Annotated in this window: 55 protein-coding genes (2 of these 55 running past the window's edge); 50 read left to right on the top strand and 5 right to left on the bottom strand. The window is 47.5% G+C overall.

All coding sequences use genetic code 11. The annotated features are described in order from the left end of the window. The 21 genes from fmt to ftsY form a co-directional block, all read left to right on the top strand. Positions 1 to 79: the 3' end of a methionyl-tRNA formyltransferase gene (gene fmt / locus EL173_RS08525; RefSeq protein ID WP_014571373.1), read on the top strand. It extends 878 nt beyond the left edge of the window; only the last 79 of its 957 coding nucleotides appear in the window; the start codon falls outside the window, past its left edge; it ends in the stop codon at positions 77 to 79. Beyond that, the gene (gene rsmB, locus EL173_RS08520; protein ID WP_005689660.1) at positions 66 to 1406 is read left to right on the top strand and encodes a 16S rRNA (cytosine(967)-C(5))-methyltransferase RsmB; all 1341 of its coding nucleotides are present in this window, start codon (positions 66 to 68) and stop codon (positions 1404 to 1406) included. Before fmt ends, rsmB begins: the two co-directional genes overlap by 14 nt. 9 nt (positions 1407 to 1415) lie before the next feature. Further along, positions 1416 to 2159, top strand: a complete 744-nt coding sequence (locus tag EL173_RS08515; RefSeq protein ID WP_005689659.1) for a Stp1/IreP family PP2C-type Ser/Thr phosphatase — start codon at positions 1416 to 1418, stop codon at positions 2157 to 2159. Then, a complete protein-coding gene (gene pknB, locus EL173_RS08510) occupies positions 2156 to 4156 on the top strand; it encodes a Stk1 family PASTA domain-containing Ser/Thr kinase (RefSeq protein ID WP_015764492.1) in 2001 nt (666 codons plus the stop codon). Before EL173_RS08515 ends, pknB begins: the two co-directional genes overlap by 4 nt. Then, positions 4153 to 5058: a ribosome small subunit-dependent GTPase A gene (rsgA, locus tag EL173_RS08505; protein WP_005689657.1), complete on the top strand. Its 906-nt coding sequence runs from the start codon at positions 4153 to 4155 to the stop codon at positions 5056 to 5058. Before pknB ends, rsgA begins: the two co-directional genes overlap by 4 nt. 27 nt (positions 5059 to 5085) lie before the next feature. Next, positions 5086 to 5736 (top strand): ribulose-phosphate 3-epimerase, encoded by a 651-nt coding sequence (rpe, locus tag EL173_RS08500; RefSeq protein WP_005689656.1) that lies wholly within the window; start codon positions 5086 to 5088, stop codon positions 5734 to 5736. Continuing rightward, positions 5733 to 6401 carry a thiamine diphosphokinase gene (locus EL173_RS08495; RefSeq protein ID WP_005689654.1) on the top strand — a complete coding sequence of 223 codons (669 nt, stop codon included), beginning with the start codon at positions 5733 to 5735 and terminating at the stop codon, positions 6399 to 6401. Before rpe ends, EL173_RS08495 begins: the two co-directional genes overlap by 4 nt. 154 nt (positions 6402 to 6555) lie before the next feature. Further along, complete coding sequence (gene rpmB, locus EL173_RS08490; RefSeq protein ID WP_005684367.1) at positions 6556 to 6741, top strand: 50S ribosomal protein L28; 186 nt, start codon at positions 6556 to 6558, stop codon at positions 6739 to 6741. A 225-nt stretch (positions 6742 to 6966) separates the two neighbouring features. Then, positions 6967 to 7329: an Asp23/Gls24 family envelope stress response protein gene (locus EL173_RS08485; protein ID WP_005684366.1), complete on the top strand. Its 363-nt coding sequence runs from the start codon at positions 6967 to 6969 to the stop codon at positions 7327 to 7329. Positions 7330 to 7389: 60 nt separating this feature from the next. Then, positions 7390 to 9066 carry a DAK2 domain-containing protein gene (locus EL173_RS08480; protein ID WP_005689652.1) on the top strand — a complete coding sequence of 559 codons (1677 nt, stop codon included), beginning with the start codon at positions 7390 to 7392 and terminating at the stop codon, positions 9064 to 9066. Between the two features lie 112 nt (positions 9067 to 9178). Beyond that, a complete protein-coding gene (gene recG, locus EL173_RS08475) occupies positions 9179 to 11218 on the top strand; it encodes an ATP-dependent DNA helicase RecG (RefSeq protein WP_005689650.1) in 2040 nt (679 codons plus the stop codon). 23 nt (positions 11219 to 11241) lie between these two features. Then, entirely contained in the window at positions 11242 to 12267 is a 1026-nt protein-coding gene (gene plsX, locus EL173_RS08470) for a phosphate acyltransferase PlsX (protein WP_005689647.1), read from the top strand. Between the two features lie 53 nt (positions 12268 to 12320). Further along, positions 12321 to 12563 carry an acyl carrier protein gene (gene acpP / locus EL173_RS08465; protein ID WP_005684360.1) on the top strand — a complete coding sequence of 81 codons (243 nt, stop codon included), beginning with the start codon at positions 12321 to 12323 and terminating at the stop codon, positions 12561 to 12563. A gap of 289 nt (positions 12564 to 12852) precedes the next feature. Further along, a complete protein-coding gene (locus tag EL173_RS08460; protein ID WP_005684358.1) occupies positions 12853 to 13875 on the top strand; it encodes an ABC transporter ATP-binding protein in 1023 nt (340 codons plus the stop codon). A gap of 2 nt (positions 13876 to 13877) precedes the next feature. Then, positions 13878 to 14831: an ABC transporter ATP-binding protein gene (locus EL173_RS08455; protein ID WP_005689643.1), complete on the top strand. Its 954-nt coding sequence runs from the start codon at positions 13878 to 13880 to the stop codon at positions 14829 to 14831. Continuing rightward, the gene (gene opp4B / locus EL173_RS08450) at positions 14831 to 15793 is read left to right on the top strand and encodes an oligopeptide ABC transporter permease (RefSeq protein WP_005684356.1); all 963 of its coding nucleotides are present in this window, start codon (positions 14831 to 14833) and stop codon (positions 15791 to 15793) included. Before EL173_RS08455 ends, opp4B begins: the two co-directional genes overlap by 1 nt. A 16-nt stretch (positions 15794 to 15809) precedes the next feature. Further along, positions 15810 to 16721: an ABC transporter permease gene (locus EL173_RS08445; protein ID WP_005684355.1), complete on the top strand. Its 912-nt coding sequence runs from the start codon at positions 15810 to 15812 to the stop codon at positions 16719 to 16721. A 189-nt stretch (positions 16722 to 16910) separates the two neighbouring features. Continuing rightward, on the top strand, positions 16911 to 18704 hold the full coding sequence (locus EL173_RS08440) for an oligopeptide ABC transporter substrate-binding protein (RefSeq protein ID WP_005713965.1): 1794 nt from the start codon (positions 16911 to 16913) through the stop codon (positions 18702 to 18704). A gap of 101 nt (positions 18705 to 18805) precedes the next feature. Further along, positions 18806 to 19501, top strand: coding sequence for a ribonuclease III (gene rnc, locus EL173_RS08435; protein ID WP_005711658.1), 696 nt, complete (start codon positions 18806 to 18808; stop codon positions 19499 to 19501). 19 nt (positions 19502 to 19520) lie between these two features. Then, positions 19521 to 23075 carry a chromosome segregation protein SMC gene (gene smc / locus EL173_RS08430; RefSeq protein ID WP_005689638.1) on the top strand — a complete coding sequence of 1185 codons (3555 nt, stop codon included), beginning with the start codon at positions 19521 to 19523 and terminating at the stop codon, positions 23073 to 23075. Next, positions 23075 to 24070 (top strand): signal recognition particle-docking protein FtsY, encoded by a 996-nt coding sequence (gene ftsY, locus EL173_RS08425; RefSeq protein ID WP_005689637.1) that lies wholly within the window; start codon positions 23075 to 23077, stop codon positions 24068 to 24070. Before smc ends, ftsY begins: the two co-directional genes overlap by 1 nt. 71 nt (positions 24071 to 24141) lie before the next feature. On the opposite strand, the gene EL173_RS08420 is transcribed toward ftsY, so the two are convergent. Together EL173_RS08420 and EL173_RS08415 are read right to left on the bottom strand one after the other, a co-directional pair. Then, positions 24142 to 24456 carry a hypothetical protein gene (locus EL173_RS08420; protein WP_005684349.1) on the bottom strand — a complete coding sequence of 105 codons (315 nt, stop codon included), beginning with the start codon at positions 24454 to 24456 and terminating at the stop codon, positions 24142 to 24144. Between the two features lie 66 nt (positions 24457 to 24522). Beyond that, positions 24523 to 24714 carry a hypothetical protein gene (locus tag EL173_RS08415; protein WP_005689635.1) on the bottom strand — a complete coding sequence of 64 codons (192 nt, stop codon included), beginning with the start codon at positions 24712 to 24714 and terminating at the stop codon, positions 24523 to 24525. Positions 24715 to 25119: 405 nt separating this feature from the next. Here EL173_RS08415 and EL173_RS08405 point away from each other — a divergent pair, with 405 nt between their 5' ends. The 12 genes from EL173_RS08405 to EL173_RS08350 all read left to right on the top strand — a co-directional run bounded on the left by EL173_RS08405 (position 25120) and on the right by EL173_RS08350 (position 34376). Beyond that, complete coding sequence (locus EL173_RS08405; protein ID WP_005684346.1) at positions 25120 to 25461, top strand: putative DNA-binding protein; 342 nt, start codon at positions 25120 to 25122, stop codon at positions 25459 to 25461. 12 nt (positions 25462 to 25473) lie between these two features. Beyond that, positions 25474 to 26910 carry a signal recognition particle protein gene (gene ffh, locus EL173_RS08400; protein ID WP_005689633.1) on the top strand — a complete coding sequence of 479 codons (1437 nt, stop codon included), beginning with the start codon at positions 25474 to 25476 and terminating at the stop codon, positions 26908 to 26910. A 95-nt stretch (positions 26911 to 27005) separates the two neighbouring features. Further along, positions 27006 to 27281: a 30S ribosomal protein S16 gene (rpsP, locus tag EL173_RS08395; protein WP_003564756.1), complete on the top strand. Its 276-nt coding sequence runs from the start codon at positions 27006 to 27008 to the stop codon at positions 27279 to 27281. A gap of 12 nt (positions 27282 to 27293) precedes the next feature. Next, positions 27294 to 27548, top strand: a complete 255-nt coding sequence (locus tag EL173_RS08390) for a KH domain-containing protein (protein ID WP_005684342.1) — start codon at positions 27294 to 27296, stop codon at positions 27546 to 27548. A 67-nt stretch (positions 27549 to 27615) separates the two neighbouring features. Beyond that, a complete protein-coding gene (gene rimM / locus EL173_RS08385) occupies positions 27616 to 28134 on the top strand; it encodes a ribosome maturation factor RimM (RefSeq protein WP_005713961.1) in 519 nt (172 codons plus the stop codon). Continuing rightward, positions 28124 to 28909 carry a tRNA (guanosine(37)-N1)-methyltransferase TrmD gene (gene trmD / locus EL173_RS08380; protein ID WP_005689631.1) on the top strand — a complete coding sequence of 262 codons (786 nt, stop codon included), beginning with the start codon at positions 28124 to 28126 and terminating at the stop codon, positions 28907 to 28909. Before rimM ends, trmD begins: the two co-directional genes overlap by 11 nt. Positions 28910 to 29113: 204 nt before the next feature. Further along, complete coding sequence (gene rplS / locus EL173_RS08375) at positions 29114 to 29461, top strand: 50S ribosomal protein L19 (protein ID WP_005684339.1); 348 nt, start codon at positions 29114 to 29116, stop codon at positions 29459 to 29461. A gap of 328 nt (positions 29462 to 29789) precedes the next feature. After that, entirely contained in the window at positions 29790 to 29966 is a 177-nt protein-coding gene (locus EL173_RS08370; RefSeq protein WP_005684338.1) for a hypothetical protein, read from the top strand. 142 nt (positions 29967 to 30108) lie between these two features. After that, positions 30109 to 30354 carry a DUF896 domain-containing protein gene (locus EL173_RS08365; RefSeq protein WP_005684336.1) on the top strand — a complete coding sequence of 82 codons (246 nt, stop codon included), beginning with the start codon at positions 30109 to 30111 and terminating at the stop codon, positions 30352 to 30354. 60 nt (positions 30355 to 30414) lie between these two features. Further along, the gene (locus tag EL173_RS08360) at positions 30415 to 30636 is read left to right on the top strand and encodes a YneF family protein (protein WP_005684335.1); all 222 of its coding nucleotides are present in this window, start codon (positions 30415 to 30417) and stop codon (positions 30634 to 30636) included. 190 nt (positions 30637 to 30826) lie between these two features. Continuing rightward, positions 30827 to 32584: an ABC transporter ATP-binding protein gene (locus EL173_RS08355; RefSeq protein ID WP_005689625.1), complete on the top strand. Its 1758-nt coding sequence runs from the start codon at positions 30827 to 30829 to the stop codon at positions 32582 to 32584. Next, the gene (locus EL173_RS08350) at positions 32574 to 34376 is read left to right on the top strand and encodes an ABC transporter ATP-binding protein (RefSeq protein ID WP_005689623.1); all 1803 of its coding nucleotides are present in this window, start codon (positions 32574 to 32576) and stop codon (positions 34374 to 34376) included. Before EL173_RS08355 ends, EL173_RS08350 begins: the two co-directional genes overlap by 11 nt. A 63-nt stretch (positions 34377 to 34439) precedes the next feature. Here the strand turns inward: EL173_RS08350 and EL173_RS08345 are convergent, their stop codons facing one another. The 3 genes from EL173_RS08345 to EL173_RS08335 are packed head-to-tail and all read right to left on the bottom strand — an operon-like array spanning position 34440 to position 37349. Continuing rightward, complete coding sequence (locus EL173_RS08345) at positions 34440 to 35222, bottom strand: DUF1003 domain-containing protein (RefSeq protein WP_005684332.1); 783 nt, start codon at positions 35220 to 35222, stop codon at positions 34440 to 34442. Positions 35223 to 35246: 24 nt separating this feature from the next. Continuing rightward, positions 35247 to 36641, bottom strand: a complete 1395-nt coding sequence (locus EL173_RS08340) for an APC family permease (RefSeq protein WP_005689622.1) — start codon at positions 36639 to 36641, stop codon at positions 35247 to 35249. A gap of 57 nt (positions 36642 to 36698) precedes the next feature. Then, entirely contained in the window at positions 36699 to 37349 is a 651-nt protein-coding gene (locus EL173_RS08335; protein WP_005689620.1) for a lysophospholipid acyltransferase family protein, read from the bottom strand. A 212-nt stretch (positions 37350 to 37561) separates the two neighbouring features. Here EL173_RS08335 and EL173_RS08330 point away from each other — a divergent pair, with 212 nt between their 5' ends. From EL173_RS08330 to rbfA, 17 genes are all read left to right on the top strand, one after another. Next, a complete protein-coding gene (locus EL173_RS08330; RefSeq protein WP_005684329.1) occupies positions 37562 to 38296 on the top strand; it encodes a tRNA1(Val) (adenine(37)-N6)-methyltransferase in 735 nt (244 codons plus the stop codon). Then, complete coding sequence (locus tag EL173_RS08325) at positions 38286 to 38567, top strand: GIY-YIG nuclease family protein (RefSeq protein ID WP_005684328.1); 282 nt, start codon at positions 38286 to 38288, stop codon at positions 38565 to 38567. Before EL173_RS08330 ends, EL173_RS08325 begins: the two co-directional genes overlap by 11 nt. 139 nt (positions 38568 to 38706) lie before the next feature. Continuing rightward, positions 38707 to 39495, top strand: a complete 789-nt coding sequence (gene rpsB / locus EL173_RS08320) for a 30S ribosomal protein S2 (RefSeq protein ID WP_005684326.1) — start codon at positions 38707 to 38709, stop codon at positions 39493 to 39495. Between the two features lie 84 nt (positions 39496 to 39579). Next, positions 39580 to 40461, top strand: coding sequence for a translation elongation factor Ts (tsf, locus tag EL173_RS08315; RefSeq protein ID WP_005684325.1), 882 nt, complete (start codon positions 39580 to 39582; stop codon positions 40459 to 40461). Positions 40462 to 40829: 368 nt separating this feature from the next. Next, positions 40830 to 41549 carry a UMP kinase gene (gene pyrH / locus EL173_RS08310; RefSeq protein ID WP_005689617.1) on the top strand — a complete coding sequence of 240 codons (720 nt, stop codon included), beginning with the start codon at positions 40830 to 40832 and terminating at the stop codon, positions 41547 to 41549. Continuing rightward, positions 41549 to 42106, top strand: coding sequence for a ribosome recycling factor (frr, locus tag EL173_RS08305; RefSeq protein WP_005689615.1), 558 nt, complete (start codon positions 41549 to 41551; stop codon positions 42104 to 42106). The genes pyrH and frr overlap by 1 nt, the downstream gene beginning before the upstream one ends. A gap of 374 nt (positions 42107 to 42480) precedes the next feature. Next, positions 42481 to 43233 carry an isoprenyl transferase gene (locus EL173_RS08295; protein WP_005689614.1) on the top strand — a complete coding sequence of 251 codons (753 nt, stop codon included), beginning with the start codon at positions 42481 to 42483 and terminating at the stop codon, positions 43231 to 43233. A gap of 35 nt (positions 43234 to 43268) precedes the next feature. Continuing rightward, positions 43269 to 44057 carry a phosphatidate cytidylyltransferase gene (locus EL173_RS08290; protein WP_005689612.1) on the top strand — a complete coding sequence of 263 codons (789 nt, stop codon included), beginning with the start codon at positions 43269 to 43271 and terminating at the stop codon, positions 44055 to 44057. Positions 44058 to 44073: 16 nt separating this feature from the next. Beyond that, a complete protein-coding gene (gene rseP, locus EL173_RS08285) occupies positions 44074 to 45315 on the top strand; it encodes an RIP metalloprotease RseP (protein WP_005689610.1) in 1242 nt (413 codons plus the stop codon). Between the two features lie 23 nt (positions 45316 to 45338). Further along, a complete protein-coding gene (locus EL173_RS08280) occupies positions 45339 to 47069 on the top strand; it encodes a proline--tRNA ligase (RefSeq protein ID WP_019728508.1) in 1731 nt (576 codons plus the stop codon). A gap of 121 nt (positions 47070 to 47190) precedes the next feature. Further along, the gene (locus tag EL173_RS08275; RefSeq protein ID WP_019728507.1) at positions 47191 to 51525 is read left to right on the top strand and encodes a PolC-type DNA polymerase III; all 4335 of its coding nucleotides are present in this window, start codon (positions 47191 to 47193) and stop codon (positions 51523 to 51525) included. 253 nt (positions 51526 to 51778) lie between these two features. Next, a complete protein-coding gene (gene rimP / locus EL173_RS08270) occupies positions 51779 to 52258 on the top strand; it encodes a ribosome maturation factor RimP (RefSeq protein WP_005684317.1) in 480 nt (159 codons plus the stop codon). A 16-nt stretch (positions 52259 to 52274) separates the two neighbouring features. After that, positions 52275 to 53489 carry a transcription termination factor NusA gene (gene nusA, locus EL173_RS08265; RefSeq protein ID WP_015764484.1) on the top strand — a complete coding sequence of 405 codons (1215 nt, stop codon included), beginning with the start codon at positions 52275 to 52277 and terminating at the stop codon, positions 53487 to 53489. 11 nt (positions 53490 to 53500) lie between these two features. After that, positions 53501 to 53794, top strand: a complete 294-nt coding sequence (gene rnpM, locus EL173_RS08260; protein ID WP_005684314.1) for an RNase P modulator RnpM — start codon at positions 53501 to 53503, stop codon at positions 53792 to 53794. Positions 53795 to 53796: 2 nt separating this feature from the next. Next, positions 53797 to 54096 carry a YlxQ-related RNA-binding protein gene (locus tag EL173_RS08255; protein WP_005684313.1) on the top strand — a complete coding sequence of 100 codons (300 nt, stop codon included), beginning with the start codon at positions 53797 to 53799 and terminating at the stop codon, positions 54094 to 54096. A gap of 20 nt (positions 54097 to 54116) precedes the next feature. Beyond that, complete coding sequence (gene infB / locus EL173_RS08250; RefSeq protein WP_005689604.1) at positions 54117 to 56906, top strand: translation initiation factor IF-2; 2790 nt, start codon at positions 54117 to 54119, stop codon at positions 56904 to 56906. Between the two features lie 548 nt (positions 56907 to 57454). After that, a protein-coding gene (gene rbfA, locus EL173_RS08235) for a 30S ribosome-binding factor RbfA (protein WP_003565780.1) crosses the window boundary here: on the top strand, positions 57455 to 57671 show its 5' portion. Its footprint extends 137 nt past the window's final position; 217 of the gene's 354 nt are visible here — the first part of the coding sequence; its start codon is at positions 57455 to 57457; its stop codon lies off the right edge, out of view.

Below are 57671 nucleotides of genomic sequence, written 5' to 3'. Positions count from 1 at the left end.
GCATATTGCGGACTATTTGAACGGCCCTGGCCGCGATTTAACCGTGGGACAGCAGGTGATCACCGATGACCCCGAATAATCCGCGACTGTTAGCCGTTCAAACCTTAACCCGCGTCATGGGTAAAGGCGGCTATTCCAACCTGACGCTCGATCACGTGATCACCAAATATCAGCTGGATTCGCGTGACGCCGGTTTACTGACAAACATTGTCTATGGCGTGATTCAGCACCAATTGACGCTGGATTATCTTTTGGCGCCGTTTGTTAAAACACGACAATTAGATACTTGGGTGCGTTGTCTGTTGCAGACGTCAGTGTATCAGCTGCAGTATTTAGATAAGGTGCCGGCACGAGCGGTTTTCTTTGACAGTACGGAAATCGCTAAAAAATTAGGCCATCAAGGGGTGGCTAAATTTGTGACCGGTGTTTTACGGCAGGCACAGCGCAGTGGTTACCCCGATCCGATGACAATTGCTGATCCGATTCAACGCTTGGCGATTACCAGCAGTACGCCGGTTTGGCTGGTAAAAAAGCTGCAAGCACAGCTAGGCGAGACAAAGACCGCCAAGATTCTAGCAGCCATTAACCAGCCGGCCCATGCTTCGATTCGCGTCAACACAACGAAAACAACGGCGGCAGCTTTGTTGAAGGCGTTGCAGCCTCAATTTCCAGCGTTAAAAGAAAGTCCGCTCACGCCAGTTGGCCTAGTTGCGCCGGGCGGTCATTTAGCTGGCACCCGGGAATTTGCGGACGGTCTGTATACCATGCAGGATGAAAGCTCGATGCTTGTGGCGCCGAGTCTGGATGTACAACCAGGCGATCAGGTTCTTGATGCGTGTGCAGCTCCTGGCGGCAAAACCACGCACATTGCCCAGTATCTGGATCCTGACCAAGGCGGGCGGGTCACTGCCTTGGATCTGCACGCCAATAAAGTCCGCTTGATTCAACAAAATGCTAAGCGGTTAGACCTTGATGATCGCGTGGCGGCACAGGTGATGGATGCGCGTCAGGTTGCGGCTAACTTTGCTGCTGAGTCTTTCGATAAAATTTTAGTAGATGCACCTTGTTCCGGGTTAGGGCTCATTCGGCGTAAACCCGAGATCAAGTACACAAAACAGCCTGAAGACTTGCAACACCTGCAAAAAATTCAGTTGGCGATTCTCGATAGTGTTGCACCTACTTTAAAAATCGGTGGCCGCTTGACGTATAGTACATGTACAATGGTAAAAGAGGAAAATCAGGATGTGGTGGCCCACTTCTTAGCAACGCATCCCGAGTTCGAACAGGTACCTGTTTTGACGCTAAAACCACTTGCCAAAACGCATGGCGCACCAGCTTTGCAATTATTTCCCGACGATTATGATACCGATGGCTTTTTCATCGCCAGTCTGATTCGCCGTAAATGAGGGGTATGTATGGAGTTTGCTTATCGCACCGATATTGGTCGGCGCCGGCCAAATAACCAGGATTATGTTGGCATCTTTAAGAATCAGTCTGAGGCCACGCTTGCTTTAGTGGCTGATGGAATGGGAGGCCATCGCGGCGGGGACGTGGCGAGTGAAATGGCCGTCTCCCATCTCGGCTATGCTTTTGAAAAAACCGACACTGCCGAGATTGAGTCCATCGTCCGCTGGCTTATTTTTGAGTTGCAGCAGGAAAATGACATGATTCTGCAAAAGGCTAAACAATATACTGACTTATCTGGTATGGGTACAACGGTTGTAGCAGTGATCATTAGCGGTACCCGTTTTGTCGTTGCCAATATCGGGGATTCGCGCGGGTATTTATATCGCAACGGGCATCTGGTTCAGATTACCGAGGATCATAGTTTGGTTAACGAATTGGTCAAACATGGTGAATTAACCCCTGAAGAAGCCAAACGTTTTCCCCAACGCAACGTGATCACCCGTTCGCTGGGAGTTAGCAGCGATGTTGACGCAGATGTGACAATTTATGATATGGAATTTGATGATTATTTGCTGCTGTGCTCGGATGGGTTAACGAATATGGTCGATAATGAAGCCATTGCGGCAGTTTTACGTCAGGATATGCCAATTGGAAGCAAGGCCCAGGAGCTAATTCTACGGGCTAATGCTGCCGGGGGTCCGGACAATATCACTGCTTTGATCATTCATCAGGATCGGAGGGAACCGTCATGATCGAGCCGGGGACGATTTTAAATGAACGCTATAAGCTCATCAAAACGTTAGGCGAAGGCGGTATGGCCAACGTTTATTTGGCACGCGATCTGATCCTTGACCGTGATGTTGCGGTCAAAGTTTTACGGCTTGATCTTCAAAATGACCCGGATACGGTGCGCCGATTTCAGCGTGAAGCCATGGCGACAAGTGAATTGGTCCATCCCAATATTGTGTCGATTTATGATGTGGGTGAAAGTCACGGCCAGCAGTTTTTGGTGATGGAGTATGTCAAAGGCTCTGATTTGAAACACTATATCGTTGAACACTTCCCGATTCCTTATCAACGCGTTGTCGATATGATGGAACAGATCTTGTCAGCCGTTCAGACCGCGCATGACCACAATATTATCCATCGTGATTTAAAACCGCAAAATATTTTGATTGATCCGGATGGTAACGCCAAGATTACCGATTTTGGCATTGCGGTAGCGTTATCGGAAAATTCAATGACGATGACCAACTCTCTGTTAGGCTCTGTCCATTACTTATCACCGGAGCAGGCACGCGGCAGTATGCCCACACGGCAAAGCGATATTTATGCACTTGGTATTATTTTATTTGAAATGTTAACCGGTTCGGTGCCGTTTGAAGGCGACTCGGCGGTTTCGATTGCGTTGAAACATTTTCAAGAAGAAATTCCATCCGTGCGCGCTTTTGATCCCCATATTCCTCAGGCACTGGAGAATGTTGTTTTTAAAGCCACGGCGAAGAATCCGGCTAATCGGTATACAAGTGCCGATGCCATGGCAAGCGATCTCAGCACGGCACTCAGTCCTGCCCGGGCTCACGAAGCCAAGTATGTGATTCCAAAAGATGATTTGGATGAGACGCGCATTGTACCGGTCATTCCCAACGGCCCCAAGCCACCGCATGATGATGACGATCACGCAAACCAACCTGCTGAACACCACTCACCAGATGGCCAGGCTAAGAAGAAACGACGGCGATGGTTGATGATCGGCCTGAGCGCCTTGATCGTGATGTTAATACTGGTAGGAATTGGATTGGTGACGGCCAATCAAAAAGCCGATGTGACGGTACCTGATTTGCGCGGGATGACCAAGACGCAAGCCAAAACGGCACTAACCAGTTCGCGATTGAAGGTCGGAAAGTATCGCTATACTTACTCAACCAAAGTCGATAGGGATCTGGTTATAGACTCTAGTCCTAAGCGGCAGGTCAGTGTCAAAGAAGGATCGGCGGTTGATCTGATACTGAGTCGCGGACAGCCGCGCATTACCTTGGATAATTATGTCGGTCAGGATTATACGGATGCAAAATCCGATTTGCAAAAACGCGGTGTTACCGTCAAGGAAAAAGTGGTTCGAACAAATTCGGTCGCAGCCGGAAAAATCACGGCACAAAGCATTAAACCCGGCAAAAAAGTCATTGCAAGTAAAACCACGATTACGTTTGATGTTGCAGAGCCGATTAAGAAAGTCAATACGGCCTTTGCACTGCGGGATCTTACCGGTTATACGGAAAAGAGTCTGCGTGACTACGCAAATGAGGTCGGACTTAAGATTGTGATTGCTCAGAGTCATTCCGACACCGTTGATACCGGCATGGTAATTAGCCAGAATCCGGCTGCTGGCACGCAGGTTCACGCAGGCGATACGGTCAATGTGACGATTTCTCAAGGCCCGGATCCTGATGAACTCAAAACCGTTACCAAAACCATTTCAATTCCTTATCAGGCGCCAGCATCATCTAGCACAACCAGTGGCAGCGGAAGCAGTAGTGGCAGTGCTAGCAGCAGTGGACCGACGCCAAACGGGGTTCAGGTGTTCATCGGCGATAAGACACATAACATTGACTCGGTTGACAAGACGTTTAATATTACCGCGGATAATCAGGTCACCATTACCTTGCAAGTCAACAAGACGTATCCGGGTAGTTATCGGGTGGTACGAGATGGCACCGTTGTCGCACAGGAGTACAATATTACACAATGAGTGAAGAATTAACCGGAAGAATTATCAAACAAATCAGCGGGTATTATGATCTTGCAGTTGATGGTGCAATTTATCGCACTCGTGGTCGCGGAAGCCTGCGGAATGACAAGATCACGCCACTAGTTGGCGATTTTGCCGTATTTCAGCCGGGTCAAGGTGATGATGAAGGCTATTTGTTGCGGCTGCTGCCACGGCACAATGCGTTGGTGCGCCCACCAGTAGCCAATGTGGATCAGGCTTTGTTGATTGTCTCAGCCGTTGAACCGGATTTTTCGTTGAATCTGCTCGATCGGTTTTTGGTTTATCTGGAAGGGCATGCGATTCATGCCGAAATTTACCTCACCAAAACCGACTTGGCGCCTGATCGGCTGTTGAAGCAAATTGAAGAAGCTTTAGCCGGTTATCAGGCTATTGGATATGCGGTTTTCATGCCCGAAGCAGCCTTTGATCCTGCCACGTTGAATCAAGTTCAGGCTAGTTTTGCTGACAAGCTGACTATTTTTACGGGTCAAACCGGTGCAGGGAAGTCGACCTTGATCAATCATTTGGTGCCGGGGTTGGATTTGGCTACCGGAACCATTAGTCGGGCGTTAAATCGCGGTAAGCATACCACGCGCACAACCGATCTATATCCGATTCATGGCGGGCTAGTTGCTGACACGCCGGGGTTTTCCTCACTCGGTTTGTTGGACGTGACGCTTGATGACTTGCGGGATCGCTTTCCTGAATTTGTTGCCTTGGCCCCGCACTGTAAATTCCGGGGCTGTCAGCATGTCAGCGAGCCGCAATGTGCCGTCAAAGCCGCATTGGATGCCGGAAAGATCATGGCCAGTCGCTATGAAAATTATTTACAGTTTCGAGAAGAATTAAGTGGCAAGCGCCCAGTGTATAAGAAAAAGTAGTTCATCTTTTAAAATGGAGGGATTCTCATGAAAATTGCCCCGTCGATTCTAAGCGCCGACTTTGCTCATTTAGCCCGTGATGTTGAAAAAGTGGAGCAGGCAGGTGCCGACTTGCTGCATGTTGATGTTATGGACGGTCATTTTGTCGCTAATCTGACATTTGGTCCATTAGTCGTGCAGGCATTACGCCCGGTTACCAACTTACCGTTAGAGGTTCATCTAATGGTCAGTGATCCAGCAGCGTGGGCGCCTGCCTTTGCCGAAGCCGGAGCCGATACGATTTTGGTGCATGAGGAAGCGACTGATCACTTATATGGCGTTCTTCAGCATATCGCAGCGACCGGGGTTCGTGCGGGGGTCGTGGTGAATCCGGGCACGCCTTTAAGCAGTTTGGAAGAAGTTTTACCGCTTGTCGATCAGGTATTGGTCATGACCGTTAATCCGGGATTTGGCGGCCAGAAGTTTTTGACTGCCATGGTGGATAAAGTTGCCCGATTGCATCAATTGCGCCAGGATCGCGGGTTGCATTTTGATATTGAAGTAGACGGCGGCATTAATGCCAAAACCGTGAAAGCTGCAGCAGATGCGGGGACCGATATTTTTGTGGCCGGTTCATACGTCTTTAGTGCCAGTGATGTCGGTGCGGCCATCTCGTCTTTACGTGAGGCGGTTCAATGACAACTATCAATATCATGGCTGGCGGCCCGCATGATGATTTACCGACTGACTGGCAACAGTTGCTGGGGGTATGGATTGGCGTCGATCGGGGAACCTTGCATCTTGTTGAAGCGGGCATTCAGCCGGATCTGGCAGTTGGCGATTTTGACTCATTAACCTTGAGCGAGTTACGCGACGTCCGTGAACACGTCAAGAAAATTCAGCAAGTCCCTTCAGAAAAAGATGATACCGACACAGAGCTCGCCGTCAAAGCTGCTTTACAATGTTTTTCGACTGGTGACGTGATCATACTGGGGGCAACCGGTGGGCGACTGGATCATTTCTTGTCCAATTTGTTTTTGCCGCTCCAGTCGCGATTTCTACCCGCGATTGAACGCATTCACCTTTTGGATGTGCAGAATCGGGTCGATTACTATGCCCCGGGTGTCCATGAAATTCAACCGCTGCCAGGTTATCGCTATGTGGCAGTTGTCAATTTAACCCCTATCACCGACTTGACGATTACTGGCGCCAAGTACCCGTTAAAGGCGTGGGACAATGCTTCGCCATTTTCGTGGGCTTCCAATGAATTTGTCGGGACTAAACCATTTACGGTGAGCTGGACAAAGGGTGTCGTTGCGATTGTCTATAGCCGCGATCGCCGCGGACAAAAAGTCGATAATTAACGCGGTAAGGTCGGAAAAAAGAGCAGATTGAGCTGTTGTTTTAAGCCTGTCAAGTATTTTTACTTTGCAAAACTTCTTGCATTCACCGCGGGCCTATGATAAGTTAGTTGAGTGAAAAATTCGAGGGTGACCTTGAAAAAAAGGAGGTCATATTGTGGCTAAAGATGTTATTACTGGTCGTCATACCACGTTTGGCAACAAGCGTTCTCACGCTTTGAATTCAAGCCGGCGCCAATGGAAAGCCAACCTGCACAAGGTTCGGATCCTTGTTGATGGTAAACCAAAGCGGGTATGGGTTTCTGCACGTGCCCTTAAATCAGGTAAAGTGACCCGGGTTTGATCCCATAACGATTAAAAAGATCCTGACAATGAATGTGATGCATCCTTCATTGTCAGGATCTTTTTGTGTCAGGTCATCAGGGAAGCAATGACAGGCAGCATGATTAGCTTAGTCGACCGTGGTTTCGAATCGTGCGCGCTTTTAATGACTTCTTCCCTATGCTAAACTATCTGTTAGAATTGTATGCGGTGAAAATAGCATCGTGAATGGCTAGGAGGATACAGCATGGCGGTCAAGATCAAAACCAAATATGGGATTATCGACATTTCCAATAGTGTCATTGCAACAGTGGTTGGCGGTGCGGCAACGTCAATCTATGGCATTGTCGGGATGGCCAGTCGTAACCAGATCCGGGATAATCTCAATGATATTTTGAAGCGCGAGAATTATGCGCGCGGTGTTGTGGTACGCCAAACCGACAATGGCGTGAAAATCGAAGTGAATATCATTGTCAGTTATGGCACCAAAATATCCGAAGTTTGCCGAAATGTCCAAGACAAAGTAAAATACAACCTCGAAACGATGTTGGGGGTCACAACCGATGAAGTGACCGTCATCGTCCAAGGCGTCAAGGTATTAGGCGACTGACGTTAACGCACCGTTTTGCGACGGTGATCAGATAATGAAGTTCTTCGAGGAGGATGTTTCGTGGCAGTAACCGAAATTACGGCGACTAAATTCCAGGACATGATCCGGGTAGCCGCACATCGTATTAATAAAAATGCTGAATTTGTGAATTCACTAAACGTTTTTCCGGTTCCGGATGGTGATACCGGAACTAACATGAATCTGACTTTTCAGACCGGTGCCAAAGCAGTATTGGAGTCAAATGAAGACGCTGTCGGTGCGCTGGCTAAACGTCTCGGGAAAGGCTTGCTGATGGGTGCTCGTGGTAATTCGGGCGTGATCAGTTCGCAGCTTTTCCGAGGATTCGCCAAAAGCGTTGAAGGTAAGAAGAATCTGAGCGCACAGGATTTGGCCGATGCTTTTGCCCACGGGGTGGAGACTGCCTACAAAGCGGTCATGAAGCCGGTCGAAGGCACGATCTTGACGGTTGCGCGTGAAGCAGCCAAAGCGGGGCTGAAGGCGGCTAACGGCTCGGACGATGCTTTAGTCGTGATGACCGCGGTGGTTAAAGGCGCCAAACGTGCTTTAGCCAAAACTCCCGATCTTCTTGCGGTATTAAAAGAAGTCGGGGTGGTTGATTCAGGCGGTCAAGGATTGGTTTTCATTTATGAAGGTTTCCGTGAAGGCTTGTCCGGTGAAATCAGTTCAGATGTACATGATGTGACCGATGAAGAAATGACGGAAATGATCAACGCCGTGCATCATCAAAGCGCTCAGACCCAACTTGATCCGGCTGATATCGTGTACGGCTACTGTACCGAAATGATGGTCGAGCTAGGTCATGGCGATCAGTTTAAACACTTTGATTACGAACCATTCCGTAATTACCTGAATACTTTGGGTGATTCAACGCTGGTCGTGGCCGATGAAGAAGTCGTTAAAGTGCATGTCCATACCGAACATCCAGGAACGGTTTTTCGATACGGGCAACAGTTTGGCGATCTGTTAAAGATCAAAGTCGATAACATGCGTTTGCAACAAGAAAGTATCATCGAACGTGAAGGGGCTTTGGATGCTAAGGCCGATACGCAACCGTTAGCTGAAATGGGCGTGGTTGCCATTGCAGCCGGACAGGGGCTTGGTGAGCTATTCAAGAGTTTAGGCGTCACGTATGTGCTTAACGGTGGTCAGACAATGAATCCAAGCACCAATGATATTTTGGATGCGGTCAAGTCAGCCCATGCCAAGCATGTTATCGTGCTACCGAATAACGGTAATATTTTCATGGCCGCTGAAGCCGCAGCCAAGGCCGCCACAGATGTTGAAGTGGCCGTTGTCAAAAGTAAGACGATTAACCAAGGCATGACCGCGATGCTTGGCTATAATCCGGATGCCGATTTGGCGACGAATCAAAGTGAAATGACCGCGCAATTGCCAAATGTTGTCAGTGGTTCCATCACCCAGGCTATTCGGGATACGACCATCAATGGACTTGCTATTAAGAACCACGACTGGATGGGTATCATTGACGGAACGATCAGTGTGACCGATCAGAATCGTGAAGTTGCGGCGATTGCGATGGTGAATAAGATGATTAACGCTGACAGTGAAATCGTCACCATTATTGTTGGGGCAGATGCCAGCCAAAGCGAAGCCAAAGCAATTGCGGCTGCGGTGGGCGATCAGCACCCAGACCTTGAATTTGAAATTCATCAAGGGGATCAACCGGTTTATCCTTATTTTGTTTCGGTTGAATAAAGCGTTTGCCTCACTTGTCAAGGTGTCCCGCATGCGGGGCACTTTTTTACGAGACTGACAGAAAATCTATGCCGTGATGAGGTCAAGGCATCAACGCGAAAGGAGGTAGAAGATGGCGCTCACGGATCCGGTTCGGGTTTTACCTGGTGTAGGGCCAAAACGAGAAGAAGGATTGGCCAGTCTCGGTATTCATACCGTGGGCGACGTCCTTTTTTATTTTCCGTTTCGCTACGACGATCTTAAAGTCAAAGATCTTGCTGAGGCAGCTGATCAGGAAAAACTGACGATTAAAGGTGTCGTGGTGGCTGATCCGGTTATCAGCCGCTTTGGTCCGCATCGCAGCCGGGTGAACGTTAAATTGCAAGTCGAACGCAGCGTGATTTTGGTGACCTTCTATAATCAGCCATGGTTAAAAGATCGGTTCCAAATGGGCGATGAAGCTGCGGTTTTTGGTAAGTGGGATGCTCAGCGGCGCAGTCTTACCGGGATGAAGATTCTGGCGACTCAGTCTCAGGATCAACCGTCAATGGCGGCGATTTATACGGTGAATAAAAATGTTCGTATGGGCACCTTGCTGGAGCTAATCAAGGCGGCGTGGGCACGGGATCATCAAAATATCCATGACTTGATTCCGGCTAGTATCCGCGCGCACTATCGTCTGATGTCTGACGAACAACTGGTCCATGGCATGCATTTTCCGGATACGCAGCAGGAAGCCAAAGCAGCCCGGCGCAGCGGTGTTTTCCGGGAGTTCTTCCTGTTTCAGCTACAGATTCAGGCGTTGAAACAGTTGAACGACAATGCCAATAACGGCCTGGCGATTCCGTATGATAACCAGGCGTTGCGGGCGTTGATTGCAACCTTGCCATTTTCGCTGACGAATGCCCAAAAGCGTGTGGTTAACGAAATCTGTGCCGATATGCGCCGACCCAATCACATGAATCGCCTATTACAAGGAGATGTCGGTAGCGGGAAAACCATTGTTGCCGCCATCGTTTTATACGCTGCGGTGACTGCGGGCTATCAAGCAGCACTGATGGTACCCACTGAAGTGCTTGCAGAACAGCATTTTGCCAAACTGGAGGCATTATTTGCTGATTTTCCTGTCAAGTTGGGATTGCTAACAGGATCGACCACGGCAAAAAAACGGCGGGAAATGTTGGCAGAATTGCGCGATGGCACCTTGAATTTAATCATTGGCACGCATGCTTTGATTCAAAAAGGCGTTGATTTTAAAGCGCTTGGCTTAGTTGTCATTGATGAACAGCACCGTTTTGGGGTTAACCAACGAAAAATTCTGCAGGAGAAAGGGCAAAAGCCGGATCTCCTGTCAATGACAGCGACGCCCATTCCGCGAACGTTAGCAATCACGGCTTATGGTGAAATGGACGTTTCAACGATTGACGAACTACCCGCCGGACGGAAGCCGATTACGACCACTTGGCTGCGTAAGAATCAGGTAGGACAGGTTTATCGACTGATTCGCAGTCAGGTGCAAGCCGGCAGTCAGGTTTTTGCCATCACGCCGCTGATTGCCGAATCTGAAAAGGTCGATTTGCAAAACGCCGAGCAGCTCTTTGCGGATATGCAAAAAGCCGTGGGGGATGTGGGGCAAGTTGCCTTGCTTCACGGCAAAATGAAGCCGGATGAGAAAGATCAAATCATGCGCGCTTTTAGCCATGGCGACATTGCAGTGTTAGTTTCCACAACCGTTGTCGAAGTGGGCGTGGATGTGCCGAACGCAACGGTGATGGCGATTTTTGACGCTGATCGTTTTGGCTTATCCCAACTGCATCAGCTCAGGGGTCGAGTAGGGCGTGGCAATAAGGCCGCCCAATGTTTGTTGATTGCCGATCCAAAAAATGAACAGGGGATTGCACGAATGCAAATCATGACCAAGACCAATGACGGCTTTTTATTAGCTCAAAAAGACTTGGAAATGCGTGGTTCCGGTGATATTTTTGGTGATAAGCAATCAGGCTTGCCGGAATTTAAAGTGGCCGATCCGGTCGGAGACTTTCCGACTCTGGAAGTGGCTCAACAGATTGTTGCTAAAATTTTTAAAACTGATCCTCACTTGCTGGCACCGGAGCATCAACCGTTAGCGGCATACTTAGCTGCGAGTCGCATGATGCAAGGCAGTTTGGATTAAACTCGAAAGGACCGATAAACTCCATGAAAATTGCAGTAGATGCAATGGGCGGCGATCATGCCCCCGAAGTTGTGATTGCCGGCGTTGAAAAAGCGCGTGACCATGATGCCAATTTAGAATTCCTGCTTTACGGTGATGAAGCTAAGATTAAGCCGCTGATTCACAATCAAGATCGGCTAACGATTATTCACACTGCCGAAAAAATCAATAGTGATGATGAACCGGTGCGCGCCATTCGCCGAAAGAAACAAGCCTCGATGGTGCTGGCAGCTCAGGCAGTCAAACAAGGTGAAGCAGCGGCGATGGTTTCGCTCGGATCCACCGGGGCGCTGCTTGCAGCCGGACTGTTTATCATCGGTCGAATCCGCGCCATTGAACGTCCGGGCTTGCTGCCAACGCTGCCGACAGTCGATGGAAAAGGCTTTGTCATGCTCGATGTTGGCGCCAATGCCGAAAACCGTCCGTATCATCTATTGCAATATGCCATTATGGGTAGCTACTATGCCAAAGACGTGCGGGGCGTGGCCAATCCGCGCGTTGGCCTGCTCAATAACGGTACGGAGGCAAACAAAGGCGATAAGTTGCATCAGGAGGCGCATGATCTTTTGGCCGCCGCTCCGGGGATTAACTTTGTCGGGAATGTTGAATCCAGTAACATTTTGAACGGCCCGGCTGACGTGGTGGTGACCGATGGCTTTACTGGAAATGCGACCTTAAAAGCGATCGAAGGCACCGTACGCACGGTCATGCATATGCTAAAGGGCGCGATTTATGACGGCGGCGTTTCCGGCAAATTAGGCGGTTTGTTCCTGAAAAACAATCTGAAATCCATGGCCAAAACATTTGATATTTCGTCATATGGAGGGGCAGTTTTGCTGGGTCTCAAAGCACCCTTAATTAAAGCCCATGGCGCTGCTGATGCCGACACCGTCTACTACACGTTATTGCAAACAGCAACGATGGTTAAAAACGGCACCGTTGCTAAACTTGCCGATTACTTTGATGCCCACCCGGAAATTGTCGAAGCGAAAACTACTGAGAAAGCGTAGACATTCTTTGAGCAAACAAGTAAACTGAATTGGCAGATGAATGGAGGAGCAGTATGAGTGAAGACGAAATTTATCAAAAGATTGCCGGCTTGATTCAGGATCACTTTCAACTAAGTCCTGATAAGATCAGCCCGAGTTTGAACTTTAAAGAAGATCTTGATGCAGATTCGATTGACATTGTGGAATTCGTTTTGGAACTAGAGGATGCCTTTGGTTCAGAAATTCCGGATGACGATGCAGAAAATATCAAGACAGTTCAAGATGCCGTCGATTATATCAAGGCGCATCAAAAATAATGTACAAAGAGCTGTCATTCATGGCGGCTTTTTTATTTTGCCTGAAGGCGTTCCAAAACTGCAAAATGAGCCTTTAAAATGACTTCTAAGCCTTTTTTCTTTTCGTCAAGCAAGCATGTTCTTGTAAGCAAAACATGAAGGGGCTTTTCGGGAGAATTCACGGATAAATCGCGCAGGAACGCAATTTTCGCTTGCATAACTACTATAATTTCTTTATACTTAGAGACAATTATTTCGAAAATCTCATCTTGTTTTAATCTTGCGTTTAGGGCGCAAAGGAGGAGTTCGCTTGGATAAACCTGAAGACTTATTATTGGATGTGCAACATTTGCACACCGGATTCAGACTTGGAGATGCTTTTTACGATGCTGTCGATGATGTCAGCATCACGTTACGAAAAGATGAGATTTTGGCGATCGTAGGTGAGTCGGGTTCTGGTAAGAGTACCTTGGCAACCAGTATCATTGGCCTGCATGATCCACGTAACACAAAGGTCACTGGTGATATTTTGTACAATAACCTAAACCTAGTTGGCTTAAACGAAACGCTTTTTGATCGAATTCGTGGTAAAGATATTGGCATGATTTTCCAGGATCCCTTGGCTGCTTTGAACCCATTGATGCGTATTGGCGAGCAGATTGAAGAGACGCTTGTCTACCACACCAAGATGAACAAGGAACAACGCGAACAACGGGTTTTGGAATTGCTGAGTCAAGTCGGCATTCCTAATCCGGAGCGGACAGCACGCTCCTATCCGCATGAACTGTCCGGCGGGATGCGTCAGCGGATTGTCATTGCAATTGCGATTGCCTGCAAGCCGCCGATTATCATTGCTGATGAACCAACCACCGCATTGGACGTGACGATTCAGGCTCAAATTCTTGATCTGCTTGAAGATATTCAGCGGGAAATGCATTCAGGCATTATTTTAATTACCCATGATTTAGGTGTGGTGGCAGAAACGGCTGATCGAGTTGCCGTGATGTATGCCGGGCAGATTGTCGAAAGCGGCTCGGTGATGGATGTTTTCAAGCACCCGACTCACCCGTATACGCGCAGTCTTTTGCGCTCCATGCCTCAAGCGGATTCTGATGATGACGAATTGCACGTGATCCAAGGCGTGGTGCCGTCACTGAAGAATATGCAGATGGAAGGATGCCGCTTTGCTCCTCGAATTCCATGGATTCCGGAATCGGCACACGAAGAACATCCGACCATGCATGAAGTCGCACCGGATCATTTTGTTCAGTGTACTTGCTACAAGGACTTCTATTTCCCGGATGACAAACAAGCGGCTGGAAAAGGTGAGTAATAATGGCAATGATTGAGGTAAAAAATTTAAAAATCCACTATCCGATCCGTTCGGGTTTTTTTAATCGTGTAACTGATCATGTGTTAGCCGTTGATGGTATCAATTTCGATATTGAGCAAGGCGAAACATATGGCTTAATCGGCGAATCGGGCTCGGGTAAGTCAACCACTGGTAAAGCGATTGTCGGGCTTGAACCGGTTACTTCCGGATCGATTATCTACAAAGGTGAAGATATTACCAAACGCAGCGTGCGAAAACGGCTGCAATATAATAAAGACGTGCAGATGATTTTTCAGGACTCCTTGTCTAGTTTAAATCCGCGCAAACGAATTGAGGACATTATCGCCGAGCCGATTCGTAATTTCCAGAATTTGACTAAAGATGAGGAACGGCATCGGGTTCAGGAACTACTTGATATTGTCGGCATGCCAAGCGATGCATTGTATAAATACCCTCATGAGTTTTCTGGTGGACAGCGGCAACGAATCGGTGTTGCTCGGGCGATGGCAACGAATCCTAAGCTGATTATTGCCGATGAACCGGTATCAGCGCTAGATTTGTCGGTTCAAGCTCAAGTTCTCAACTTCATGAAGCGGATTCAGGAAGAATATAATATTTCTTACTTGTTCATTTCCCATGACTTAGGCGTTGTTAAGCATATGTGTAAGAAGATGGCGATTATGCATCGTGGTCGCTTTGTCGAAATCGGTACTCGGGAAGACATTTATCAGCACCCGCAACATATTTATACCAAGCGTCTTTTGTCAGCCATTCCGGATGTTAATCCTGATGATCGTGCGCAAAACAAGGAACATCGCCGGGAAGTGGAACGCATTTTCAAAGAAGAAGAATCTAAATATTATTCCAAAGAAGGCCGCGTTTTGGATCTCCAGAAGATTTCCGATACACATTACGTTGCGCTGCCAGATTCATCCATGAAGGGAGTGCATGATTAATGTGGAAAACAATTCTACGCCGGATCTTAATCATGATCCCGCAGTTGATTTTACTGAGTGTGTTAGTCTTTGTCCTATCCAAAATGATGCCGGGCGATCCATTGGCAGGTAATTTTTCGCAAGGACAAAGTGCTGCTCAGATGGCGGCATTACGGCAACAGTATGGATTAAATGATCCATGGTACATTCAGTATGTGAAGTGGATCGGTAATATGTTCCATGGTGATTTAGGTCAAAGTTTTGTTTACAAACGTTCGGTGACTGGTTTGATCGGCGAACGTGCGGCGAACACGTTTTGGCTGGCTTTGTTATCAACCGTCATTCTATACGTCATTGCAATCCCTGCAGGCGTGATTGCAGGTCGTTATGAAGGAAGCAAACGCGACTCTGCTATCTCGATTGCTTCCTTCATCTTGATGGCGGTTCCGCCGTTTGTTTTCTATCTTTTGGGCCTTATTTTCTTCGGGTTCTTCCTTCAGTGGTTCCCGACCGGTGGTAGCGTGTCGTCCACTTATAATCCCGGTACTTTGGGCTATGTCTGGGATCGGATATATCATATGATTTTACCTGCGCTGGTTTCCGGGATTATCACGACATCGAGTACGATTCAGTATCTGCGGACCGGCGTTATTGATAACACCCATCAGGATTTTGTTCGAACCGCAAGATCAAAAGGGGTTCCAGACCGCGTTATCTTCAATAAACATATTTTGCGTAATTCCTTATTGCCGATTGCGGCGTTTATGGGTAACCAAATCACGATGTTACTTGGCGGGTCGGTTATTTTGGAAACGGTCTTTAGTTATCCGGGAATGGGACAGCTTTTTGTATCATCTATGACCAGCCGTGACTATCCGGTCGTTATATCGTTAGTGTTGCTATTCGGATTCTTGACGTTACTTGGTAATTTGTTATCTGATATCATCATGAGTATCGTGGATCCGCGGATTCGGATTGAATAGAAGGTGGGGAAAGCTTATGCAAAATAATGCGAATGAGGTGGCGACAGATACCACCAAAATTGAACAATCACCTTCTAACTTCAAGGTGATTCTGAATGAATTCCGAAAAGATAAAGTTGCTGTGGTTTCGCTTTTTCTCGCTGTAACGATTATACTTGCTGCGTTTATTGGCTCGATGCTCTTTAATGTTGGTGGCGCTACTGAGGTCAACATTTTGGATCGGTACATGGCTCCGGGGACAGGCGGCTATATTCTCGGTACCGATGAAGGCGGACGCGATATGTTCAAATATCTTTTCTTCGCTGCCCGTAACTCGATTACCATCGGGATTTCGGTTGCTTTGATTATTGAGTTTGTCGGGGTTGTGCTGGGAACAATCTCCGGGTACTTTGGCGGCCTGGTTGATGCTGTCATCATGCGGTTTGTTGACTTTATGATGATCATTCCATCTTTATTGGTCATCATTGTTTTGGTTACTATTATTCCGCAATACAACGTCATCACCATTATTCTCATCATGGCGGCCTTTTATTGGATGACGACAACGCGATTAATGCGGTCACTAGTGTTGTCTGAAGCGCGAAGTGAATATGTTATGGCGTCAAAAACGTCAGGGACATCGAATCTTAAAATTATGTTTACCGGTGTCTTGCCAAATATCAGTTCTTTGATTATTACGGACTTGACGCTGACAATTGCCAGTTCCATCGGGATCGAAACGGCGTTGTCTTTCTTGGGCTTTGGTTTGCCCATGGAAACTCCTAGTTTAGGGACACTGATTGGATACGCGTCAAACCCGGATTTGATTTTTAATCGCTGGTGGGTTTGGTTTCCAGCAGTATTGGTTCTGTTAACTTTGTCGTTATCAATTAATTTTGTCGGTCAAGCGATGCGACGGGCAGCCGATTCGCGGCAACGGCGTGGTTGAAACATTGACAATTTCCTGAAAATAATGAAGAGCTACTCAGAGAAATCAGAGTGGCTCTTTTTTTTGAAGAAAAAATGTAAAAAATATGACGAAACATTGGTTATTTTGTTCTAATTATGCTATCATTTAACTCACATGAAGCGTTGCTTCGCTACATATCGCGATGACGACGCGGAAGGGGGAAAAAGTATGAAAAAGCGTTCTGTGCTCGGAATGATCACGCTCGCTACCGCTTTATCAATCACCTTGGTAGCCTGTGGCAATAAGAGCTCGAACTCCAGCTCAAGTACAGCTAATAAGAGTGTGAAGTTCCCAGTTTCTTATAATAACACTGCAAAGGCAATCAAAGGCGGTAATGTCAATGTGGCTGTCGTCAATGACTCTCCATTTAAGGGGGTCTTTAACGAAGAGTTGTACACTGATCAATACGATTATGATTACATGACACCTGCAGCTGAGTCTTTGTTTGGCACCAACAGTACCTTTAAGTTTAACAATCAGGGTGCTGCGACTCTCAAGCAAGATAACAGTGCGAAAACAATCACGGTGACTATCAAACCAAATGTTAAGTGGTCGGATGGTCAGCCGGTTGTTGCCCGTGATTTGGTTTATGCTTATGAAATCATGGCTAACAAAGCGACTAAGAGTCAGCGGTACACCGAGTCGCTTCAGAATATTGAGGGGTTGACCGAGTATCATGACGGCAAAGCGGATACTATTTCTGGTTTAACGATGCCTAAGGGTGATAATGGTAATACCATGGTGATTCACTTTAAGCAGATGAAGCCGTCATTTAACACTTCTGGGAACGGGTACTTCCTTGAAAGTGCTGCGCCATATCATTACTTACATGATGTTGCGTTTGACAAACTGGAATCCAGTGATAAGGTTCGTAAACAACCATTGTTCTTTGGTCCTTATAAGATCAGTAAAGTTGTCGCTGGACAAAGCGTTGAATACACACCGAACCAATACTATTGGAAGGGCAAGCCGAGTCTTTCAAAGATTACATTTGAAAATGTTTCATCTGCTTCAATCACCTCAGCTTTAAAGAACCACAAGTATGATATCGTTTATGGCATGCCTTCCGACAGTTATAGTGACTGGAAGAACATTAGTGGTTACACGAATCTGGGTCATCAAAGCCTTGCTTATAATTACCTTGGTTTCAAACTCGGTAAATGGGATGATAAGAAGAGCGAAAACGTTTATGATCCAAATTCGAAGATGGCCAACAAGAGTCTTCGTCAGGCAATGGGCTATGCGTTGAACAACGATCAAGTCGCGGCCAAGTTCTATAACGGTACGCGGTCTCGTGCAACGACATTGATCCCACCTGTTTTTGGTAAAGATGTTCACGCTGATATCGATGGCTATGATTTGAACATTGACAAGGCTAATAGCTTGCTGGATAAAGCAGGTTATAAGAAGGGCAAAGATGGCTATCGAACCGATCCTAAAGGCAAGAAGTTAACGATTTACTTTGCAACCATGGCTGGCGGTTCAACGGCGCAACCATTGGCACAGGATTATATCCAGCAGTGGAAGAAGATCGGTCTGCGCGTCAAGCTGACAACCGGTCGTCCAATCGAGTTTAATTCCTTCTATGACAAGGTTCAAAATGATTCCAAGGGTATTGATGTTTATGCTGCTGCTTGGAGCCTCTCTTCTGATCCTTCACCAATGGACTTGTTCTCACAGAAAGCACCGTTTAACTACACTCGGTTCGTTTCTGCTAAAAACACCAAGTTGCTGAATGATATTGATAGTCAAAAAGCAATGGATCCTGCCTACCGTGCTAAGGCTTTGAAGGCATGGCAGAAATATGCTAACGATGAAGCATTTGTCATCCCTACGCTTTATCGTCAGGAAATCTTCCCTGTTAATAAACGTGTGAAGAATGCGAGTGTTGACTATGCTTCAGCGAAGTACCTGAACTGGAGTAAAATGACGGTTACAAGTAATAGCCGTGCAACAAAGTAATTCGGTTTAAAAGTTAAACCATTAAGGCATCTGCAATCGCAGGTGTCTTTTTTGGTGCGCTCTAGTATAATTAGATAGTGCGATAAAAAGGAGGGCTCTTCATGGTTGCCTCAGAGTTTGTGAGCGAATTGCGTCAACGCTATGGGATTGAGTTTCATGATCTCAGCTTACTGGATGAAGCATTCACGCATTCTTCGTATGTCAATGAACATAAAGAATTAGGACTAAAAGATAACGAACGACTTGAATTTTTAGGTGATGCCGTGCTCGAATTAACGGTTTCAGACTATTTATATCGCAAATTTCCGGATAAACCGGAAGGCGACTTGACCCGAATCCGAGCAGCAGCAGTTCAAACCGCGGCATTTTCCGCTTTTTCAAAAGAAGCTCATTTTGATCGTTATATTAAATTAGGTAAAGGCGAGGAAAAAGCCGGTGCCCGACAACGGTTGACGCTGCTTGAGGATTTGTTTGAAGCTTTTAACGGCGCCTTGTACCTCGATCAAGGGCGGGAAGCTAATATTAAGTTTGCCAAGCAGATTATTTTCCCTAAAATCGATGCGGGTGAGTTTTCGGCCGATCAGGATCATAAAACAGCCTTGCAGGAAACTTTGCAGCAAAATGGTGACGTCGCGATTGTTTATCACCTGTTAGACGAAAAAGGACCCGCGCATGAGCGTCAATTTCACGTTGATGTTGAAGTTGAAGGCCGCGTTTTGGGCACGGGGTTTGGCAAGAACAAAAAAGCAGCGGAACAAGCTGCAGCTAAGGCGGCTTTGGCCCGTCTTAAAAAGTGAGATTTAGAATGGAGTCATCATGGAATTAAAGCGTTTGATCATTAATGGCTTCAAATCATTTGCAGATAAAACCGAAATTGATTTTGTTTCCGGCTTAACCGGAATTGTCGGGCCAAATGGAAGCGGGAAAAGTAACATCACCGAGGCGATTCGCTGGGCGCTGGGTGAACAGAGTGCCAAGAGTTTGCGAGGCGAACGAATGGGTGATGTTATCTTTGCAGGTACGGATAGTCGGCCTGCTTTAAATCGGGCAGCAGTCACAATGACTTTTGACAACAGTGACGGTTATCTTAAAAATCAACCGGCAGAAGTTTCAGTGACGCGGCGACTATACCGCGACGGCACTTCGGAGTTTTTATTAAATAACCAGGATGTGCGCCTGAAAGACATTGTGGATCTGTTTATGGATTCCGGCTTGGGACGCGAAAGTTTTTCATTTATTTCGCAAGGCCGGGTTGAAGCCATTTTTAATAGTAAACCAGAAGAACGCCGGGGCATCATTGAAGAAGCCGCTGGCGTTTATAAATATAAGCAGCAAAAAACCAAAGCAGAGCGCGAGTTAGCTAACAATGACGACAATCTGGCGCGGATCAACGATATTATTGTCGAGTTGAAACATCAGGTTGAACCGTTGCGGGAACAAGCCTCGTTGGCCAAGGATTACCAACAGCAATCAGCTGATTATCACCGGATCCATCAAACCTTGTTGGCACTTGAAATTGAGCAGCTGGCGGCTGAACAGGAGAAAACGCAAGGTGAGGCCAAGGTTACCAAAGCAACAATTGCGGCATTGACGGCTAAGGTTAAGGACTTGGAGCATCAATCCGAACAGCTGAGTGCGGTTGATCACCAGTATGAAGAACAGCTGAATCACCTTAACGATCAAGTCTTAAGTCGGTCGATGAAACTGGAGAATCTCAGCGGTGAGGCTAATTTATCCAGTGAACGGTCGGCTAATGCAGCAACGACTCTGGCTGATTTGAAAGAACGTCTGGCCCATACGCAGCAATCGTTAACCGAAGCCAACCAGCGGCTAGCGGATTTGGCTAAGCAAGCCAAGACGGCTCAAGCCAAACAACTTGAGCTCAAAACGCAATTGGCCCAACAAAAGCAAGCCAGCCAAGATCCGGCAGCCATTAATCGGCAATTGGAAACGGTGCAGAATCATTACATTGATTTGTTAAAAGCCCAGGCGGATAACAAAAATGCGCAGGCCGCTTTACAAAAAGATCAGCAACTGGCAGCGAGTCAAAATGCCGCGCATGATCGCCGGATTTATGAGCTGAGTAAACAGGCTCAGGATCAGGAAGCCAAAGTTAATATACTATTGAATCAACAGCAGCAGCTTCAAACCAAAGTCGATCAACAACAAGCGGCGGCAGAAGAAGCCAAAGACAAGCTGACACAAATTCAAAAAGTACGAACTGATCAGCAGCAGACTTATCAAGATGAGATGGCGACTTATCAGCGCGCGCGGGCTCGATATGAAACCTTGTCCGAATTAAATGAAGATTATGCCGGTTTTTATAATGGTGTGCGGGTGGTGTTGAAACATAAAGCTTCCTTACCAGGTGTCATCGGGGCGGTCGCGGAATTACTTGAGGTGCCATCTGCTTACCAGCAAGCGTTTGATTTAGCGTTAGGCAGTAATTTACAAGCCATTGTGACGCGTGATGAGGCAGCTGCACAACGCGCTATCAGTCTTTTGAAACAACAGCGTGCTGGTCGGGCAACCTTCCTGCCGGCTGCGGTGATGCGGCCGCGGGAATTGCCAAGTGCGGTTTTGCAGTTAGTTGAAGGTGCAGACGGCTTTTTAGGAACAGGGTTGCAACTGGCACAGTATCCAGCTGATTTGAAAGCCGTGATGGCGAACTTGCTGGGTAGTGTGTTAATTGTGGACACCTTGCCACATGCGATTGTCATTGCCAATACAACGCATCATCGGTATCGCATCGTCACAACCGCTGGGGATATTTTAAACCCAGGCGGCTCGCTGACGGGTGGCCAGGTTAAGCAAGGCCGGCAAGCCTCACCACTGGCGCGTAATCAAGAAGCGCGCCACCTCAAAACGCAATTGCAGGATCTGGTTGCAGATTTGAAGCAAAAGCAAGCGGATTTGACGACCTTGACCAAACAGGAAAACGCGGCGCAGGAAGCCTGGCAAACTGCTACTGCTCAAGCGCAAGCATTAGCAGCCGATCTTACTGCCATTACCAGTCAGCATAATGCCCAAGCCGAGACATTGCGGCAGGCGCAGCGGCAATTGGCAGCCGCACAACAGGCCAATACCGCGCAGGCTGATTTGAGTACCAAGTTGGCTGATTTACATCAAGCAGGTCAAAAGATTGCCAAAGAAATTGCCGATGCACAGGCCAAGATTGAGCAGCTTAAGGAAGCCGCTGTTGCTGCAGCTGACTCGAGTTCTAAGCAAGCAGCAGCCGTTAATGGTTTAAAGACCAAGTTAGCCGTCATCGCGAATGATCTGCAAACGCTCCACGATCAGCAGCAGCAATGGCAGGCGCAAGCGACCGATGCGCAAACCCAGTCAACTGAGCTTCAACAACGAATTGCGCACATTACGGCAACCGCCAAGGAAACTGCCGCGGAAAAGGAAAGCCGGACCGCAACAATTGCCAGCTTGAAAAAAGAACTGACGCAGCTTAAAGCCGATCAAACTAAGCTGACGCAGGAAAAAGCGGCTAATCGCGGAAAATTAAGCGACATCTCAGCCAGGATCACGACCACTTATGATCAGCAGCATCAGGCGATGGCGACTTCTGAACAGCAAGCGGTTGCGCTTAATCGCGTGAAACTGGGGCTGGATGCGCGGCTGAATACTTTGGCTGAAGATTATCAGTTAACTTATGAAGCAGCTAAAGCAGCAGTTGCGGCGGATCATGCCCCGATTCCTGAGCTTAAGAGCAAATTGAAACTGTTGAAGCGAGGAATAGATGAATTAGGTCCGGTTAATTTAAATGCGATTGACCAATTTAAAGAAGTTAATGAACGGTACGAATTTCTCACCAAGCAGCAGGATGATCTTTTAGCGGCTAAACAACAGCTAGTCGCTACGATGCATGAATTGGATGAAACGGTCAAGACCAGATTCAAAGCCATGTTTGATCAGACAAATAGTGCATTTGAAGCTATCTTCCCGCAGATGTTTGGTGGCGGTCACGCGCATTTAAGCCTGACCAATCCGGATGATCTGTTGACGACGGGCATTGAGATTTCTGCACAGCCGCCTGGCAAGAAGTTAACCCGCCTATCGCTGTTGTCTGGAGGCGAACGGGCATTGACGGCAATCGTGTTGTTATTTGCGATTCTCAAAGTGCGGCCGGTGCCATTTTCCATTCTGGATGAAGTTGAAGCCTCACTGGATGACGTTAATGTGAACCGGTTTGGCGAATTCCTACGCCATTATGCCAGTGCAACTCAGTTTATTGTCATTACTCACCGTCATGGTACGATGGTTGCAGCCAATGTCTTATATGGGGTGACCATGCAGGAGTCGGGTGTGAGTCGAATTATGGCCGTTAGTTTGGACCAATCACAGAAAGAGGCGACAAGTTAATGGGACTTTTTGATGCGATTAAAAAAGCGTTCACCGGTACTGAGCCGGAGACGCCTGAAGAAAATAAATACGATGAAGGCCTGGAAAAAAGCCGTAGTAGTTTTGGTGAAAAGCTGAATGCACTGTTTGCCAACTTTCGCACGGTTGATGAAGATTTTTTCGATGATCTTGAAGAAATGCTGATCGAATCCGATGTCGGGTTTGAAACGGCGGTGCGGCTTAGTGATGAGTTGCGCGAAGAAGTGAAACTCAAAAATGCTAAAGATCCCAAGGCGGTTTCGCGGGTGATCGTCGAAAAGTTGGTCGATATGTATGGTGAAGCAGGCAAAGGTGAGGACAATCAGCTGCATTTTGCCGAAGAAGGGCCAACCGTTTTCCTATTTGTCGGTGTCAACGGTGCGGGTAAAACCACAACAGTCGGCAAATTGGCTCATCAACTCAAAGAAGAAGGTAAACGCGTTTTGTTAGTGGCTGCTGATACTTTTCGTGCCGGTGCCATCCAACAGTTGCAGGAATGGGGCCGCCGGGTTGAAGTGCCGGTTGTGGCAACGAATCCAGGCGGTGATCCAGCCGCAGTTGTCTTTGACGGGGTTAAACGGGCTAAAGATGAAGGTTATGATGTTGTGCTGGTAGACACTGCCGGCCGCTTGCAAAACAAAGTCAACTTAATGAACGAGCTAAACAAGATCAAGCGGGTGATTGTCCGCGAGTTGCCTGATGCACCGCAGGAAGTCTTGCTGGTTCTGGACGCAACGACAGGGCAAAATGCGTTGAATCAGGCCAAGGAGTTCAATCAAACAACCCAAATTACCGGTATCGTTTTGACCAAGCTAGATGGTTCTGGTAAAGGCGGCATTGTGCTTGCGATCCGGAATGAGTTGCATGTTCCGGTCAAGCTGGTCGGCTTAGGTGAAAAGATGGATGATTTACAAGCCTTTGATCCGACTAAATTTGTCGCTGGGCTTTTTAAGGGTTTAATTCAAATTGATGCCTAAATGGCGTGCATATAAAAATCGTCACACCTAGGTCTAAGGTGTGACGATTTTTGCGTTTCGTGAACCAATGATTAAGCTGTCTGGACTTGCTTTTCCCGGCCAAGTACGACCTGCAAGACAATCAAGACAAGGTAACCGATCAGCAGGTAAGTAAACCATGCAGATGGCTGAACCTTACTTGCAAACCAGTATTGCTGCCATGCGGTGTTACTCATGATCCATGCGAACAACCAGCCCAAAAGGCCAAAGATGGCATTGATAATAGCAAAGAACCATAAGTTGCCGTTTTCGTGGTTGCTCAGGTAAACACATGAGAAAACCAAACTCCACAATCCCCAAGCAGCAAGAACAGCAAACACGGCCCAGTAAATAAAGGTTGCGACCATATTCTTCCCTCCAATTTTTCACATGTTCAGTGTACCACGAAATAGGGGAAAACTGGAAATCGCGAATTATTGGATTGTTACGTATTCCTTGATCAACGCCAACTTGTCGGCATCACTTTGGTGGTAAGCCAACTCTTGAGCAAAAGCAATCGCCAAGAATCCGTACCCGGTTTGATCAAGCTTCTGCGTTACTGCTGCGATTAGGTCATCAATATTTTGTGAATCTGAGCTTGTTAAGGTTAGTGTTGTTTTTGGCATAAAGGTTGCTCCTTTTTAAAGGTATAATAGCATATGATGGAATCGGTTTCATAGTTTAGCGAGTATGCGCCTGATTAGATTTCCTACAAGTCACCTTTTTGCACGGCACTTATAAAAAGCAAGAGCTGGCGGAGCGGTAGCGGGTTCAGTTGCCACGACATGCACGCTATAACGCGTTCCCCGGCGCAGAAGCCTGCGTGTAAGGACCTCAGCCGCAATGGCCAAAGCCCGGCCATTACGTCCGAGGTCACTTACACTCCGACTTCTAAGCGCGCCGGCTCACGCTCACAAAATAAAAACGTTAATTGACCATTTCAAATGATACCGGTATCCTTATACAAGGACCATGTTCGAGTGGCCGGGTAGTTGATAGACCGGCAATCATGGGATTAAAGGAATGACATCATGGAAATCGAAAAAAATTATCGAATGAACTCGTTGTTTGAGTTTTATGGCCCGTTATTGACTGATAAACAGCATGCTTATCTTGCCTTGTACTATGGTGATGATTATTCGCTAGGCGAGATTGCCACGGAGTTTAACGTGTCACGTCAGGCGGTGTATGACAATATTCGCCGCACGGAAGCCAGTTTGGAAGAGTATGAGCAGAAACTGCATCTTTTTGCCAACTACCAGGCACAAAATGAGGCGGTGGATGCCCTGGTCGGCTATGTCCGCACGCATTATCCAAGTGACAAGAATTTAAGTACATTATTAGAACGAGTCGCGGATCAAACTGCGAAATAACAGGGGGATACTATGGCATTTGAAGGATTATCAGAACGGTTACAAAAAGCCTTTAGCGGACTGAGACGTAAAGGCAAGGTCAGTGAAAGCGATGTGCGCGATGCCATGCGTGAGATCCGACTGGCATTGCTGGAAGCCGATGTCAATTTTGATGTGGTCAAAACCTTCATCAAGAATGTTCGGACCAAGGCAGTCGGCTCGGAAGTGCTTGAAAGTCTGACGCCGGCGCAACAGATTATAAAAATTGTTAATGATGAGTTAGTCAAAACGATGGGCGAGGCGGCAGTTCCGCTCAACAAGGCACCGCACATTCCGACCGTTATCATGATGGCCGGGTTGCAAGGGGCCGGGAAAACCACCACAGTCGGCAAGCTTTCCAAGTATTTGATGGAGAATGAAAAGGCGCGGCCGTTGCTCATCGCGGCTGACGTCTACCGGCCTGCCGCCATTGATCAGTTGCAAACCATTGGTAAACAACTCAATGTTCCGGTTTTTGAAATGGGCACGGACACGGATCCCGTTGAAATTGTGCGTCAAGGGCTGGCGACTGCCAAAGAAAACAAAAACGATTATGTCCTGATTGATACTGCGGGCCGGTTGCAAATTGATGAAAAACTCATGACCGAGCTGAAAAACATCAAAGAACTTGCGCACCCAAATGATATCTTACTCGTGGTTGACGCAATGACCGGTCAAGCCGCAGTTGATGTGGCCAAAGGGTTCAATGAGCAGCTTGATATTACCGGTGTTGTTTTAACCAAATTAGACGGCGATACCCGTGGTGGGGCGGCGCTGTCAATTCGCGCGGTAACGGGTAAACCGATTAAGTTCATTGGGCAAGGCGAAAAGATGGACGCCTTAGATGTCTTTTATCCCGACCGCATGGCGAACCGTATTCTTGGCATGGGTGACATGCTGACGCTGATTGACAAGGCGCAAAAGACCTACGATGAGAAACAAGCTCAGGAAATGGCTGAGAAAATCCGCGAAAATTCGTTTGACTTCAACGACTTTCTCGATCAAATGGATCAGATCAGCAAAATGGGCCCGCTGGAAGACATCATGAAGATGATTCCCGGAATGGCCAATAACAAGGCCTTAGCAAACGTCAAAATGGATCCCAAAGATATTGCGCATATGAAGGCTATTGTTTATTCCATGACCCCCAAAGAGCGCGAAGATCCCGATCTGCTCAATCCCAGTCGTCGGCGCCGGATTGCTGCTGGTTCCGGTCGTCCGGTTGTTGAAGTTAACCGCATGATTAAACAGTTCAACCAAAGTAAGCAAATGATGAACCAAATGAGCAAAGGCAATATGAAGGGCCTTGATGGACTTATGGGTGGCGGTGTTTCCGGCAAACTAGGCAAAATGGCCATGAATTCCATGGTTCGCAAGCAAAAGCGGAACAAGAAAAAACGGCTTAAAAAGGCCAAGCGATTCCATTCATAATCAGAACAATTTCCTGTGTAAAGAAAAAAGGCTTTACAGCTTAAAATATTTTTGCTATGCTATCAAGGTTGATAAATGAGCAGGAGGTGGACTTAGTGGCAGTTAAAATTCGTTTAAAGCGGATGGGTTCAAAGCGTAAGCCTTTCTACCGGATCGTTGTAGCAGACTCACGTTCGCCGCGTGACGGTCGTTTCATCGAGGCCGTGGGCTATTACAACCCGTTGACTAATCCAGTCGATTTAAAGTTAAATGAAGAAGATATTTTGAACTGGCTTCAAAAAGGCGCACAGCCTTCAGATACTGTACGTAACTTGCTTGGTAGCAAGGGCATCATGCAGAAGTATCACGAAGCGCGCTTTGCCAAGAAATAAAGGCGGTTATTAATGGTGGATATCGGCAGCTTAATTAAAGCCATCGTTACCCCGTTGGTTACCAAACCAGAAGCCGTGGCGGTGACGGCACACGAAACAGACGAGTATATGGCCTTCGATTTGGCTGTTGCGCCTGAAGATGTCGGCCGCGTCATCGGTAAACAGGGGCGAGTTGCCCAGGCAATTCGAACCATTGTATACAGTGTAAAAAGCCCGTATAGCAAACGGGTGCGGCTCAATATTTTGGACGCGCCGCATGCAAAATAAAAAGACTGGCGCATATTGCGCTGGTCTTTTTATTTTGAAAGAAACGACAGCACACAGAGGTGAGAAAATGCCAGATTACTATGATATTGGTACGATTGTAAATACGCACGGCATTCGGGGTGAGGTCCGCGTATTGGTGACGACTGATTTTCCGGAACAGCGGTTTAAAGTTGGCAACAAGGTCTATGTTGCAACCACGCCGAAGACAGCCTTGACGATTAACTCGGTTCGCCAGCATAAAGGACTCACGATGCTGACGTTTAAAGACTATACCGATATTAATCAGGTGTTACCGTTTAAAGGCAAGAAGTTACAAGTGACCGAGGCGGCATTGAAGCCACTTGAAGAAGGCAGTTACTATTATAAGGACATTATTGGGTTAACGGTGATTGATGAACATGGCCAGACGTTAGGCAAAGTCAGCGAAATCTTAAGTCCCGGCCCTAATGATGTTTGGGTGATTCCGCGTCCTGGCAAAAGTGAGTTGCTTTTACCATTCCTAAAATCAGTGGTACAAACAATTGACCTTGAGCAAAAAGAGGCACATGTCATCGTACCGGAAGGGTTGATTGACGATGCAGATTGACGTTTTAAGCCTATTTCCGAATATGTTTGAACCATTGCGGGAAAGCATGATTGGTAAAGCACTTGAACGCCATCTGCTTGATTTTGATGTGGTTGATTATCGCAGCTATAGTCACGATAAACACCACCATGTTGATGATACCCCTTATGGCGGCGGGGCCGGAATGTTGTTGAAGCCGGAACCGCTTTTTGAGGCGATGGATGGCGTTAATCAGCGGCATCCCGGACCAAAGCGGGTGATTCTCATGGATCCGGCTGGCAAGAAGTTTGATCAGCAAGCCGCACGGGAACTTTCGCAAGCAGAGCATCTTGTATTTATTTGTGGGCATTATGAAGGGTATGATGAGCGGATTCGCACCTTGGTGACCGATGAATATTCACTTGGCGACTATGTCTTGACGGGTGGCGAGCTGCCAGCGATGGTGATGATTGATGCCATCGTGCGCCTGCTGCCGGGAGTTTTAGGTAACGACGAAAGTGCCCATACCGACAGTTTTGAGAATGGCTTGTTGGAATACCCGCAGTACACGCGACCACCTGAATATCGCGGGATGAAGGTGCCAGAAGTGTTGCAAAACGGCAATCATCAACTCATTGCCCGCTGGCGGTTAAAGGAAAGTCTGCGCCGAACTTATTTGCGGCGACCCGATCTTTTACAAGCTGCCCACCTTGATCAGGATGCGATGCGCTTGTTACGTGAAGTCAAGACGGAAGAAGCGACAAAAGCTGCGGAAGAGCGGTTAAAAGGAACAATAAGCAATCAAGACGTTGATTAAGGAGTGGCGTGTCTTTAGCCAATAAAAAGAGTGAAGGTTGATAAGGCAGCCATTTCTTTGCGATCGATACTTTGCGAGTAGGTAAAGAATTTTACCTTTACACGCCAAGACGGACATGCTAAACTTATTGATTGTGATACGTCACATATCAACGGCATTCCGCTGGTCGGGATGATTATGAATGTCGGCAAAGGAGAAAGACCAATGAACCCATTGATTCAAGAAATTACTAAGAAACAGTTACGCGACGACATTCCTGATTTTCGCGCAGGTGACAATGTCCGTGTTCACGCCAAGATCGTTGAAGGCGAACGCGAACGTATTCAGTTGTTCGAAGGCGTTGTTATCAAGCGTCACGGTGTTGGCATTTCAGCTACTTACACCGTCCGTAAGATCTCTAACGGTGTCGGCGTCGAACGAACCTTCCCGTTACACTCACCACGGGTCGAAAAGATCGAAGTAACCCGTCACGGCCAAGTTCGTCGGGCAAAACTCTACTACCTACGCGCACTCCGCGGCAAAGCAGCACGTATCCGCGAAAAGCGTCGTTAATATGGAAAAGGCCGGAAACGGTCTTTTTTTTTGGGAAGCGCGAACCAGCCCGTTTAGAAACCGGAGCATAAGCGGCCTTGGTCGCAATGGCCCGCTTTTGGCCATTGCGACCAAGGCCCTTATGTGCAGGTTTCTGGGCTGGTGAGCGCGTTATGGGAGTATCACAGGATCCCCCCCCGGTTCAGCTGGAATGTAGGGCGCGGCCATTGGGGTTCTAGGTCCTTACATGCAAGCTCCCGCGCTGGTGAAACACAAATAAACTCGCCTGAACACCTTTTCAAACTCCCATCATTCAAGCCACCCAGCTACAGACTCGAGGTGAAGGCTTATGGATGATCAATGGATATACGTTGTCTACTATGCGGATCAGTCAGCGCCGATTGAGTTGTTAAAAGCCTTCTCATCCCAGCGGCGTGCCGCAGAATATGTTGCGATGTTGCAAAATGCGCCTTATCCTAATCATGAGGCCGCACATTATCACTACACCGCGGTTCAACTGAACTAAGCAGGATGCACCAAAACTGATGATCGAACGTTTTACCGGTCGGAAATACGCAGATAGTGTCGAGGCCAAAGTCCGGCAATTAATTCAGTGCTAATTTCTAATAGTACCGGTTGCCGTTTAGACGTTTATAGGAGGTAGCACGATGGCAGAACAACCAAAAGAACGATTGGATCGAATTAATGAACTCGCCAAAAAAGATCGGAGCGTGGGTTTGACGCCTGAAGAAAAAATCGAGCGGCAAAAATTGCGTGAAGCTTATTTAAAAGATTTTCGCGCGGGCTTACGTGATCAAATCGAGCATACCCAGGTCTTTGATAAAAAAGGCCATGAGATCACGAGCAAAAAGGTTCAAAAAATTCAACGCGAACACGGTTGGCGCGAAGATTAGTCTTTTCAACATCGAAGCGCTTTAGTACAATGAGAAATGAAACTTGAAGGAGGCCGCACATTGTTAGTCACAATACTTGTGGGGATCATTGCGTTACTGGTCGGCTTAGCAGGCGGATTCTTCGGCGCACGGGCATATATGAAGAAGTATTTTCAAGATAATCCGCCTGTGAACGAAGAGATGCTGCGTACCATGATGATGCAAATGGGACAAAAACCATCTGCTAAGAAACTCAACCAGATGATGGCGCAAATGAAACAAGCCCAACGTAATGCTAAGTAATTACTAAGAAAACGCGATGACAGAATTCTTTTTTGTCGTCGCGTTTTCGCGTCCTAGCGATGTTTGTGCTATCATGAGAAGATGTTCATTATTACCGAAGCTTATGAGAAATTGTAAGCCATTTATTTCATAAACAGCTGATCCGGTTCGTTAAACCCGGATCAAAACGTTGATTTAAGGAGCAAGTGTTGTGGGAATTTTCAAAAAATTAGGGTGGTATTTTAAGCAGGAATGGCGGCGATATTTGCTAGGTGTGACTTTTCTGCTGTTAGTTGCATTGGTTAATTTGATTCCGCCAAAAGTGATTGGTGATTTAGTTGATGCGATGAGCAAATCGCGATTAACTAGCAGTCACTTAGCACTTATGTTGGGTTTATTGCTCTTTTCCGGGATTTCGCAGTATCTGTTTCGCTACGGTTGGCGTAACGCTATTTGGGGCGGAGCGGCCAAGCTGGAGCGGACGTTGCGTACCCGGCTGTTTTGGCATTTTATGAAAATGGATGCCACCTTCTATCAAAAACACCGTACTGGCGATTTAATGGCGCATGCGACTAACGATTTAAATGCGGTCCAAAATGTCGCGGGCGCCGGCATTTTGACTTTATTTGATTCGTTTATTACTGGCGGTACCACGATTATTGCCATGATTTTGGTAGTGGACTGGCGCTTGACGTTGATTGCCATTTTGCCGATGCCATTGTTGGCGGTGATGGCTCGTAAACTGGGAACGCGGTTGCATGCTGCGTTTTCGGAGTCGCAGGCTGCTTTTTCGCGGTTAAATGATAAAACCCAAGAAAGTGTCAGTGGCATCAAGGTCATTAAGACATTTGGGCAAGAGGCTGAGGACACGGCTGATTTCAATCGCATTGTCGATCATACGGTTCAGATTAATCGGCGGGTTAACTTTATTGATGCGTTATTTGATCCGACGACCAGTTTGATCATGGGACTGACTTACGTGATTACGATTATTTATGGCGGTTGGCAAGTGGTGCACAGCCAAATTTCGATCGGGCAGTTGGTTTCGTTTGTGACGTACGTTTCCGCTCTGGTGTGGCCGATGTTTGCAATTGGCCGACTATTTAATATTCTTGAACGTGGTAATGCCAGCTATGATCGCGTGGACGACTTGCTTAAAGAACGTTCCACGATTTTGGAAGCCAAAGATGCCATTACGACACCGGCGCATGGTGATATTCGGTATCAGATTAACAAATTCAGCTACCCTAATGATCAGCAAGTGGCCTTGAGCCGCGTGCATTTTACCTTATTAGAAGGCAATACGCTGGGCATTGTGGGTAAAGTCGGTGCCGGTAAAAGCACGATTTTTAAGCTTTTGTTGCGGGAATTCGATAACTATGACGGCTTCATCGAGTTTGGCGGTCACAACATCAAAGATTACTCGCTGGATGCATTGCTGGATTCAATTGGGTACGTACCGCAGGATAATTTTCTTTTTTCAACCACGGTCGCGGACAACATCCGCTTTTCGGCGTTTGAAAAGGGGCAGCCGGAAGTGGAAAAGGCGGCCAAGGAAAGTGCCGTGCACGATGATATTCAGAAATTTACAGCCGGCTATGAAACGCTGGTCGGAGAAAAAGGGGTCAGTTTATCCGGCGGGCAAAAGCAGCGGTTGGCAATTGCACGGGCGGTCATTAATGCACCTGAATTGTTGATTTTGGATGATGCGCTGTCGGCGGTCGATGCCAAAACCGAAGAAGAGATCCTCGCCAACATGAAACGTGACCGGGCGCACAAAACCACGATCATTGCAGCTCACCGCTTGAGCTCCGTGATGCATGCTGACGAAATTATTGTGTTGGAAAATGGCCAAGTGATCGAACGCGGCACTCATGCACAGTTATTAGCCAAGCATGGCTGGTATGCGGAAATGTGGGCTAAGCAGGAAATGGAAGCAGCGGAAGAAGGTGAAATGCGTGGCAAGTAAAGGATACGAAAGCGCTTGGTCAAAAAGCATTCCGGTTCGGCAACAGCTAAAAATTATGCGGCGGTTGATGGGTTATACGCGGCCGTATAAGCGTCAATTTATCGGCGCAATTGTCGCAGCCGCGTTACTGGCAGGGATGAATGTTCTGTTGCCAAAGATTCTGCAGGTTTTCATGGATCGTTATTTGGCAAATCAAAGTGCAACGGTTCAGATTCTGCTGCTGTTTGCGGTGCTTTATGCATTTGGTACTCTGGTTAAGGCCGTATTTCAGTTCTTCCAAACCTTCTTGTTCAACATGGGCGCTGAACGTGGACTGGAAGATGCGCGCCGGCAACTGTTTGCTAAATTGCACACATTGGGGATGCGTTATTTCGATCAAACGCCGGCTGGCTCGATCGTATCACGGGTTACCAACGATACCATGACTTTTTCCGACTTTTGGAATGTGATTTTGGCCGTCATTGTCGGGTTATTCTCGGTCATCAGCAGCTTTGCGATTATGTTTGCGGCTAATCCTAAAATTGCCTTGTTGGTTGCGGCGTTCTTACCGATTCTGTTAGTAGTGGTCTGGTATTACAGCACTTATAGTTCCAAGGTATACCGCCACATGCGTGAAAAATTGTCTGAGCTGAATACCCAACTGAATGAATCGATTGAAGGCATTGCGATTATTCAGCAATTTCGGCAGGAGAATCGCATTAGTCGGGAATTTGAAGCAACGAATCAGGAGTATCTCGATGCCCGCAAAGCGATGATCCGCGTAAACTCGCTGTTGCTGTCCTCGGTGATTAACCTTTTATATTCACTAGCGCTGATTGCGGTTTTGTGGGCATTTGGCCTGATTTCCATGCATAGCTATGTCGAGGCCGGCTTGGTGTATGCGTTCACCACTTACACTGCCAATTTCTTCAATCCCATGGTTAACATGATGGATAACCTGTCGTTTCTGCAGGATGGCGTTGTTGCCGGCAGTCGCATTTTCCGGATTCTTGATAGCAAGGAATACGCGCCCGCACAACATCCGGATGCACATGCCGTCATTCAGCAAGGCAAAATCGAATTTCGCCATGTCAGTTTTGCCTATGATGGTGAACATGACATCTTGCACGATATTAGCTTTGTGGCCAATCCTGGCGAAACGGTGGCGTTAGTCGGTCATACCGGTTCCGGGAAAAGCTCGATTATCAATGTGATGATGCGTTTTTACGAGTTTGGTCAAGGACAGATTTTGATTGACGATGTAGATATTCGCGATTATCCGATGCCGGAGTTGCGCAAAAAGCTCGGCTTAGTCTTGCAGGATTCGTTTATGTTTTACGGCGATATCAGCAGCAACATTCGCCTATTTAATGATCAGATTACCGATCATCAAGTCAAAGCAGCGGCGGAATTTGTACAGGCTGATCGCTTCATCAATAAATTGCCCGACACTTATCACGCGCGGGTTATTGAAGGCGGAAGTGAATTCTCGAGTGGTGAGCGCCAACTGATTTCATTTGCCCGCACAGTGGTCACCGATCCTAAAATTCTGGTGCTTGATGAAGCAACGGCAAACATTGATACCGAAACCGAATCCGTGATCCAGGAAGGGCTGCGGCGGATTCGTCAAGGTCGTACCACCATCGCCATTGCCCACCGATTGTCCACGATTCAGGATGCCAATTTGATTTTGGTCTTAGATGCCGGTCGCATTGTCGAGCGCGGCACACATGAATCGCTACTTGCACAGCATGGGCGGTATTACGAAATGTATCACCTGCAAGTTGGCGAGGGTGAGGAAGCATCGCGGTAATGGCAGCTTAGATATAAAAGAACATCCGCTACTTTTTGGCTTTTGCAAAAAGTAGCGGATGTTCTATTTTTTTATCTTCGTGTCAAGTTGCGTACGGTTTGCCTCGTCTTGGCTGGCTTTAAGTAAGGCCAGCTGCTGCCGCGTTTCGCTAAGCTGATTGACCATTTCGCCTAACACTTCGACGGTTAGGCGCTGGCTTTCGAACAGATTAGGATTATCGTCAGCAATGATATGATCCAATTTTGAATGCAACAGACGAATTTCTTCTTCGGACTTAAGATTCACATGGTAATCGTTTTTGGCTTCCAGGCGATCATACTCTGCTGCCCGATTTTGGCTCATCATGATTAACGGTGCTTGTAAGGCCGCGACCATACTCAAAAATAAGTTTAACAGAATAAACGGGAACGGATCAAACCGTTTACCGAAAATCCCGACTGTATTGAGAATCATCCAGACAATCATAAAACTGGAAAAGATAATGATGAATGGCCATGAACCGGCATATTTGGCAACCGCATCGGCAATCCGTTCGCCAAATGTGATCGTGGACTCCATATTGTCGTAAACATCAGTCAGCTGAAAATCATCTTTAACCAAAGCTTGCGACATTTTACGATTAATCTTTTCATGCGCCCGTTCATCCTGTCGTTGTTGCCGGCGCATGCGCTCAAGGCGGTAATTTAATAGGTGCGCATTGCAAATGAAGCTGTTTTTGGTCGCGCGCGGATAGTCGTTTTTAATGATATTGACCAGTTTGGTTTCAAGATCGCTTAAGAAAAGGCCATCACTGATCGCGTAAACTTGACCATCAACAAGGCAGGTTGCCGTTTGATTATTGACCACTGTTCATTATCCTTTCTTTAACGTTTACCGGATTTTGGCTTCAGACACGTGACCGTGACGAATGCCGTAGCTGAAATAGATGACTAATCCAAACGCAAACCAAGCCAGACTCATCAGCCACGTCTCGGCGCTTAGTTGGGTCATCAGCAACAGGCAAAAGAGAAATGAGACAATTGGCGTCACCGGATAGCCGGGAACCTGAAAGCCCTGATTGTTAATGGCTTCGTGGCGACGAAGGGGGATGATGCCGATTGAAACAAACGCAAAGGCAATTAACGTTCCAATATTAACTAAGTTGACAAGCTGATTTAGCGGCACCAAACCACCCATCAAAGCAATCACCGTAACCACTGTCCACAGCGCATTTTCCGGTAAATGCCCACTGACATGGCCGAACCAGCGTGGCAACAAGCCGTCACGCCCGATCGCATAAATCAGGCGGGATGAGCTATAAATCATGGTGACCATCATAGTGAACATGCCAGCCAGCGCGCCTACCGAAATGAACCCGCCGAGACCGCGTAGATGAACAACGCCGAGCGCAAAGGCAACTGGATCGGCTACGTCCAGTTTGGTAAACGGCACCATGCCTGTCAAGACAATGGCGACCAAAACATACAAAATTGTCGCGATGATTAAGGTGCCGATGATGCCACGGGGTAACGTTTTCTGCGGCTGTTTAACCTCAGGTGCCGAGGCCGATACCGCATCAAAGCCGAGATAAGCAAAGAAAACCAAGGCCGCTCCGGCAAGAACCCCTTTTGCCCCGAACGGCATATAAGGGTGCCAATTGGCGGGCTGCACATAAAAGAACCCAACGACAACGAAAATTAGGATGATAAGCAATTTGACCAGTACCATTAACCGGTTAATCGCCATTGATGACTGCATGCCGCGCGAGAGCATCATGCCAATCAGCAAAACAACGATCACCGCAATGAGATTAATGTACGTACCGTGACTAGGTGAAAATGGACCAGCAATAGCAGTCGGCAGCGTGATGTGAAATCCGGAAAGCAAACTGGCAAAATAAGCTGAGAAACTAGTCGAGACAGCAGCTACTGCCAACATATATTCAAGAATCAATGCCCAGCCGATAATCCAGCCGAATACCTGACCAAACACAATATTGCCATATGCATAAGCCGAACCTGCAACAGGCAGCGCCGAAGCAAATTCGGCATAACACATGGCAGCCAGTGAGCATACGATGGCGGCCAAAATAAAGGCAATCGTGATTGCCGGGCCACTGGTGGTTGCGGCCACGGTGCCGGGTAAAATAAAAATACCGGTACTAATAACGGCGCCAATGCCAAGTGCAATCAAATCGCGGGTTGTCAGGCTGCGGGTCAACAAGTCATCGGCTTTAAGAGCAGCTTGCAAATCCGGTTTGCGGGTCATTTGTTTCCAAAGCTTCATTAACTTACTCGCTTTCTTTTATTTGGTAACAAAGGAAAAAGGCTCGACAAGCGAACCTTATACTTCTCCGTGTTCTTTTTCTTCTAGATACTTTTTCTTATCAGGAACGTATTTGTAATGGGGATTAATCGCATGATCCAAAGCAGCAAAATTTTCCTGTAGCTCGTCGCTGAAAGCAGCAAGCGCTTCATCAGTCAGCCTTCCTTTTGGCGGATCAACAGGTTTGCCGAACCGAACGATAATCGGTTTGCGTTTAAACAGAGACCAAAACGTCCCGGGACCTTGATAAACTGCTGGAACAATCGGTGCCTTTGCCAGTTTGGCGATTAAAATTGCGCCGCCTTTCATATCTGCCGAATAACGCGAACCGGTTGGAAAGATCATCAACGCTTTGCCTTCCTGTTTCAGTGCGCGAACCGGAACCTTGATCGCACTCGGCCCGGGATGCGCCCGATCAACCGGAAAGGCCCCGACTTTCACCAACAGCCAGCGGAGCAATGGATTTTTAAACAGTTCACTTTTAGCCATAAATGAAAAATGGTGCGGCCAAGCGGCTAGTGCGAGGAAAACCGGATCGAGCCAGGAACGATGTGGCGCGACCAGAACAAACGGCCCATCCGGCAATTCCTGTTTCTCCTGGGTTTGAGAGTGTCCGTTTATGAGCCAGATTAACCCGGCAACGACGTAACGCAGAAAACTATAAAACATGGCTTATTCTTCCTTCGTGGTTAAACTTTTGATGTAGATTATACCATTAATCGGTTAGCATTGGCTTCCTCCCGTTTTATAATGGAGCGCGAACCACCAGACTGAAAAGCTGTAGCTAGTGGCGGTTTTTGTGTGCTATGATTTCATCTGTTATCGCGATTCACGGAAGGCTGTTTGCCGAATTTTAGCTTTTTAGGAAAAAGGTGTTGGAGATGTCATTATTGCCTGGTGAGCGGGTTGATGTGCTTGCTAGTCGGCACATTAAAATTATTCAAAGCGGGGCCGTTTTTTCTTTTTCATTGGATGCGGTGCTGTTGGCAAATTTTGCCCAGATTAAACGGCACAGTCGGGTGGTTGACTTGGCTGCCGGCAATGGTGCGGTAGGGCTTTTCTTGGCGCGTAAAACGGATAACCGCGTGACCATGGTTGAGTTGCAGCCGCGGCTGGCCGACATGGCGCGTCGCAGTGTGGCATTGAATGCATTGGCTAATGTTGACGTCCACGAAGGTGATTTGGCGGACACTACCAAGTTTGTGGCCAAGGATTCAGTGGATGTAGTGACCTGTAATCCGCCATATTTCAAGATCAGTGCTCGGAGTATAACGAATCCTAATGATCATCTGGCCATCGCGCGCCATGAGTTGACGACAGATTTTGCAACGGTGGCGAGAGTAAGCGCTGATTTGTTGAAATATCAAGGGAAAGCCTACTTTGTGCATCGTCCGGATCGGCTGGCTGAGCTATTGGCAACGCTGACCGCGGTCGGGTTGGCACCTAAACAGCTGCAATTCATTCATCCGCGTGAAGACCGGGAAGCCAATATGGTCTTGATTGCTGCGATTAAAGCCGGTCGTCCGGATGGTTTGCGGATTATGCCACCGCTGATTGTTCATGAAGCTGATGGCGGTTATACGCCGTTTGTCAGGAGGCTGTTACATGGCGACTAAACCGTATTACTTTTATGTTTTACTATGTGCGGATGGGACGTTTTATGGCGGGTTTACGGATGACGTGGCAGCCCGGGTGGCAACACATAACGCTGGCAAAGGGGCCAAGTATACAGCTTCTCGCCGCCCCGTGCGCTTACTGTATCATGAAGCGTTTGCGGACAAACACGAAGCGCTGTCGGCGGAATGGCATTTTAAACATCAGAGCCGCCGTCGTAAAGAACTTTTTTTGTCGGCGCATCATGTCAAGTGGCAGGGCTTGTCAAAGTGATGAAAAGTCGGTATACTTTATCGAGTGCGGTATGCACAAACCACATTGACTGACTGATCGTGAGTGGGGTGCTTCTGTTGAAGTCCATCTGCGAGGCGACGTCGTCAAGAGGAATAAAACCAAATGGAGGAACAAACACATGGCAGTATTAAGCATGAAACAGCTTCTTGAAGCTGGTGTACATTTCGGGCATCAAACCCGTCGTTGGAACCCTAAGATGAAGCCATATATCTTTACGGAAAGAAACGGTATCTACATCATCGATCTGCAAAAGACCGTTAAGATGATTGACGATGCTTACAATTTCGTTAAAGAAGAAGCACAAAACGGCGGGGTTTTCCTGTTCGTTGGGACCAAGAAACAGGCTCAGGATGCGATTGCCGAAGAAGCAACCCGTGCCGGCCAATTTTACGTCAACCATCGCTGGCTTGGCGGCACTTTGACCAACTGGAACACGATTCAGACTCGAATCAAGCGGCTTAAAGACATCAAGAAGATGGCAACCGATGGCACTTTTGATGTCCTTCCTAAGAAAGAAGTTTCTCTTCTGAAGAAGCAACAAGACAAGCTTGAGAAGTTCCTTGGCGGGATTGAAGATATGCCACGGATTCCTGACGTATTGTTCATTGTTGACCCACGCAAAGAAAAGATTGCCGTTCAGGAAGCCCAAAAGCTGAACATTCCGATCGTTGCGATGGTTGATACCAACACCGATCCTGATGACATTGACGTGATTATCCCTTCAAACGATGACGCGATTCGTGCCGTTCGTTTGATTACTTCCAAGATGGCAGATGCGATTATTGAAGGTAACCAAGGCGAAGATCAAGAAGATGATCAGGAACAACAACCTGCTGCCGACAAGAAGGCTGATTCCATGGAAGATATCGTGGAAGCTGTCGAAGGCGACAACAAGCGCGCTAACTAATTAATTAAACATTAAGCTGTCTGAGGGTTTCGCATACTGCAAGATCTGCAGGCAGCTTTTTTACAATCAAGGAGGATCAGATCCATGGCTCAAATTACTGCTGCACAAGTTAAAGAATTACGTGATCGTACCCAAGTCGGCATGATGGATGCTAAGAAGGCATTGGTTGCAGCTGATGGCGATATGGATAAGGCAATTGATGTCTTACGTGAAAAAGGCTTGGCAAAAGCGGCTAAGAAGAGTGGCAACATCGCCGCTGAAGGCTTAGCGGAAATCGCAGTTGACGGCAATACTGCCGCAATTGTTGAAGTTAACTCTGAGACCGATTTTGTTGCTTCAAACGATCAATTCAAAGACTATGTTAACAAGGTAGCTGCTGCGATTGCTGCTAATAAGCCAGCTGATCTTGATGCTGCCAAGGCCACCAAGATGAGCGACGGCCAGACCATTGATGAAGGTGCCATCGCCTTGACCAGTGTTATTGGTGAAAAGATCAGCTTGCGACGCTTCCAGATTGTGACCAAGACCGACAATGAACATTTTGGTGCTTACTTGCATAATGGCGGCCAAATTGCAGCGCTGACGGTTTTGGATGGCGCCGATGATGCCACTGCCAAAGACGTTGCTATGCATGTTGCTGCGATCAATCCTGAATATTTGGATCGTAGTAAAGTGCCGGCTGATGAATTGCAACATCAGACCGATATTTTCACTGAAGAAACCAAAAACGAAGGCAAGCCGGAAAAAATTGTTCCGCGGATCGTTGAAGGTCGCGTTAACAAGTGGTTGAGTGAAATCTCACTGGTTGATCAGGAATTCGTTAAGGATCCGGATCAGACAGTTGCCAAGTACGTTGCGGCTAAAGGCGGCAAGGTTAAAGGCTACGTTCGTTATGAAGTCGGCGAAGGCATTGAAAAGAAACAAGAAAACTTCGCAGATGAAGTCATGGACCAGATCAAAGGTTAATGACAAGAAAAGGGCACTGTCTCTGTGGCAGCGTCTTTTTTTTGCTGAGCGCGAGCCGGCGTGGTTAGAAGTCGGAGTGTAAGCGGCCTCAGGCGTGATGGCTGGGCTTTGGCCATTGCAACTGAGGGTCCTTACACGCAGACTTCTGCGTCGGGGGAGCGCGTTATGTGAGGACGAATAGCCAGCTCAGAATATTAGAATTTACCTATAGAGTAAAACTGAGAAAAAGTTGACAGTGACAGTCTATGAATGTTTTTGATGTTCAGCCGAATTGCCGGTAAAACTTAGCGGCTAGCAACAGCTTCTTGCCGCAGAAACTCTGCGACTATGGTAAAATAGTGCCAGCAACCAACGGAGGTATAAGATACATGGTCAAATATAAACGGATCATTTTAAAGATCAGCGGTGAGGCATTGGCAGGTGAGGCTGGGTTTGGCATTAAGCCACCAGTCATTGCCAAAATTGCCCAACAGATCAAAGAGGTGCACGAACTGGGTGTACAAATTGCCATTGTGTGCGGTGGCGGCAACATCTGGCGCGGTGAAACCAACGCCGAGATGGGAATGGAACGCGCCCAAGCCGACTATATGGGGATGCTGGCTACGGTAATGAATGCGTTGGCTTTGCAAGATAACCTGGAGAGCCAAGGTGTACCGACTCGGGTTCAGACGTCAATTGAGATGCGGCAAATCGCCGAACCTTATATTCGGCGTAAAGCCATTCGCCATCTGGAGAAAGGGCGCGTCGTTATTTTCGCTGGCGGCACCGGTAACCCATACTTCAGCACTGACACGACTGCAGCGTTACGGGCAGCAGAAATCGGCGCTGAAGTTATCCTGATGGCAAAGAATAACGTTGACGGCGTTTATTCAGCCGATCCAAACAAGGACACCAATGCTGTCAAATATGAGAGTCTGACACACATGGACATCATCAACAAGGATCTAAAAGTCATGGACTCGACTGCCAGCACCTTGTCAATGGACAACGATATCGACTTAGTTGTCTTTAACTTAAACGAGCCCGGCAATATCAAACGGGTTGTGGAAGGTCAAAAAATCGGCACCACAATCGAAGGGAGAAGCTAATGGCAAATCAAATTATTGAACAAGCAAAAGTCAATATGGGTAAAACCGAAGAATCATTACAGCGTGAACTAGGCAACATCCGTGCAGGCCGTGCTAATGCCAGCTTGCTTAATCAGATTACGGTCGATTATTATGGTGCGCCAACGCCATTGAACCAAATGGCGGCAATCACGGTTCCGGAAGCACGTGTTTTGCAGATTAGTCCATATGACAAATCATCACTTAAGAACATCGAAACGGCTATCAACGCCAGTGATCTTGGCATTAACCCTGCCAATGACGGCGATGTGATTCGTTTGGTCATTCCTCAGCTGACGGGTGAACGGCGTAAGGAAATTGCCAAAGAAGTCGGCAAGTTCTCTGAAAACGCCAAAATCGCAATTCGTAATATCCGCCGTGAAGGACTTGATAAGTTAAAGCGACAGGAAAAAGACGGTGACATCACCGAAGACGAATTGCATCGACTTGAAAAAGATATGCAAAAAGCCACTGACGATGCAACCAAACGCATCGATGAAATTGCTGCAGCTAAGGAAAAGGAAATTACCGAAGTTTAGCGTGGTATTTTAGTTGGTGAATGAAAACCTCAGAGTATATCTGGGGTTTTTCTGGTTTAATAAACTTTTTGGCACCATGCAGTCATGCGATCAAATGAAACTAGTGGTAAAAGTCGTCCTGTTAGATGGTTGCATTAGTTTTGCAACTTCACTTCTAACTGCGCTTGGCCTCGGTTTTAAAACGCGCGAATAGGCGCAGAAACCTGCGTGTAAGGACCTTAAAGCAAAATGACCAAAGCCCGGTCATTTCACTTTTAGGCCGCTTACACTCTGGTTTCTAACCGCGCCTATTCGCGCTCTGCCTTTTTTTCTGCTACAATCGTTAAAGACATTTGGTGCATGAGGCACCGTAGACGTTGTGAGGAGGCGCCAGTTTGGCCATAGCCAAGGGTTCGAAAGTGAAACTTGATCCGGCACGGATTCCCGCGCATATTGCGATTATCATGGACGGTAACGGTCGGTGGGCAAAGCGGCGGTTGTTGCCGCGGGTTGCCGGACACAAACAAGGCATGCAAAATGTTAAAACGATTACCAAGGCAGCAAGTCGTCTCGGGGTTAAAGTTTTGACTTTGTATGCTTTTTCAACTGAAAATTGGAAGCGCCCCGGTTCTGAGGTGAATTACCTCATGCGCTTACCGGTTGACTTTTTTAACGATTTTATGCCTGATTTAATCAAAGAAAATGTTAAAGTTGAAGTTATGGGTGAGTTAACCGACTTACCTGAGCCGACACGCAAGGCGAGTGAAAAAGCTATGGCGGATACGGCCAACAACACCGGCATGATTCTTAACTTTGCGCTGAATTATGGTGGTCGTGACGAACTGGTTCACGCTGCCCGAAAACTGGCAAGCGCGGTGCGTGATGGTCAATTAGATCCTGAAGATATTGATGATCAGCGCTTTTCTGATGCACTGATGACGGGGTTCCTTGGTGATTTAGCCGATCCGGATTTATTGATTCGTACAAGTGGTGAGTTACGGATTTCCAACTTTTTGCTCTGGCAGATCGCTTATAGTGAGCTGGTGTTTGTCGATGATTATTGGCCGGATTTCTCGCCTGCTGCATTGGAGGCGGCGATCGCAACCTATCAGGCTAGAGACCGGCGTTTTGGCGGTTTAAAAAAATAATCAACTAAATAAATGGTGATGGAGGATTTGTTATCATGAAACAACGGGTCATAACGGCTGTCGTTGCTTTGGCAATTTTTATTCCAATTCTAATTGCCGGTGGCGGTTGGATCGATACAGCCGGAGCAGTCTTAGCGCTAATTGCGTTATCAGAAGTGTATATCATGCGGAAGCGCATCATTCTTTCGCCAGATTTTCTGATTGCATCGCTTGGTATCTTGGCGGTGGTTTTGCCGAATAGCTTTTTCCGTTGGCTGCCTGCCTTTTTAGGGCGGATTGATCTGATTTACATTGCGGTTGCTTTGTTGCTTTGTATAACCGTGACAACCAAGAATCGCACGACGTTTGATGATATTGGTGTATCGGTGTTGTCATTCTTTTATATCGGTACAGGGTTTCATTATTTGATCAGTGTGCGCAACGATGCGGGGCTGGATACGTTGATGTTTGCGCTGCTGATTGTCTGGTTGACGGATACCGGTGCCTATATGATCGGTCGCAAACTTGGCCGCCATAAATTGTGGCCGGCGATCAGCCCGAACAAAACCATCGAAGGCAGTGTCGGTGGGGTTGTACTTGCCTTAGTAACGGCTGCGATTTACTTAATGTTCTTCCCGCAATATTATACTTTTTGGCCAATGATGGGGATCGCCTTGTGCCTGTCGGTTATCGGCCAAATCGGTGACCTAATCGAATCCGCTTTGAAGCGATTTTACGGGGTTAAGGATTCCGGTAAAATTCTGCCAGGGCACGGCGGTATTTTAGATCGGTTTGACAGTTTACTACTGGTATTGCCAATGCTGCATTTGTTTGGCATTGTCTGACCATTAAGGAGCACATATGACCACAATCATTGCCTTTATTGTTATCTTCTGCATTCTTGTGGTGGTTCACGAGTTTGGCCATTTTTATTTTGCCAAGCGCAGCGGAATATTAGTACGTGAGTTTTCGATTGGCATGGGGCCTAAGCTATGGGCGTCACATAAGAATAATACGACCTATACCTTGCGCTTGTTGCCACTGGGCGGATATGTACGTATGGCTGGCTGGCAAGATGAGGAAGATGAAATCAAGCCCGGGACCATGCTGAGTATTATCCTGAATGATGCCGGTAAAGTGACGCGGATTAATGCCAGTGATAAAACGACGCTGGCAGGTGGCATGCCGGTACAAGTAAGCCGCGTAGACCTCGTTAAAGACTTGGTGATTGAAGGCTACCCTAATGGCGACGAAGAGAAACTGGAGCGTTGGTCGGTTGACCATGATGCCACGATTATTGAAGAAGATGGCACCGAAGTTCAAATTGCGCCAGAAGATGTCCAATTTCAAAATGCCCCGGTTTGGCGGCGTCTAATTGTTAACTTTGCCGGTCCGATGAATAATTTTATTCTTGCCATTTTGACCTTTATTATTTACGGTTTGATGTTTGGCGTGCAGGTCTTAAATACCAATCAAATCGGAACGGTACTGCCCGGTTATCCTGCTGCTCAAGCCGGGCTTAAGTCCAATGCCACAATTCAGGCGATTGATGGTGAAAAAATCCATTCTTTTACTGATCTTTCCAGCAAAGTCAGCAAACAGGCCGGTAAGTCGGTGACGTTTACAGTTAAAGAGCATGGCAAAACGCAAAATGTGGTCATCAAGCCTAACAAGGATGGCAAGATCGGCGTGGAAGCACTCATCGAAAAATCACCGGCACGGGCGTTTACGTATGGTTTCACCCAAACCTGGGATTTAGCTGTGCGCACTTGGGATGTCCTCAAATCCATGGTAACTGGCGGCTTTTCGCTTAATAAGCTAGCCGGGCCGGTCGGAATTTATACTATGACCAGTCAAAGTGCTAAAGGCGGATTGCAGGGATTGCTATTCTTTATGGGATACTTAAGTCTCGGCTTGGGAATCAGCAATTTGTTGCCAATCCCGGTTCTGGATGGTGGTAAAATTTTACTGAATCTCATTGAACTGATTCGGCGCAAACCCTTGAAGCCTGAAACAGAAGGTGTTGTCACCATGGTTGGCCTCGGGTTGATGGTGCTCCTGATGCTCGCCGTGACGATTAATGATATTATGCGTTACTTTTAAATAATCTAGCTTTGGAGGCTGACATGAAACAATCACGGATGTTTATTCCTACAGAAAAAGAAGTACCCAGTCCAGCAGAGGCGAAGTCACATAAAATGATGTTGCGCTCTGGCTTTGTGCGTCAGGTGCAAGCCGGTGTTTATGCCTATTTACCACTAGCAGAACGCGTCTTGAGTCGAATCGAAGCGATCATTGACGATGAAATGACGAAGATTGATGCGGTTAAGATGAAGATGCCGGCGTTATTGCCAGCCGAGCTCTGGGAAGAATCCGGACGGTATGAAACTTACGGACCCAATTTATTTAAGTTGAAAAATCGTCAGGATCGTAAAATGATCTTGGGCCCTACTCATGAAGAAACCTTTACGGATCTGGTTCGCAATGAATTGAAATCTTACAAGCGGATGCCGTTAGTGTTGTATCAAATCCAGGATAAATTCCGTGATGAAGATCGGCCACGCTATGGTGTTTTACGTGGGCGTGAGTTCATTATGCAGGATGCTTATTCATTTACCAGTAATGATCAGGATCTCAATACCATTTATCGGCAAATGGAACATGCCTACACCAATATTTTTGATCGTCTAGGCCTGCGTTATCGGACGATTATCGGTGATGGCGGCGCGATGGGCGGAAAAGACTCGAAAGAATTTTCCGCTATTGCGTCAATTGGTGAAGATACCATTGTTTATTCCGATAGTTCCGACTATGCCGCTAACTTAGAGATGGCGACAAGCATGGCGCTGCCGAAGCAAGGCGTTGAAGCCCAAGCGGAATTAACCCCGGTGGATACCAAAGATGCAAAAACGATCGCTGAAGTTGCTGCTTTGTTGAAAATTCCGGAACAAAAGTTAATTAAAGCCGTTTTATTTATGGCAGATGGTGCTCCGGTGCTGGCACTGGTGCGTGGTGATTATGAAATCAATGATACCAAGCTTAAGAACATCTTAGGCGCTGACTTCCTCGAAATGGCGACTCCTGAACAGGTTGAATCGGTCATGCACGCAGAAGTCGGTAATATCGGCCCGGTAAACGTCGATAAAGATGTGCGGATTATTGCGGATAATAGTCTGAGCGGCTTGACGAATTTGGTGGCAGGTGCCAATAAAGCGCACACACATTTACTGAACGTGAACTTTGAGCGCGATGTGAATCCGGAAACTTTTGCCGATATTCGTTTTGTTAAGGAAGGCGAAGTGTCACCGGATGGCCAGGGTGTGCTTAAGTTTACGCGCGGGATCGAAATTGGCCATATTTTCAAACTCGGTACCCGTTATTCTGAAACCATGGGCGCAGATTTCCTTGATGAAAATGGCCGTAGTCAGCCGATTATCATGGGATCATATGGTATTGGCGTATCGCGACTGCTTTCGGCAATTGCTGAACAGCAGGCAGACGATCACGGCTTGATTTGGCCGACCACGATCGCTCCTTTTGACATTCATCTGATTCCGGTTAATCTGAAGCGTGAGGAACAAAAGACGCTGACTGCTGCGATTGGCACGATGCTTGAAGATGCCGGCTACAGTGTGCTGGTGGATGACCGTAACGAACGGCCGGGTGTGAAATTTGCCGATTCCGATTTAATCGGGATTCCGTTGCGCGTGACGGTTGGTAAAAAAGCGGTCGATGAGATTGTTGAGCTTAAGTTACGTAAGACTGGCGAAACCATTGAAGTCAAGAAAGAAGAGTTGATCAGTTCGATCAAGATCCTCATGGCCCAGTTGCATAAACAAGAACAGGCAAAAGCATAATTGATAACTAAGGCGCTGGGGCAAAATTGCTAATCCCATCCTCTTTTTGGCTGCGAGTTTGTGGTCTGAAGAGTTGGCAGCATTTTGTCCCAGTTTCTGCCATCTAAGAGGGGTGCACGATTTGGCTTTATCCCAACATGAGATGTTTGAAAAATTAATGGATCAGCTCGATTTACCAGCAGATGTGCGACATGATCCATCACTGGCAGATGGGTCGGTTCAGGAAGTCACGATTCATGAGCAGTCACAACGCTATGACTTCACCTTGGCGTTTCCGACGATTTTGCCATTTCAGATTTTTAATACCGTCGCCACGCAACTGCCAATTGCGTTCAAGCAAATTGCGGCGACGCGATTGACCATTGCGGTTGCTCAGCCGACGATTACTGACGAACTATTGGCGCAATATTGGCAATATGTGGTGCAAAATTCAGAAATCGGTACTGGGATCGTTCGTGAACTGTGCGAAAAACAGGTACCGACGCTGGTGAATAATCGCGCGGTGATAACAGCGGAAAATGAACAAATTCGGCAATACCTGGTTAATCAAGGATTAGGCAAACTTGAAGAAACCTATCAGCAAGTTGGCTTTTCCGGATTACGGATGCAGGCCCAAGTAGACGAAGAGCAAGCGGCGCAGTCTGTGGCGGCATTTGAAGCGCAAAAAGCAGCGCAAACGGCGAAGATGGCCCAAGCAGCTGCTGAAGTGGTGAAGCGGCAAGCGGCTAAGCAAAAGCAAGAGCCTACGAATGGCCCGGTTCAAATGGGTCGGCAGTTGAAAATGAGTGATCCGCCGCAGCAAATGGTCACGATTACCCAAGAAGAACGTTCAGTGACCGTTGAAGGCTATGTGTTTGATGTCGAAGTACGGGAATTACGCTCGAAACGGCAATTACTGATTTTCAAAATAACCGATTACAGCTCCAGTTTTATTGCCAAGAAATTCAGCAATGGTGCTGACGATGAGGCGATGTTTGCCCGCATTAAAAAAGGCCAGTGGTTGCGTGTACGCGGCAGTGTGCAAGAGGACAACTATTCGCGCGAACTCACGATCAATGCACAAGATATTCAAACCGTTTCCCATCCTGATCCAACCGATGACGTTGAAGGCGAAAAACGGGTTGAGCTGCATCTGCATACAAACATGAGCCAGATGGATGCGACCAACTCAATTACCGATTTCGTGAACCGCGCTAAAGCTTGGGGACACAAGGCGATCGCTGTAACCGATCATGCTGGGCTGCAAGCTTATCCAGAAGCCCATACTGCTGCTGATAAAGCTGGTTTAAAAATGCTATACGGTGTCGAAATCAATTTAGTCGATGATGGGACCCCAGTCGCTTATCGAGCTGAAGAGCCGCGCGTGTTGGCAGACGCGGAATATGTTGTTTTTGACGTGGAAACAACCGGTCTTTCAGCAGTCTACGATAAGGTCATCGAGTTAGCTGCCGTTAAAATGAAAGACGGTCAGGTGATTGATCAGTTTGAAGAAATGATCGATCCCGGTTTTCCGCTGTCAGAATTAACCATTAACCTCACGCATATCACCGACGACATGGTTCACGGTTCCAAGTCTGAAGAAGAAGTGTTTCGGCTTTTCCAGCAGTTCTGTGACGGTGCGATCATGGTCGGACATAATGTCACGTTTGATGTGGGCTTCTTGGATAATGGTTATGAGCGGAACGGGCTGGCTGATATTGATAATCCGGTCATTGATACGCTTGAGTTATCGCGCATGCTCCATCCCGAACGCAAAAATCACAAACTGGATACCTTGGCTAAGCAATACAAAGTTAGCCTGGAACACCATCACCGCGCCAACGCGGATGCTGAGGCGACCGGTTATTTGCTATACGCCTTGGAAAAAGAAGCTGCTAAGATGTACAACATGACCAAACTCAACCAATTAAATGATCGCGTGGGTGCCGGTGAGGCTTATAAGGCTGCCCGCCCGAGTCATGCGATTGTATTTGCCAAAACGCAAGCCGGCTTGAAGAATCTTTTCAAGCTGGTGTCCTTGTCAAATGTCAAATACTTCTATCGGGTGCCGCGAGTACCACGCAGTCAGTTGCAGAAATTGCGAGAAGGTTTGCTCGTCGGTTCGGCTTGCTCAAGCGGCGAAGTTTTCACCGCTATGATGCAAAAGGGTGAGGCTGAAGCGCGCGCCAAGGCAGCATTTTATGATTATCTCGAAATTCAACCGCCAGCCGTTTACCAGCCATTACTAGAAGCCGATCTTATTAAAGGCGAGTCGCATTTAAAAGATATTTTGCAAAAAATTGTCAAAATCGGTGATGATCTAGAGAAACCGGTTGTCGTTACCGGTGATGTTCATTATCTGGATCAACACGATGCGATTTATCGAAAGATTCTCATTCACAGTCAAGGTGGGGCCAATCCGCTTAATCGTCATAGTCTGCCTGATGTTCATTTTCGCTCAACCCGGGAAATGCTGGATGATTTTAGCTGGTTAGGCGCAGAAAAGGCGCAGAAACTGGTCGTCACCAACTCGAATTTAATTGCCGACTTGATTGATGATGATATCACACCGGTTAAAGATAAGCTTTACACGCCGGAAGTGCCCGGGGTGGAAGAAAAGCTCAAACATGATGTGATGGCGACGGCCTATGAGCTTTACGGCAATCCGTTGCCAGAAATCGTCGCACAACGCTTGGATAAAGAACTTAAAAGTATTATCGGGAATGGATTCTCAGTCATTTATAACATTGCGCAACGGCTGGTATTAAAGTCGAACAAAGACGGGTACTTGGTTGGTTCCCGAGGGTCGGTTGGTTCGAGTTTAGCTGCGACGATGGCCGAGATTACCGAGGTGAACCCATTGCCGCCACATTATCGGTGTCCGAAATGCCAGTACAGTGAATTCTTTACGCATGGCGAAGTCGGATCGGGCTTTGATCTTCCGGATAAGACCTGCCCGAAATGTGGAACCGAGCTGCATAAAGACGGCCATGACATTCCATTTGAGACGTTCTTAGGCTTCCACGGCGATAAGGTGCCGGATATTGACTTGAACTTTTCCGGTGACTATCAGCCTGTGGCGCATAACTATATCAAAGTGATGTTCGGCGAAGATCATAGTTTCCGTGCCGGGACAATTGGAACGGTGGCCGATAAAACCGCTTATGGTTATGTGAAAGCTTACGAGCGCGACACCGGTCAACAGTTGCGCGGTGCTGAAATTGATCGACTGGCACAAGGCGATACTGGCGTTAAACGTACCACTGGTCAGCATCCGGCGGGGATCTTGATTGTCCCGGCAGATATGGATATTTATGATTTCACACCGATTCAATACCCGGCGGATGATCAAAATGCTGCTTGGATGACCACCCACTTTGATTTCCATTCAATTCACGACAATATTTTGAAAATGGATGTACTGGGCCATGATGACCCAACGATGATTCGTATGTTGCAGGACTTGTCAGGGGTTGAGCCGAAATCAATTCCAACTGACGATCCCGGAGTCATGGCGCTTTTTTCCGGAACCGAGAGTTTAGGTGTGACGCCTGAACAAATCAATTCCAAAATGGGCACGCTTGGCATTCCCGAATTTGGGACCCGTTTTGTCCGCGGCATGCTTGAAGAAACCAAGCCAACGACCTTCAGCGAATTATTACAGATTTCCGGATTGTCTCACGGGACGGATGTGTGGTTAGGCAATGCGGAAGAGTTAATCAAGCAAGGCATTGTCACCTTGAAGGAAGTCATCGGTTGTCGTGATAACATCATGATGGACTTGATTCACTGGGGGATGGACGATTCCATGGCGTTTAATATCATGGAACACGTTCGTAAAGGCCGGGGTATCCCGGATGACTGGCAAAAAGCGATGCGCGAAAATGAAAATGTGCCGGATTGGTATATTGATTCCTGCCTGAAGATTAAATACATGTTCCCTAAAGCCCATGCGACGGCGTATATTCTGATGGCATTGCGGATCGCCTGGTTCAAGGTCCATTATCCGCTGGTGTATTACACTGCTTACTTTTCCGTGCGGGCCGAAGATTTTGATTTAGCTGCCATGAGTCACGGCAAAGAAGCCGTTAAAGCCGCAATGAAGGAGATTACGGACAAGGGCATGGATGCTTCCGCTAAAGAAAAGCAATTGTTAACCGTTTTGGAAATTGCTAACGAATGCCTGGAACGTGGCTTTAAGATCAAAATGATTGATGTCACCAAGTCAGATTCCCATGATTTCCTGATTCAGGATGATCACACCATTCTAGCGCCATTCCGTGCGGTTCCTGGTTTGGGCGATAACGTTGCCAAGCAGATTGTCGCTGCCCGTGAAGAAAAACCATTCTTATCAAAAGAAGACCTGGCTAATCGCGGAAAGGTTTCTAAAACTTTGATTGATTACATGACGACCAACCATGTTTTAGATGATCTTCCAGATGAAAACCAATTATCACTTTTTGATGGCTTATTTTAATTCGGCCACAGAAATGTTTTTGCTTGATGCTTATCGTGCAGAGATATTAAATGGCCGGTAAGCCTATTACCACACTGACCTGCTTGTTTGCAAGTGGTGCCTATCTATGGTATTGTAACAATAGTAAAGTAAGGTTCTGGCGGTGAGTGAGCAGCGATGCTCACTCTTTTTATTGGCGAACGTCATTTCTGGCGTCCGTTTAGCGTGCCGTCAGAATCTATAGTCTTGAATGAACAATAAAGGAGGCGGTGGCTTGAGTACGCAATCGGTTGTTGAAACCGTGACCGCTTTGGTTAAACCGATTTTGGACGACCATCATTTTTACCTCACGGATGTCGAATTTGTGAAGGAAGGCGGCGGCTGGTATCTGCGGGTGTATATTGACAAGCCAGGCGGCATTACATTAGATGAATGTGTGCTGGTTAGCGAAGCGTTGTCCGAGCAATTGGACGCTATCAATCCGGATCCCATTCCGCAACAATATTTCCTTGAGGTCTCCAGTCCTGGAGCTGAACGGCCGTTAAAACGCGAGACCGATTATGAACAGGCAATCGGCGACTACATTCATGTCTCGTTATTTAAGAAGCTGGATGGTAAGAAAGTTTTCGAAGGTACTTTGAAAGATTTGAAGCCTGACCAGCTGACATTAACGGTCAAAGATAAAAGCCGCAAGTTCGATCAGGTCATTGACCGAAAATTGATCGCTTCTGCACGGTTGGCGATCGAGTTTTAGTGGAGGTAAGAAAAGCATGTCAAAGGAAATGATCCAAGCACTTGATGCCCTTGAGCAAGAAAAGGGGGTTAAGAAAGAGGTTGTGATTGAAGCCTTGGAAGCCGCACTGGTTTCTGCTTATAAGCGTAATTACAACCAGGCCCAAAATGTCGATGTGGAATTTGATCCTAAACAAGGCGACATTCATGTTTATGCGGTCAAAGAAGTGACGGATGAAGTTTTTGATTCGCGTCTGGAAGTCAGTCTCAAAGACGCCTTGGCGATCAATAAAGCTTATGAAATCGGCGATCAAATCAAGTTTGAAGTGACGCCCAAAGACTTCGGCCGTATTGCTGCCCAGACCGCAAAACAAGTCATTATGCAACGAGTGCGTGAAGCTGAACGCAGTATCGTTTATGACGAATACTCACAGTACGAAGATGAGATTCTTCAAGGTGTCGTTGAGCGTCGGGACAATCGGTTCATCTACGTCAACTTAGGCAAGATCGAAGCGGTATTAGGCCGTCAAGATCAGATGCCAAATGAAAAGTATGAAGCTCACGATCGCATTAAGGTTTATGTCACCAAAGTCGAAAATACCAGCAAAGGCCCGCAAGTGTTTGTGAGTCGGACCCATCCTGGTTTAGTAAAGCGCCTGTTTGAACAGGAAGTTCCGGAAATTTTCGATGGCACGGTGGAAATTGTCAACATTGCGCGTGAAGCCGGTGATCGGACGAAGATCGCGGTGCGGGCAACCAACGATGCGGTTGATGCTGTCGGTACAACAGTGGGTCCGCGAGGTGCACGGGTACAGGCAGTGGTCAATGAGCTTTCTGGCGAGAATATGGATGTGGTACAGTGGGAAGAAGATCCGGCTGATTACATCGCTAATGCCTTAAATCCGGCACAAGTGATCGCGGTTCAGTTTAATGATGAAGACAACGATCGTTCGGCGACAGTCATTGTTCCTGATTATCAACTGTCACTGGCAATTGGTAAAAAAGGCCAAAATGCGCGCCTTGCAGCGAAGTTGACCGGTTACAAGATCGACATCAAGCCGGAATCAGAAGTCGAATTCGTTGACGATGATGAATTATCCGAAGCAGAGGTTGAGGCAGCCGCAGCCGCAGCAGCAGATGACCAGGACAACGCCAGTCAAGCACCTAGCGATAGTGCTGAGGTTGATCAGGCAAATGATGAAGCCGATGAAACCCCTGTGACGCCAAGCACCCACGACCAGCCACAGGCATAAGGAGGCGAGCCATGAAAAAGCGTAAGATACCAATGCGCAAGGACTTGCTGAGCAACACGATGATGCCAAAAAAAGAACTTGTCCGAATCGTTAAGAACAAGGAAGATGTGGTCGCAATCGATCCTACCGGTAAAGCTGCAGGACGAGGCGCGTATGTAGCGCTTGATCCTGATGCGGTTAAACGGGCAAAAGGTAAAAAATTGATTGACGCCGCGTTTGGCATTACGATTGATCCGGCCTTTTATGATGACCTTTTTGCTTATGTAGATCATCAAAAGGCACGTCAAGAATTATTCGGCAAGTAACCATGCAAAAACAAGCCGTATTGAATTTATTGGGATTGGCCCGCCGCGCTAGTCGTCTCACCACTGGGGATCAGTTGGTGTTAAGTGCGATTCGCTCAGGCGAGGCAAAACTGGTCTTTGTTGCCAGTGATGCAAGTGCCAATACCCGCAAGAAGTTTTCCGATAAAAGCAGCTACTATCAAGTTCCTTTGGTCACAATGTTTTCCAAAATGGACTTATCGCAAGCCATCGGCAGTGATCGCGCGATGATTGCCGTAACCGATGCAGGCTTCGCTAAGAAGATGCAAGAGCTGCTCACCTAAATTGCAGGGAGCGTGAAGAAATGGGCAAAAAACGCGTTTATGAATTTGCCAAAGAAATGCACGTTGATAATAAAGACGTGCTCGATATTGCCAAGAATTTGGGTATCGAAGTAAAAAACCATATGTCCTCGATCGATCAGGATCAGGAAGCTAAGATCAAAGGGGTGCTGGGCAAGTCTGCCGCAGCTAAGGCACCTGCAACATCAGCAGCGGCAAAACCAGCCAAATCAAAGGCGGCAAGTGCAAAAGATCATGCTCAGAACCAATCCGAAAAGCCGGTCAAGCATGAAAACAAGCCTGCTAAGTCTAACAAAACTGCTGATGGAAAAATCATTTTAAGTAAGTCAACGATTTTACGTCCACGGGGCACTCAGACCGCGCATAAGGCTGGTAACCACAGCAATCAGCAGACTGCAAACGCTAATGCCGGTAACCGTAACAATAACCGCGGCAATAATAACAATCGCTCCGCCAATAACAATAGTAATCGCTCAAACGATCGTAATCGGCGGGATCGTAACCGGCGTTTTGACAATCAGCGTGTGACTGGCCCGATGCCGCGTGCTGGGCGTCCGACCGCTGCCAATGGCAATCCGCGTCCGGTAGCCGGAAATGGTGGCAAGTTTGTTAAACCGGAATCCGAGCGCCAGCAACCTAAGCGTCAACAGACGGCTAAACCAGCTGCAGCGAGTAAACGTTCGGAATCTACTGAACAGCGCCCGCAAGCGACTCGTGCCCAACAACGTCCGCAAACCGAACAGAAACCAGCGCGGACTGAGCAGCGGCCACGAACCGAGCAGCCTGCTGCACAAACCAATCAACGCTTTACAAAACCGGCTGTGGCCAACACGACAGCTAAACCAGCCAGTGCCGGTAGCCAAGACAACCGTAATAGCCGGCGTGGCGGCGGGAATAACAATTTTGGCCGTGGCAACAGCTTTGGGAATCGTAACGGGTTTAACCGCAACAGCAACCGGCGCAACAAGAAGAACAAGCGTCGCCAGCAGAGCCAACCGAAAAAAGAGATGCCACAGCGTAAAGAGCGGCCATTACCGGAAGTTCTGAACTATGAAGTAGGGATGAACGCTCAGGAGCTGGGTAAGATTCTGCATCGCGAACCAGCAGAGTTAATTAAGAAACTCTTCATGTTAGGCGTCATGGTTAACCAAAACCAGAGTCTGGATAAAGATACGATTGAGCTTCTGGCAACGGATTATGGTATTGATGCTAAAGAAAAGGTTCACGAAGATATTTCCGATCTGGACAAAGTGTTCGAGGAAGAAAATAAGAATCAGGATAACTTGCAGCCACGGCCGCCAGTTGTCACCATCATGGGTCACGTTGACCATGGTAAAACCACTTTACTGGACAAGTTGCGGCATACGCACGTGACTGAAGGTGAAGCCGGCGGAATTACACAGCATATCGGGGCGTATCAGGTTAAATTGCGCGATCGTTTGATTACGTTCCTCGATACCCCTGGGCACGCCGCCTTTACCAACATGCGGGCGCGCGGTGCCGATATTACTGATATCGTTGTACTGGTAGTTGCTGCTGATGACGGCGTAATGCCACAGACCATTGAAGCGATTCACCATGCGCAGGCGGCCAAGGCTCCGATCATTGTTGCTGTCAACAAGATTGATAAGCCGGGTGCTAATCCGGAACACGTGATGGAACAGTTGACTGAATATGGTCTCATCCCTGAAGACTGGGGTGGCGACACTATTTTCGTTAAAATCTCGGCTAAGTTTGGCAAGAATATCGATGAATTATTGGAAATGATCTTGCTGGAAGCAGATGTGCTTGAATTGAAGGCCAACCCGGATCAACGTGCAGTCGGTACTGTTATTGAAGCACGTTTGGATAAGGGCAAAGGTCCGGTCGCAACGGTTCTGGTTCAACAAGGGACGCTGCATACGGGGGATCCGATTGTTGTCGGGAACACCTTTGGCCGGGTTCGGGCTATGACCAACGATCATGGCCGCCGCGTTAAGGATGCCTTACCATCCATGCCAGTTGAGATTACTGGGTTAAATGATGTGCCGCAATCTGCAGATAAGTTTGTCGTCTTTGCGGATGAACGGACAGCACGGGCAGCCGGTGAAGAGCGGGCAAAACGTGCTCAGGAAGAAGAACGTAAGAACACGACGCACGTTACGTTAGACAACCTCTTTGAAACGATGAAAGAAGGTCAGCTTAAAGAAGTTGACGTCATCATCAAGGCCGATGTTCAAGGCTCTGTCGAAGCACTGGCAGGCAGCCTTAAGAAGATCGAAGTCAAAGGGGTTCGCGTGAATATTATTCATCAGGCAGTAGGGGCGATTAACGAAAGTGATGTTACCCTAGCTGCAGCAAGTAACGCGATCATTATCGGCTTCAATGTTCGTCCGACTGCGATGGCTAAAGCGCAAGCAGAACAAGACGATGTCGACATTCGTTTGCACAGTGTCATCTATAAGGCAATCGAAGAAGTTGAAGCTGCGATGAAGGGTATGTTGGAACCGACTTATGAAGAGAAGGTCATTGGAACCGTCACCGTGCGTGAAACGATTCCGGTCTCAAAAGTCGGGACGGTTGTCGGCGGCTATGTCGATTCCGGTTATATTACCCGTGATGCAGGTGTTCGCCTGATTCGTGATGGCATTGTTAAGTATGAAGGCAAGCTTGGTTCATTACGCCGGTTTAAGGATGATGTCAAGCAGGTTCGTCAAGGGTTTGAGCTTGGTTTAACCATTGAGAACTACAATGACATTAAAGTTGGTGACGAAATCGAAGCCTTCACGATGGAAGAAGTGCCAGTTAAGTAGTTTTAGTGCGTTTGCCGGTTCATCAGTGGGCTGGTTTACGCTCACATTAACGCGTTCGCTGGCGCAGAAGTCTGCGTGTAAGAACCTCAGCCGCAATGGCCAAAGAGCGGTCATCACGTCTGAGGCCGCTTACACTTCGACTTCTAAGCGCGCCAGCTCACGCTCATATTAACGCGTTCGCTGGCGCAGAAGTCTGCGTGTAAGGACCTCAGCCGCAATGGCCAAAGAGCGGCCATCACGTCTGAGGCCGCTTACACTCCGACTTCTAAGCGCGCTAGCTCACGCTCATATTAACGCGTTCGCCAGCCCAGAAACCTGCGTGTAAGGACCTTGGTCGCAATGGCCAAAGAGCGGCCATCACGCCCAAGGCCGCTTACACTCCGGTTTCTACCCGGGCTGGCTCACGCTCACATTAACGCGTTCGCTGGCGCAGAAGTCTGCGTGTAAGGACCTCAGCCGCAATGGCCAAAGCCCGGCCATCACGTCTGAGGCCGCTTACACTCCGACTTCTAAGCGCGCCAGCTCACGCTCACAGGAGGTTAGTGCAGATGAAACATCGTATCGGTCGAGTTGAGACTCAGATCCAACGGGAAGTTGACGATATTTTGCTGAAAGATGTCAATGATCCTCGGGTTAAAGGCGTGACGATTACCGGAGTCAAACTGACCGGTGATCTGCAGCATGCCACCATTTTCTATAGCATTCTCGATGATGCGCCTGATAAAGTCGAAGCAGCGCAAACTGGTTTGGATAAAGCCAGCGGGT

The sequence above is a fragment of the Lacticaseibacillus rhamnosus genome (genome assembly GCF_900636965.1).
GTDB classification, from domain to species: Bacteria; Bacillota; Bacilli; order Lactobacillales; family Lactobacillaceae; genus Lacticaseibacillus; species Lacticaseibacillus rhamnosus.
The sequence above is the reverse complement of the archived record's forward strand: the minus strand, read 5'-3'. Positions and strand labels throughout refer to the sequence as shown.

Bases quoted from the DNA above. Each gene is read 5' to 3' on its own strand.
- rseP (WP_005689610.1), top strand. From the start codon at position 44,074: ATGACCACAATCATTGCCTTTATTGTTATCTTCTGCATTCTTGTGGTG.
- EL173_RS08340 (WP_005689622.1), bottom strand. From the start codon at position 36,641: ATGAAGCTTTGGAAACAAATGACCCGCAAACCGGATTTGCAAGCTGCT.
- acpP (WP_005684360.1), top strand. From the start codon at position 12,321: ATGAGTGAAGACGAAATTTATCAAAAGATTGCCGGCTTGATTCAGGAT.
- EL173_RS08485 (WP_005684366.1), top strand. From the start codon at position 6,967: ATGGCGGTCAAGATCAAAACCAAATATGGGATTATCGACATTTCCAAT.
- EL173_RS08280 (WP_019728508.1), top strand. From the start codon at position 45,339: ATGAAACAATCACGGATGTTTATTCCTACAGAAAAAGAAGTACCCAGT.
- nusA (WP_015764484.1), top strand. From the start codon at position 52,275: ATGTCAAAGGAAATGATCCAAGCACTTGATGCCCTTGAGCAAGAAAAG.
- EL173_RS08455 (WP_005689643.1), top strand. From the start codon at position 13,878: ATGGCAATGATTGAGGTAAAAAATTTAAAAATCCACTATCCGATCCGT.
- frr (WP_005689615.1), top strand. From the start codon at position 41,549: ATGGCAAATCAAATTATTGAACAAGCAAAAGTCAATATGGGTAAAACC.
- trmD (WP_005689631.1), top strand. From the start codon at position 28,124: ATGCAGATTGACGTTTTAAGCCTATTTCCGAATATGTTTGAACCATTG.
- EL173_RS08440 (WP_005713965.1), top strand. From the start codon at position 16,911: ATGAAAAAGCGTTCTGTGCTCGGAATGATCACGCTCGCTACCGCTTTA.
- ftsY (WP_005689637.1), top strand. From the start codon at position 23,075: ATGGGACTTTTTGATGCGATTAAAAAAGCGTTCACCGGTACTGAGCCG.
- EL173_RS08330 (WP_005684329.1), top strand. From the start codon at position 37,562: ATGTCATTATTGCCTGGTGAGCGGGTTGATGTGCTTGCTAGTCGGCAC.
- rsgA (WP_005689657.1), top strand. From the start codon at position 4,153: ATGAGTGAAGAATTAACCGGAAGAATTATCAAACAAATCAGCGGGTAT.
- rplS (WP_005684339.1), top strand. From the start codon at position 29,114: ATGAACCCATTGATTCAAGAAATTACTAAGAAACAGTTACGCGACGAC.
- infB (WP_005689604.1), top strand. From the start codon at position 54,117: ATGGGCAAAAAACGCGTTTATGAATTTGCCAAAGAAATGCACGTTGAT.
- EL173_RS08390 (WP_005684342.1), top strand. From the start codon at position 27,294: ATGGTGGATATCGGCAGCTTAATTAAAGCCATCGTTACCCCGTTGGTT.
- EL173_RS08290 (WP_005689612.1), top strand. From the start codon at position 43,269: ATGAAACAACGGGTCATAACGGCTGTCGTTGCTTTGGCAATTTTTATT.
- EL173_RS08415 (WP_005689635.1), bottom strand. From the start codon at position 24,714: ATGCCAAAAACAACACTAACCTTAACAAGCTCAGATTCACAAAATATT.
- plsX (WP_005689647.1), top strand. From the start codon at position 11,242: ATGAAAATTGCAGTAGATGCAATGGGCGGCGATCATGCCCCCGAAGTT.
- rnpM (WP_005684314.1), top strand. From the start codon at position 53,501: ATGAAAAAGCGTAAGATACCAATGCGCAAGGACTTGCTGAGCAACACG.
- EL173_RS08420 (WP_005684349.1), bottom strand. From the start codon at position 24,456: ATGGTCGCAACCTTTATTTACTGGGCCGTGTTTGCTGTTCTTGCTGCT.
- EL173_RS08255 (WP_005684313.1), top strand. From the start codon at position 53,797: ATGCAAAAACAAGCCGTATTGAATTTATTGGGATTGGCCCGCCGCGCT.
- EL173_RS08325 (WP_005684328.1), top strand. From the start codon at position 38,286: ATGGCGACTAAACCGTATTACTTTTATGTTTTACTATGTGCGGATGGG.
- EL173_RS08515 (WP_005689659.1), top strand. From the start codon at position 1,416: ATGGAGTTTGCTTATCGCACCGATATTGGTCGGCGCCGGCCAAATAAC.
- recG (WP_005689650.1), top strand. From the start codon at position 9,179: ATGGCGCTCACGGATCCGGTTCGGGTTTTACCTGGTGTAGGGCCAAAA.
- EL173_RS08365 (WP_005684336.1), top strand. From the start codon at position 30,109: ATGGCAGAACAACCAAAAGAACGATTGGATCGAATTAATGAACTCGCC.
- opp4B (WP_005684356.1), top strand. From the start codon at position 14,831: ATGTGGAAAACAATTCTACGCCGGATCTTAATCATGATCCCGCAGTTG.
- EL173_RS08445 (WP_005684355.1), top strand. From the start codon at position 15,810: ATGCAAAATAATGCGAATGAGGTGGCGACAGATACCACCAAAATTGAA.
- rpsB (WP_005684326.1), top strand. From the start codon at position 38,707: ATGGCAGTATTAAGCATGAAACAGCTTCTTGAAGCTGGTGTACATTTC.
- EL173_RS08370 (WP_005684338.1), top strand. From the start codon at position 29,790: ATGGATGATCAATGGATATACGTTGTCTACTATGCGGATCAGTCAGCG.
- ffh (WP_005689633.1), top strand. From the start codon at position 25,474: ATGGCATTTGAAGGATTATCAGAACGGTTACAAAAAGCCTTTAGCGGA.
- tsf (WP_005684325.1), top strand. From the start codon at position 39,580: ATGGCTCAAATTACTGCTGCACAAGTTAAAGAATTACGTGATCGTACC.
- pyrH (WP_005689617.1), top strand. From the start codon at position 40,830: ATGGTCAAATATAAACGGATCATTTTAAAGATCAGCGGTGAGGCATTG.
- rsmB (WP_005689660.1), top strand. From the start codon at position 66: ATGACCCCGAATAATCCGCGACTGTTAGCCGTTCAAACCTTAACCCGC.
- smc (WP_005689638.1), top strand. From the start codon at position 19,521: ATGGAATTAAAGCGTTTGATCATTAATGGCTTCAAATCATTTGCAGAT.
- EL173_RS08335 (WP_005689620.1), bottom strand. From the start codon at position 37,349: ATGTTTTATAGTTTTCTGCGTTACGTCGTTGCCGGGTTAATCTGGCTC.
- rimM (WP_005713961.1), top strand. From the start codon at position 27,616: ATGCCAGATTACTATGATATTGGTACGATTGTAAATACGCACGGCATT.
- EL173_RS08495 (WP_005689654.1), top strand. From the start codon at position 5,733: ATGACAACTATCAATATCATGGCTGGCGGCCCGCATGATGATTTACCG.
- EL173_RS08405 (WP_005684346.1), top strand. From the start codon at position 25,120: ATGGAAATCGAAAAAAATTATCGAATGAACTCGTTGTTTGAGTTTTAT.
- rpe (WP_005689656.1), top strand. From the start codon at position 5,086: ATGAAAATTGCCCCGTCGATTCTAAGCGCCGACTTTGCTCATTTAGCC.
- pknB (WP_015764492.1), top strand. From the start codon at position 2,156: ATGATCGAGCCGGGGACGATTTTAAATGAACGCTATAAGCTCATCAAA.
- rnc (WP_005711658.1), top strand. From the start codon at position 18,806: ATGGTTGCCTCAGAGTTTGTGAGCGAATTGCGTCAACGCTATGGGATT.